This is a genomic window from Rubripirellula obstinata (assembly GCF_001642955.1).
Taxonomy (GTDB): Bacteria; Planctomycetota; Planctomycetia; order Pirellulales; family Pirellulaceae; genus Rubripirellula; species Rubripirellula obstinata.
Map to the genome: position 1 here is coordinate 1 of NZ_LWSK01000050.1, position 40921 is coordinate 40921.

Below are 40921 nucleotides of genomic sequence, written 5' to 3' on the forward strand. Positions count from 1 at the left end.
ATTGATTTGTTAAGCCGCGTGGGCATCGCCCCGCGAGTTTCGTTCCGCGAGTTTCGCCCCGCATGGACGCGCGGGGCGATGCCCACGCGGTTAAACAGTCCAGAAACCCTTCACGGCGTTGGGTACAACTCCTGATGGACTGAACCCTGGCGAGCCAAGCTACGAGAAAACCGGGAAGTTATTTCGGGACAGTTCCAAACAGCGGTTGATTCGATGATAGGTTGAGTTGGAACAGCGAGAGGTTGGTCAATGCTTTTTCGTTGACGATTCAGAAACAGCTTTAGAAGTGCCGCCGCTTTTGGCCTCGCGGCACACTTCCTTTAGCCAAATGGCCGCCGCCGAACCTTTACATCCACCGTTTACCAGGCCGTGAAGCACATCTTTGGAGAGCCCCTTGAGACGCTTCACCGAGTAACACATCGCTTTGTCTGATCCTGCAATATCGAAGTCTCTTTCAGACTTTGGCAGTTTGGCCACAGAGACCAGTATTTTGAAATCCTTGTCGTTCATGAAACAGCAGATAATCTAGGCGCGGATACGGTATGGTGAGGTTGGTAATGCTTTCCGAGAAGCGATCGGTGACAGGTTGCAAGCCTCGTCACAGACCACGCCGGCCGGGGGCGTTCAAGCTGCATTGCACGTGTGCGGATTCATAACCTGTCCAGAATTACTTTATGGGAAATCCTCCCTGCAGAGTGATTGATAAAAGCAATGGCCGTCATCGTAAAAAAGAATCGTATGTCTGTGTTTTGAACGCAAACAATGTGAAAGCTCACTGGAACGACTGACATTTAACTCAAACCTTGGAGCACAAAGTCATGGTCCGAAACCTCATTTCGCCGACCGTCTTGTTGTTGGCTGGCATTGCACTGACACTCTTGATCACGGATCGGATCCCGCCACCGGCCAACGCCATGACGGCTTACGGGACAGAGAAAAAATCGCTGGTAACCGTGCCGCTAGACTCAGGAATGGAGGCCGTTGTATCGCTGGATCACACCACCGGTGACATGACTGGTTATGTGCTTAACCGTCTCAACGGCCAATTTTTCATTCGCTACCGCCACAACGTGACATCCGAATTTCCGCAGCACGGTGGTGCCTATTTGATGGCGACAGGCATGGCTGATTTCCGCGGCTTCAAAAGCAACACTCGGGTTGCGACGGGAGTGATCTATGTGTCCGAAGAGAGTTCAGGCCGCGTGGTTGCCTACGCAATTCCTTGGAACATTCAGTTCGCCGCCAGTGGTGCCCCCAATCAAGACTTGAAGTTCATCACGCTTGATCAGGCCGTCACGCGGTTCACTCCGCTGCGTTAAGGAACTGTCCCGAAACAACTTCCCGGTCTTCCCGTAGCTGGACCCGCCCTGGGCGTTTCGCCCCGCGCGTTTCGTTCCGCGTGTTTCGTTCCGCGTGTTTCGTTCCGCGTGGACGCGCGGGGCGATGCCCACGCGGTTAAACGATTTAGAACGCCTTCACGGCGTTGGGGGAATTCTGAACCCTGGCGGGCCCAGCTACGAAAGCGATCTTGCATTGATAAAAACTATGCCGGATCAGGTTCGATTCGATTGTCTGGCTAGTTCGTTGGGGCATAGCATTGATTGTTCAGCCAATGGTCGCAAAACGGCCGCAAGCGGGAATTATTGGCGGATTTGATTCTGTTTCACCTATCTTTGAAAAGGACGAACTGATGCATTTGTCTACCTATTTTGGGAATTTGGAAGCCGCACCGTCACTAAAAAATGATGCCTCTGAAGCGATTTCGGCGGCGGTTGGGCACTTTCAGTCTCGGGTCAGAAAAGTCAATATTAGTGTAAGAGACGTCAACGGTCCCAAGGGCGGGGAAGACCTTTGCTGTCGGTGTGTGGTGCATTTGAAGCGAATGACTCCGATCGTGATTGAGGAAACCGGGGCAAACGTTCGCAGCCTCATCAACCGGGTTGCCGATCGCGTTTCTTACACCCTTAGTCAAAAAGTTGACCGAGTGAAACAGAGCAGTCGCTCGAAGAAGACACGAAAGCGATTTGCAGAGACAAGCTTGGTGACAAAGCTTAATTAAGCGAAGGATTATTTTATGACTGAAGAGCCCGCTGGTAGTGACGACAGAATGATCGGTGCAAACGAGCCTAAGTTTGTGGTTGGTATCGGTGCTTCAGCGGGCGGGCTCGAATCGCTTGAAAAGCTTTTTCGTAATCTCTCGCCCGACACCGGGATGGCTTTTGTCGTCTTGCAGCATCTGTCTCCCAATTTTAAGAGCATGATGTACGAGTTGCTGGGGCGCGACACCGCGATGACGATTCATCGCGCCGAAGATGGAATGCGTGTGCAGGCCAATTCGGTTTATTTGTTGCCGCCGAAAAAAGAGATGGTGATCCGAAATGGAGAACTAAGCGTTCAGGACAAAGCGCCTGGCAATGGGCTTGCACTGCCGATCGATCTTTTCTTTGAATCGCTGGCCTTGGATTGCGGTCCCCAGGCAATCGCCGTGGTTCTGTCTGGTAGTGGATCGGACGGTTCTCGTGGAATTGTTGAAATTGCCAAGCATGGTGGTTTCGTCATCAGCGAAAGTTTGGACACGGCCAAGTTTGATGGAATGCCTGCCAGCGCGACCGCGACAGGGGTGGTGGATGAAATTCTAAAACCGGAAGAAATCGGGGCACTGCTCGCTTTGATCGCATCGAAGCCAAATGTCACGCGAACCGCTCGTATCGCTGCGGTAAATCGCCGCGATGATCAACTGTTGGGGATGGAGGCAATCTATCAACAGTTTCGACGAGCCTATGAAATCGATTTTGGTGTCTACAAAGACACTACCGTTTTGCGGCGTGTCCACCGACGAATGGCGATGGCTGGTATTGAGAACGTCGATGACTACGCCGATCGACTCGCCGACGACAACGAAGAGCTTGAGGCACTTTACTGTGACCTGTTGATTGGCGTCACCCAATTTTTTCGTGATCCCGATACGTTTGACTATCTGGGGAACCACATTTTTCCGGATCTGATTCACAATTGTGACGCGAACCAACCGCTGCGAGTTTGGGTTGCCGGATGTGCGACCGGTGAAGAACCGTATTCGATTGCCATCGCTTTGCACGAAGCGTTTGAGCGTGCTGGCCAGATGCTGAATCTGAAAATGTTTGCCACCGACGTTCATCGATCATCGATCGAACATGCAGGTCGAGGTGTGTACGCTGGCGACGTGCTACAGGGAGTGGATGGTGAGCGGTTGGAAAAGTACTTCATTCGTCGGGATGATGGATTCCAGGTTTCACCTTCGATCCGAAAGTCAATTGTTTTCGCGCCCCACAATGTGCTCAGCGATGCGCCGTTTACGGACCTAGATTTGGTTTCGTGTCGGAACATGCTGATCTATTTTCAAGGCGTCGCGCAAAACCGATCGCTTTCGATGTTCCATTACGGGCTGCGAAAGGGTGGCATCTTATTGCTCGGTGGCAGTGAATCGCCAGGTGAGCTTGCAGGCGAATTTGACGTTGTTCAAGAACGATCGCGGATCTATCGAAAACGCCGCCAAGTTCGGCTGCCCAATGAGTTCCGATCGCCGCTGAAACGTCCGTCCAGCGCCGACTTGCATATTTCATCCGCCCGCAGTGCCAGATCGGTACAACAGAACAAAGCAATCGAACCGTCTCTCTATGATCAGTTGCTAAACAAGCTGATGCCGCCGAGCTTACTGATCGACGAGAATCGGAATTTGATTGAGAGTTTTGGCGGCGCTCAAAAGTTCCTACGATTTCCATCGCGACAACCTTCGCTCGACATTCTGGACCTTGTTGACAAAAGTCTTCGCACCACATTGTCGGGCGCGATCAGCCGAACGCTTAAAGACAACCAACCTGTGCGGTATTCCAACGTGATGCTGCGGGTTGACGAAGGAGAACAAGCCTACAACCTAACCGTAACGCCGATTCTTCACTCCTCGATTTCAGGGAAGCATCATGTCATTTCTTTTGAGGCTACTGCGGGGGCAGCAGCGGTTGTTTCTGAGGCAACCGTTGAATCGTATGATGGCGAACTCGATGCCTCACGCGATCACATTCGTCAACTCGAAGACGACTTGCGGTACTCGCGTGAGAACCTTCAAGCCACGATCGAGGAACTGGAAACGAGCAATGAGGAATTGCAGGCGACCAACGAAGAGCTAATTGCATCAAACGAGGAATTGCAAAGCACCAATGAAGAATTGCATAGCGTCAATGAAGAACTCTTCACGGTTAATTCTGAACACCAAAGCAAAATTACAGAATTGGCTGAGCTAAATGAGGACATGAATCACTTGTTGGAGAACACGGATGTCGCCACCGTGTTCTTGGACAAGGATCTGTGCGTGCGTCGATTTACTTCCAGAGTGAGTAATGTTTTCGATTTCGTCGATCATGACATTGGAAGATCTATTAAGAGTTTTTCGCCGCGATTCTCAGCCAGCGATCTTGTCGGGCAATTGACGACGGTGATTGAAACAGGTCAGGCATTCGAGTGTGAAACGTTCGCCGAAGACGGCACCTGTTACTTGATGCGAATTTTGCCGTATCGAATTGGTCGATCAGTCGAAGGCGTCGTCTTGATGTTGGTCAACATTTCGTCCATGGAAGTCCTGCGTGAACGTTTGCGTTGGATGTCGGCGATTGTGGAAACGAGCGACGATGCAATCATCGGCCAAGACCTGGACGGCATGGTGACCAGTTGGAACTCAGGTGCAGAGCGACTGTATGGCTATTCAGCCGAAGAGGTGATTAAAAAACATGTTTCGTTTTTGATTCCAAAAAAGCGGCAAACCGAGGTTACCGAGTATCTGGAAAAAATCGCAACCGGCCAACGTCTGCACACCCGCGACACAGTTCGCGTCCGCAAAGACGGAACCGAGATTCATGTCTCGATCACGGTTTCGCCTGTTTTCGACGGTAACGGAAAACTAATCGGTATTTCCAAAATCGCACGCGATGTTTCCGAGCGAATCAAGATGGAGTCCGAGATTCGCGACGAGATACGCAAACGCGAAGCCTTCCTAGCGACGCTCTCGCACGAATTGCGAAATCCGCTCGGTGCGGCACTTAGCGCCAGCCGTCTTATCCAAGACGGTCGATCAGATGAGGCGATGCGGATCAATGCGGCAGGGGTGATCGAGCGTCAGATCACGATGACGCGAAGCTTGCTTTCGGATCTGTTGGACATGTCTCGGATCACGCAGGGGAAAATCGAACTAGCCCAAGACATCATTGACCTCCGCAGCCTGGTTGATCTGATTCACGAAACAACACTCAGTGAAGCAGATGACCATCGGCAAAAAATCTCATGGGACCTTCCGGATTCTCCTGTCTACGTCCGAGGCGATGCCACGCGATTGGTTCAAGTCCAAGTCAATCTCATTCACAACGCGCTGAAGTACTCGCCAGAGGAATCGGCGGTCAACGTGGTGATCCGACAAGACGGCGATCAGGCAACCATATCGGTCACTGATTTTGGTGTTGGGATTGAATCACACGAACTCGAAAGCATTTTCGATGCTTTTGTTCAATTGGGCGACACGTTGGGGCGAAGTGAAGGTGGTTTGGGTGTCGGACTGACGCTCGTGCGTACGTTAGTGGAGGCCCATGGCGGAACGGTCAATGCCGAAAGCAAGGGACGTGGGCATGGCACAACCGTTAGCATCAATCTTCCCCTTGCATCGGAGCCTGAACAGGAATCTGGAATGATTTCCGATGCTAGTGAGTCAAGCAACGGCATGCCTCGAACCGTCGTCCTAATCGAAGATATCGACGACAGTCGCAAAATGTTGTCGTCGCTATTAAGCCTTGATGGCCACATCGTTCATGCATGTGAAGACGGTGAATCAGGAGCGGAAGCGATTCTGCAAAACTGTCCGGATTTAGCTTTGGTCGACATCGGTCTGCCCGGCATCGACGGGTATGAAGTCGCCCGACGAACCAGGGACCAGCCGCGCTGTCGCGACACCCACATCGTGGCTCTAACCGGGTTTGGCCAGTCACACGACGTCGAAAAAGCACTCGAAGCAGGCTTTGACGGTCACTTAGTCAAGCCAATTGATCCAGATGAATTAACCAAGTTGCTCTCGTCGTTGCCAGAGATGATTGATCGGAACTAGTCGTTGGTTAAGCGGACTTTGGCCAGTCGCCACACGATAGAGAACGTCCGGATTGGATGCGCGCAAGAACGCTAGGCAAATCAGCCAAAGGTGCAAGCCAGCTATTTGGCTGGAGCCCCAAAAAGTAGGCCGTAGCGAGCGGAGCGAGTTACGGCAGGGCTGCAAAATATGCCGTAACTCGCTCCACTCGTTACGGCCTACAACAACGTCTGCCGATTAGCGTGCCTGCGCCCCCGGCACTAGTAGTCCATGTCAGCTCAATCTTCGGTTAGGAGGTAGCGGAAGTCGCGTAGACTTTCGGCGTCCCCCTCGTAGCCGAAACTCTTGGCGAGTTCCGCTACCCGAAAATTGAGGTGACGCGGAATACTAGCCTTTCGATCCTTGGGAATTGGCGGAGCGTGTTCGGCTGCTTACAAGTCGCGCCGCAGATCACCGCTGAAACTCAGTTTCTGATTTGCAAGATAGTTCCGCCATTGCACTTCGTCATACCCGAAGTCGGCCTCGGGCACGGTCTTCTTTACCAACGACAGAACTGACGGGTTGTTTCTTTGTTGGCTGATCTTTGTCGGTTTACTACCGCTGCTCATTCCGCCCATGCCGCCGCCTGCGCCACCGAACGTCGCGTTCATGTTGCCCGACGGCGCGATTTCTCGCGTGTGCGTCGTGACCAACGAATTGATGTACTGCATCGCCAATTCGCGATCCGCGGGGAACGCCAACAAGGCTCGAGCGGCACGGTTGATCAGGTCATTGCTGCTTTTGCTGGACAACAGAGTTCGTTTGTAATTCGCGATCGCGGTCCCGGATCCGTATTGAAGCAATTGGTCCAGCGCCATGTCGCGAAGATCTGGATTAGGCTCATCGATCCCGGCCTTGACCAAAGCTCGCACCGACGCGTTCGTCTTGAATTTGCCAAGCAGGGTAATCCAAAGCCGCCGAAGTGCCGGCGGCTGTGTCTCGCTACCACGGCCTGCCAATGCGCTTGAATTTTCAAACTGCTGAGCGATGGCGATCGCCGCCAACGGATCATTGATCGATTTGAGTTCAGTGATCGCGTCGTCGTACCGGCGATTTTCAGGTCGATTGCCCTTCATCACAACCTTGACCAGCTTGGCAATTTCCCGAATCCAAAGCTTGGCTTCTTTCTCAGAGTCATCAACGCTTTCTTCCAGCGATGCGGCTTCGGGAATGACCCAGCGTCCGCCTTTAAAGATCATCCCTCGCGACCGCATCAAATCGGTTTTCAGAATCCACTTACCTTCGTCTTTGGTGTAACCAAGCGAAGCACGAGCCTCGGCATGGTTCGGGTTCAGTTCAACAGCACGTTGCATGTGAAATCGGGTGTAGTACTGGGACAAGCCAGGAACATTTCCGGCTGCCTTGCACCATCGCGCTAGTTGATAATGAGCATTGGCGTCATCGCCAACTTGTTTGGCCAGCGATTTGTACTTGGTCAGTTCCTGGGATTGGACAACGCGGCTAACTCGGCTGCCGGGAAATGCGACTTGGATGTCGTCGTCGATTCCCACGATGACTAATTCGCCCTTGCGAGCGACCTTGCCGGTTAGCTGCCCACTGCCGGTTAGCTCAACCGAATCAGCCATCACAGTCGCACACGCGAGAGACCCTGCAAGCAACGGCAGAAGCAAAATCTGATGGTGGAATCGAATCATGGCGTTACTCGGTGATGTTGTAAGAGTGCGTCACCAGTCTTTAGTAATTGTCCCGAAATAACTTCACGAGATTCGATTCCCCCCAAATCCCAACCCGAACGCATAAGCGAGGGATTGCCTGGGCTGATGAAAATGCGGTGGGTGATGTTTTTCGCGAACCAGTCGAACATTGCAAATTGCAAAATGAACATTGCAAATTGAAAATTCTTGGGAAGCGGTATTTGCTGGTCAATTTACATTTTTCAGTGTTCATTTTGCAATTTGCAATCAACACCGAGGCCGGTCAGCCACAAACCCCCAAAGTCGTCCAGTTTCCCTCCACGCAAACATTTTCGTCAGCCCAGAGATTGCCCCGTCAAACGAGATCCCTCGCTTACGCGTTCGGGTTGGGAAATCGGGAAGTTATTTCGGGACCTTTCCTTAGTGTACCTACTGCTAGAAAACCAAGCTTGACCAGTTTCAGCTCCAGATTCACTCATTATCCGACGCTTGGCGGACGATCTCTATACTTGACTATCTTGATCATGTTAATAGGATATCGAAAAGTCACGCGAATTCCAGTGTAAAGGAAGCCGTCAATGTCCGCCCGAGCCATTCAACCACGATCGCCTGGGGATTCCCCCAAGCTGCCTATCATGCCCGCCAACGAGCCGCTTCCGCTTCTGAAAATCGATGACGAGACTCCTCGCGGAGCCTTGGCAGCCGATCCTCCGCTGGTACCGACGGAAGATTTCCTGAAAGAATTGGAATCCGAAAGCCAAAAGCTTGAATCGTCTACTCCGCAGCAGATTCTTGAATACGCCGTCGAACGGTTCGCACCGAACTTTACGATGGCGACGGCGTTTGGTCCTGAGGGCATGACAATCATCCACATGCTTTCGACGATTGCCCCGGAAACACCGATCTTTAACCTCGATACGGGATATCAGTTCCAGGAAACCTTGGATCTGCGGGAAAGGGTCAAGGAAAAATACGGAATCGAAGTCGAATACAAGCTGCCCGACACCACGGTTGAACAATACGAAGCGATGCACGGCGGCCCGCTCTACAAGACCAACCCCAACCAATGCTGTTTTGATCGCAAGTTGCGAGTGCTGCACGAAGCCGCCAAGGGCAAGCACGCTTGGGCCAGCGCGATTCGCCGCGACCAGAGTCCCGACCGAGCGAAGGCACCGATCGTGGGTTGGGATCGAAAGTTTCAGTTGGTCAAAGTCAGTCCGCTGGCGAATTGGACGAAGAAAGAAGTCTGGTCGCTGATCAATGATGAAGACATTCCCTACAACCCGCTGCATGACCAGGGTTACAGCAGCGTCGGTTGCTTTCCATGCACACGCGCCGTCCAACCGGGCGAAGACGAGCGAGCCGGACGTTGGAGTGGTTTTCAGAAAACCGAGTGCGGATTGCACAGCCAGTAACGTTGCCCCATTGCCAAAGGAGAAGTGAATGACGATTTCAGCTCGCGTGCATTACGCTGCTTTGGCCATGGCCGAATTGGCAGCACGGCAAGACGACATTGCTCCCGTTTCGATTCGAGAGATTACGGATCGCCACGGTGTGCCGGGTCCGTTCTTGGTTCAGATTTTGCGAACCCTTCGCGCAGCAGGTCTGGTCGAATCAATTCGAGGCAGTCATGGCGGCTATCGATTGGCGGCCGACGCATCGACATTGACGCTGTTGGATATTGCCGAAGCGATGGGATGTCAGGAAAACGGTTGCCGCACCGAAGCGACACCGACCCCGGCGGATGAGATGTTGCAAGAAATTTGGCGAGAAGCCGCCGAAGCGTCACGCGATGTCCTGGCCAGCAAACGTCTGATCGACATGGTGGATCAAGTCAAGCATGGCGATTCGTCTATGTTTTACATTTGACGTTTTACATTTGTCGCTTGTCATGAAACGTAGCTGATCCCGCCAGGGTTCAGTTCGAGCCCGATCTAAGTTCGACTGAACCCTGGCGGGATCAGCTACGGAAAAGCTCACCTGACGGGTTAGCGATCAAGCAGCGGCAAGTCATCGGCGTTTCGTTGGGCAAGGCCTTCGTGAAAGTGCTTTCGACAAACGGCTTGGTAACGTTCATTGCCGCCAATTTGAACTTGATTACCATCACGAATCGCGTGACCGGTCGAATCGATTCGCATGTTCATCGTTGCTTTGCGACCGCAGTGACAAATCGTCTTGATTTCCACCAACGAATCCGCCAACGCAAGCAACGCCTCACTTCTGGGAAAAAGGTTCCCTTGAAAGTCCGTGCGGATCCCGTATGACAAAACTGGAGTGTTTAGCGTGTCGCAAACATCGCACAGTTGTCGAACTTGCAACCGCGTCAAAAACTGGGCTTCATCGACCAGCACGCAACTGAGTTGCTGATGGTCGTTGCTGTCCCTGACGATTGATAGCAGGTTGTCGGCGGTCGTAAAGGTTCTTGCCTCGGCTTCTAATCCAATTCTGGAAACAACTTTCCCGCCCGACCGCGTATCAATCTCCGGTGCAAGAACCAGAGTCCTCATGCCACGTTCGCGGTAGTTGTAGCTCGATTGCAGCAAGATCGTTGACTTGCCTGCATTCATCGCCGAATAATAGAAATAGAGTTTTGCCATCGAATGACTTACTTGTTTTCCAGGACAGCATTCAGAGCTTTGATCTGTTCAGCGGTAAGGTCGGCAATGCCTTTCTTGGCCAGACGCAACAATTCGGCTAACTGCGCATCATCAAACGTGGCTTCTTCGCCGGTTCCTTGGATCTCAACGAATCGTCCGCTGCCGGTCATGATCACATTCATGTCAACATCAGCAGCCGAGTCCAATTCGTAATCGAGGTCCAGCTTGCAGGTGTCGCCTAGCACACCCACGCTGATTGCTGCGACGGAATCTTTCAGCGGTCCATCACCGATTTTAGATCCAGGAACGGCTTGCTCTACCGCCAATGCCAGAGCAATGAATCCACCTGTGATCGACGCGGTGCGAGTTCCGCCATCGGCTTGCAAGACGTCGCAGTCAACCGTGATCATGTTCTCGCCAAGTGATTCTAAATCGACGACGCTTCGCAAGCTGCGACCAACCAATCGTTGGATCTCGGTGGTCCGACCATCCACTTTGCCGCCACGATCGCGACGTTTCCGCGGGCTCGTGCTGCCCGGCAACATGTTGTATTCCGCCGTGACCCAGCCTTTTCCCTTTCCAACCAACCAAGGCGGAACACTTGATTCCAGCGATGCGGTACACAGCACAATCGTGCGACCTGACTTGTACAGCACACTGGCCGGATTGAATTCCAGGTATCCGCACTCGATAGAAACGTCTCGGAGTTGATCGTCAGGTCGCATAAAGGTGTCGATTCAAATGGGAAAAACGGAAGACGAGAATTCACAGCTCACTACACACCGGGAATATTCTCTTCGATCCACTGCGGATTCAGCATCCACACAAGCAAACCCTTTTGTGCATGCATTCGGTTGCCTGCTTGGATGATGATGTCGCTTTGTTGGCTGTCGATAACTTCGTCAGTGATTTCTTCACCACGCACGGCGGGCAAGCAATGCAGCACGCGAGCGGTGGAGGGTGCGGCGGCCATTAAATCACCGTTGACTTGGTAATCGGCGAAAATCTTGCGACGTTCTGCCGCTTCGGCTTCTTGGCCCATGCTGGTCCAAACATCGGTATAGATCGCGTCAGCATCTTTGACGGCTGCTTTGACGTCGCGTACTTGCTCAATTGCTGCGCCGGGGTACGCGGTTTCAACTCGCTTCATCCAATCGACGTCCATTTCGTAACCATCGGGGCATGCCAGCGTGAAACGCATCGACAACATGGCGCAGATCAAGGCAAGCGAATGAGCGACGTTGTTTCCGTCGCCAACAAACACCAAGTGCTTTCCTTGGTAGCTTCCAAAGCTCTGTTGGATCGTCAACACATCGGCGAGTGCTTGGCAGGGATGGCAAAGGTCGGTCAAGCCATTGATGACCGGCATCGCATTGAAACTGGCGAGTTGTTCCACCGAAGCATGGGATTTCGCACGGCACACGACGGCGTCAACGAACTGACCAAGGACCTGAGTAAAATCGGACGGTGATTCGCGTTTTCCCCACCCAACGTCATCGCCAAGAAACAAACTGGACCCGCCTAATTGCGAAACACCACTTTGGAAACTGACTCGGGTGCGAAGGCTAGGTTTTTCAAACAGAAGAGCCAAGACCTTGCGTTGCAGCACGGGCGGACGGTCGCCTTTGGCTAAACCTTCTCGCAAGTGAATGCCGGTGCGCAAGATCGTTTCGAGTTGTGGCGGATCGACGTCAAAGAGGCTCAGCAGATGCTGCATGGGAACTGTCTTTCTAGGATCAGAGTTCAGTGAGTTGTTCGGTGAGTTGTTCAATGAGCTGTTTGGAAAGTAATTTCTAAACGTGGACTGCTGCAGTAAGCTTTTCGGTGGCCTCGAAGGTTTCCGCCAACCTGCGAGTCAATTCCGAAAAATCTTCTTTACTAACAGTAATTGGCAATGCCATTCGGACTGCCGTTTCGCCAGCTTCGACAAGATGCAGACCAAAGTGTGACGCATTCTTGACCAGCAGGTTCGATTCGATATCGGTTTCAATTCCAATCACGGTCCCCAATTGGGCAATGTCGCGAACGAAGTCGTAGCCCGCGATCGCTTCGGCGATATCTACTGCGAATTGGTGCGACGTTTCCGCAGCACTTGCGAAAAGATCTTGATGAATCATTTCGTCAATCGTCGCGGTAGCGACGGCAGTGGCGATCGGGTTGTCGTCACCTTGGTCAACCTGGATAGGCAACGAAGACAGCAGCAGTCCGCCGGGCATCCCCGCGAACAGTCCAGCCGAGACAATCGCCAAGTCGATTGCCACATCAGCGATTGAAGCAGATGCCAACATCGTTCCGCAGGATCCAAAGACGACTTCTGATTCATCAACGGCCAGCAGCAACCCATGCTGGTCGCAAAGCTCGCGAACGCCGATCAAAAACTCGGCGTCGATTGGCCTGGCACCCGCGTCCAATTGCAACGGCGAGATTAAGACGCATCCGGTTTGATCGTCAATGTTTGCTTTGATCGCATCCAGATCGCCGGGGCGAACGTGCGCGAATCCGGCCATCATGGGCCCGTAGTTTTCGCGAAGCGCTGGCAAACCGCTGGCGGTGCGACAAACGCCGGTGCGTCCATGATCGCTGCCCGAGATCGCAATGGTTCGGTAACGTTTTCCTTGGTCGCGAGTTCGGCTAAACGTGATCGCCGCTTCGATTGCTAGGTCGCGGTGAGCAAACGCGGTCGCCAAAGTCGGCGATGTGTCGCTGGATGAATCAGAAATTCGCTGAATCAATTCAGTGACCGATGTCGCGGTCGAGCTTTGATTTACCAGAGCGAGGTCGTCCACCGCTTGCATCGCTGATTCGATCAATTTCGATTCGCCGAACCCAAACACGCTGTATCGACCGGCCATTGCGTCAATCAAATCTCGGTTTGCATCGTCGCCGCGTGTGATCCCGGTGGGTGGACCAGAAAACGGCTTGGCGGTGGATGGTGGCAAGATAAAACCGGGCTCCGGCGCATCGGCTGGTTCTTCGGCAGACGATTCTTCGGCAACGGAGTGGTCTTCAAGTTCCAGCCCGTCATCGATTGATTCTTCGCCTGGTTCTTCGTCGTTCATTTCAAGCTTCGCAGAATGAGAGGGTCGGGCAGGATTGAAGCCAATGCTGCGGTTTGTTCAAAACGTTTCTAAAACGTAGCTGATCCCGCCAGGGTTCAGTCCGGGTTTGGTCCGGGTTCAGTCCGGGGGTTGGTTAGGCTCGACTGAACCCTGGCGGGATCAGCTACGGGTAGTTCGCGGGTAGTTCGTGGAAAGTTCGCGGGTAATCTTCGAGGTAGTTTTTAAACACTTTCCCTACGGATGAATTTCGGTACCAACGCCGCTGGTGGTGAAAATTTCTAGCAACAATGAGTGTCGGATCGAGCCGTCGATGATGTGTACTTTGCGTACGCCACGGCCCAGGGTTTCCAAACAGGCTTCGACCTTGGGGATCATTCCGCCTTCGATAATTCCTTCGTCAATCAAATGCCTTGCTTCTTCCGCGGAAAGCGAATCGATGATCGATTTGGAGTCATCCTTGTCGCGGCGAACTCCGTTGACGTCGGACAAGAACACTAGCTTTTCGGCACCCAATGATTGTGCGACCGCCATCGCGGCGGTGTCCGCGTTGACGTTGTAAAGTTGTCCGTCTTCGCCCTCGCACATCGACGGAATGATCGGCACTTGATCGGTATAATGCAGACCCTCGATCACGCTGCGATCGACTCGCGTGACGTGGCCGACGAAGCCGAGATCCTCGTCGGTTTCGGTTGGCAATTTCTCACCGAACAGCACATTTGTGGTGTGAGGCGATAAATTCATCGCGCGGCCGCCCAGCCGTTCCATTTCTTCGGTCAAAAACTCGTTCAGCTCACCCGCGAGCACTCGTTTGACGACTTCCAACGTCGCCGCATCGGTGACTCGGCGTCCACGAATAAACTTTGCTTCGACGCCTGTTTCAGCCAACGCGTTGGAAATCGCTTTCCCGCCGCCATGGACAATCACCGGTTTCATCCCGACTGATTCCATAAAGACGACATCCAGCAAGATGTGCATCAGGGCCATTTTGTCTTCCAGCAGGCTGCCGCCAAGCTTGATGACGGTGGTTTTGCCGCGGAAACGGCGAATCCAACCCATCGCCTCGATGAGCGTGTTGGCTTTGGCGATTGCTTCTTGCACGCTGAAATCTCGAGAGGAAGGAGTGAAAAGCTCGGCGAGTGCGCTGACCACGGTTTGCGCCTGACTTTCTGGGGGGTGTTTGAGATGGGAAAAACCGATCAATTTAGAGCGGCGGCAACAGAGGGTCAATTGTGAACAGGCCAAACAAAGGCCCTGTCCCCGAAACAATCTGTCCCCGAAACAATTGTCCCCGAAACAACTTCCTGATTTCCCAACCCGAACGCGTAAGCGATGGATAATGACTCACCAACCCAAACGCGTAAGCGAGGGATTACCGTTCGCCGCGGAAATCCCTCGCTTACGCGTTCGGGTTGGGATTTGGTGGAATCTGATCTCTGGGAGTTATTTCGGGACAATTCCTAACTCGATAATGGTGTAACAGTGACAGAACAAACTCTTGAAAAGACGCAGTTCAAATGGGCAATCGTCGGCGGTGGCCAGATGGCGCGAGCTCTGGTCGGTGGCATGATCAAAGCCGGCGTTGTCAGTGCATCGAACGTGATTTTGGTGGTTCCAAGCGAATCTACTCGCCGGTGGTGGGACGAGAATCAGCCGGGGGTCCAGCATGCAGACCTGGAAGAAGCTGTTCAGCAGGCCGATATCGTCATGCTGGCGGTCAAACCTTGGGTCATCCCAGTGGTCATGAACCAAGCAGGCCCGTTTTGGTCCGGCAAATTAGTCGTTTCCATCGCCGCTGGTGTCCCGCTGTCGAAACTCTGCGACCTAGCCGGGCACGGCCGAGTCGTGCGAGTGATGCCGAACACTCCCTGCTTGGTCGGCAGTGGGGCGTCTGCGTTTTGCGGTGGCGATGAAGCGACAGATGAAGACCGAACCTTGGTCGCCAGCGCGTTAGAGGCCGTTGGGATTGCCGCAGAGATTGATGAAGTGCAAATGGACGCCGTTACTGGGCTGAGTGGTTCTGGGCCAGCCTACATTTACATTCTGATCGAAGCGCTGGCCGATGGTGGCGTTGCCGCTGGGTTGCCACGAGACCTGGCGATGAAATTGGCGACTCAAACCGTGATCGGTGCGGGCGAAATGGTGCAAAAGTCGGGCATGCACCCCGGCCAATTGAAAGATGCCGTGGCCAGCCCCGGCGGAACCACGATTGCTGCATTGCAAACGCTGGAACAGAACGGCGTTCGAGCGGCAATGATCGCTGCCGTCAAAGCTTCCGCAGCCCGCAGTAAAGAACTGGCCTAATCGCGACTATTACCTAACGTTTACATGGCCGCTATTGGTCCGTGACAGAGCCAAAGTGCAGATTGGTAGACTCCGAGGGTTCATCTGGCATTGATCGCCAGCAACTTTAGCACCGGAAAGCTGAGGTTGACCTTATTAATCTGCGCAGGAACCTGCCGACATGTCATCTGTCATCGAACCTGAAAATAAGTCTTCAACGAATCACTCACTGCCCTCGGACGGACAGTCGATTGGTGATAAATCAAATCTGGCGTCCGCTGATTCTCATACCAAGGACGACTCGGACCTCGAAAATTCGCTACTTTCAGAGCATAAGTCCAACAACAAGAAATTCCCCAAGAGCGAAACCGCTTCTGATCGAGTTCGCTTTAACAACATCAGTTATTGGGCCGTCGGTTGGTTGACCTTGGCTCATGCGATTGTCCTGATCGGTGCTCCGATGACGTTCACCTGGACCGGCTTGGGCGTGATGGTGTTTCTGCACTGGATTACCGGAAGCCTGGGGATTTGCTTGGGTTACCACCGATTGCTGACCCACACCGGCATGAAAACGCACAAATGGGTTCGGTACGTTTTCGCAACGATTGGCACGATGGCTGGCGAAGGTTCACCTTTGGATTGGGTCGCCGATCACCGCAAACACCACGCATTGAGCGACCAAGACGGCGACCCGCACTCGCCACACGACGGCGGATTTTGGAGTCACGCGTTTTGGTTGGCTTTCCACACTCATAATGGCGACCGCCAAGGCTACCTGAAGCGTTGGGCACCGGATTTGTACAAAGACAAGTACATGCGAGCACTGGATTACCTGTTCTTGCCACTGCACATCCTTAGCGGATTCATCCTGTACGGCATTGGATACGCGATCGATGGCTCATACATGGGTTGGTCGTTGGTGATTTGGGGGATGTTCACACGCTTGGTTTTGGTTTTGCACGCGACTTGGATGGTCAACAGTGCCTCGCACATGTGGGGTTACCGCAATTACGAAACGACCGACGACAGCCGCAACAATTGGTTGGTCGCGATCGTTGCCTACGGCGAAGGCTGGCACAACAATCACCACGCGTATCCTCGCATGGCAAAGCACGGCCACCGCTGGTACGAATTCGATATCACCTGGCAAGCAGTCAGGTTGCTGCGTGCATGTGGGCTGGTTTGGGATGTGGTCGATTACCGCAACGCGGCTGAAAAGAAAGCAAAGAAAGCGTCTGCTTAGTTCAGCTTGAACTCACCGATTGAAACGCCAGCGAGCGAAGGAGCAATCCTTCGCTCGCTTTTTTTGGGTTTGATGGCGGAAGGGGTTTTGATTTTTCATCACGCACAAGTCAGCTTTCGGCTCCCAGCAAAACACGGTTTAACCGCGTTTAACCGCGTGGGCATCGCCCCGCGCGTCCATGCGGGGCGAAACGCGCGGGGCGATGCCCACGCGGTTAAACGATAGGTAAGAGTAGGCCGGAACAAGCTTAGCGCAGTTCCGGCAATCCAGCGTAGTACCATGCAATTGCCGGAACTGCGCTAAGCTTGTTCCGGCCTACATTGCTTTCGCCCCTGCCGGGGCTTCGGTTTTTGCTGCGTTTGATTCCGTGGGTCAAGACCCACGGCACCGTGCTGCCGCCCCATCCGGGGCTATAGTAAGTGCCATTGAGGCATCGTCCAACGCCGTGAAGGGTTTCTAAATTGTTTAACCGCGTGGGCATCGCCCCGCGCGTCCATGCGGGGCGAAACGCGCGGGGCGATGCCCATGCGGTTAAACAGTATTAGCAATACTCAACAGCGCCAGTCACTCCGGGACTTTCAAAACCCACCCTTTTAGAAAACTTCTTGGTGCATCGCTGTTGACACAGTCTCTTTGCAGTTACTACTGACAAGGCCAAGCAACATGATTTGTTGCTCATACCGGAATGAATCCGACTGTGTTTTGGCCTCGTCACGGATACGACGATCGGCTTGGTCGCTTGATTGATTCTTCAAGTAGTCTCACCGCGAAGAAGGAGTGTCGCGTTGAACCGTCACAACATCGCAAACACCGACATGCCCAAAACATCATTCGCTTGGGTGATGCCAATTGCCCTGGCCGCGTTCACCATGATGGTGACCACGAAGCCTGTGAAGGCACAGTTTGGCATGCCACCTACGCAGTCACCCGCAACGGTGCCAACGCCATCGGCCGCATCAACGAAATCTGCAGCATCAATGAAGTCTGCTGGGGAAAGAATCGGCTCAGTCCGGTCGGCAATCCAGCAGCGTGATTACGCGACGGCTGTCCAGGGGTATCGAGCCCTGACGCCGATGCTGGCTGGCAACCCTGCACTGGCTGCTGAGGCTGCTGAGCTTAAAACTCAATTGACCAACATCGGGTTCGATGCAGCTTTGCTGGATTTGCCGTTGAAGAGCTCAGCTCCTCAAGCGACACCGGCTTACGCATCGGCTAACCAAGGCTTGCAGCGGATGCCGTCGGTTGCCGGTGCAAAGCCAATGACGGATCCGGCCGCGGCGAAAGCCGAAGCGCTCCGCCAAATCGCGATCGGCCGTGCTGCACTGGACCGCGGTGACGTTCAAGCCGCACTCGGTGCCGCTGGGAAAGCCCAGTCGCTCGGAGTTCCCGAAAACGCATTCGCCGCTGGTGAACCACGCGTTTGGCAATTGGTGCTCGACGCCGAATCGGCTGCTCGCCGAAGCGGTATCGCGTTGGCTTCGGCAACTCAGAACGTCGCAAGCTCTGGCACGCCCAATTCTGGAATGCCCAATTCCGGCATGGTGGTACAAACCGCTGGCGGGCAAGCTCCTGCCGACGACGCTGCTGCCGTTGCACAGATGCTGTTCAACCAACCCGCTGCGAACACTCCATCGCCGATTCAGCAGGTTCAAAACACACAAGACGCTCCCAAGTCGAACTCCTACGCCTCGGAAGCCTATCAACTTGGACTTCAATCACTTAGCCAAGGCGATCGTTCGGAAGCCCGAAAGAAGTTCCTGGAAGCATGGCGGTACAAGTCTGACCTTTCGGTTGCCGAACAAAATCAATTGCAAGACAAGCTGACTTTGCTGCAACCAAAACGTTTGGTCCCATCGAAGGGCAAAGATGCCAGCGAGCTGACAGAAATTGACAAGGTACAGCTAGAGTCCGAAGCCAAGACTCGCCGTTTGTATCGCGAAGTCACTTCCGAGCTTGCCAACGCCGAACAAACCAAGAGCGACGCGCCATTGGATTCGCTCGACCAGCTTGAACGACTCCGCCGCCGTGTCGATGGTTCCGATGTGGACGACAAAGCCAAGCGGTCATTGATCGTGCTGGTGGATCGTGCTCTGAAAGAACAAAAGACCTACATCGATGCCAACCGAGCCAAAATCGACTTGGACATCATCAACGATTCGGTCAAGTCAGAAATGGCTCGCGAAGATGCTCGTGATCAAGCAATTGATCAAGAAGTTTCCACGCTGACCGACACGTTCAACAATCTGATTCGCGACCGCCGCTATGGCGAAGCCGAAGTGATTGCCAAGCAAGTCGGCGAGCTGCTGCCCGGTTCGACGATTGCCGCGCAAATGCACCATACCGCACGCATGAAAACGATGCTGTTGCGGAATCAAGACCTGAAGAACGCGAAGGAAGATGGGTTTCTAAACGAGATGCTGGCGATCGAAGAGTCGGCAATCATCACGAACCCGAACAACCCAATCTCGATGCCCGATAGCGAGACTTGGAAACAGCTATCGATTGATCGTCTGGGCAGAGCTGACAAAGATTCACGTCTCAGCGAAGCCGAGCAAGCGATCCGCCGCAAGCTATCCAACAAGGTGAACATCAAGTTCCGCAACCGTCCGCTCGGTGAAGTGCTAAACGATTTGTCAGCGATGTCGGGTGTCCCGATCGTCATTGACGAACGAGCCCTCAGCAGCGTTCGCGTGACCGCTGAATTGCCAGTGTCGCTTCAGTTGCAAGAACCGATCATGCTGCAAAGTGCATTGAATCTGATCTTGGAACAGAACGAATTGGCGCACATGATCCGAAACGATGTTTTGATGATCACGACGCGACAGGTCAAAGAGAGCAACACTTATGTTGAAACCTATCGGGTCACCGACTTGGTCACTCCGATCCCAAACTTTGTTAGCGGATACGAAGACGGATTGGCGGGAGCTTTGCGAGCTGCCTACCAAATGACTCAGCCTCAAGCTGACGTTCAGTTGGTGCCCGTTTCGATGTCCGATCTGGGCAACAACATGGCTTCAGCGATGACGCCGATGAGCGGTAGTCCTCAAAAGTACGGCGGAAACAATGTCTTGGGCCAATACCATTCGATGGGATCGCAAGGCGGTTTTGGTCCGGGCGGTTCGCCTGGTGCCGGTGCAGGCGGGGGCGGCAGCTTTGCCGACTTCCAATCGTTGATCGACCTGATTCAAACCACGGTGTCGCCTGACACTTGGGACGCGTTGGGTGGACCAAGCACCATGCGTGAATACCCACAAAACTTGTCATTGGTCATCAGCACGACCAGCGATGTTCACGATCAGATTTCTGACCTGCTTGAATCGCTTCGTCGATTGCAGAACCTGCAAATCACGATCGAAGTTCGCTTCATCACTTTGTCGGATTCATTCGCTGAACAGATCGGCGTTGATTTTGACTTCCAAGTGGATGACAACAATAAATCGTTCCCCGACGAAGACGGTGGCGGCAGCATCACGATTGGTGCGACCGCGGGTGGTACGCCCACCGCCGACTTGGACATTACCTTTGAAAACACCGCTTTCGATTTGGCTGCCCCGGCGTTCGGTGGTGCCAACCTTGGTTCAGCGGCAAACTTGGGCTTTTCAATCCTCAGCGATATCGAAGCTTTCTTCTTCATCCAGGCCATCCAAACGGACAACCGCACCAACGTGATGCAGGCTCCGAAGGTGACATTGTTTGACGGTCAGATTGCGACGATTAGTGACTTTTCGCAGCGACCTTTCGTGACCAGTATCACGCCGGTCGTCGGTGACTTTGCGGTTGCTCAACAACCGGTGATCGTGGTGCTCAATGAAGGGACTCAGTTAAACGTGCAAGGCATCGTCAGTGATGACAAACGTTTTGTTCGCTTGACACTGGTTCCGTTCTTTAGCCAGATCGGTGACGTCAACACCTTCACCTTCGAAGGCAGTCGGACGACACGTCGCAGTAGTCGTGACGAAGAAGACACCAACGGCGACGGAGTCGTCGACGAGAATGATGCCGCCGACAGTGAAGAAGAGGAAGACATCATCTCTGGTACGACCGTTCAGTTGCCCACCTTCGCCTTCACGACGGTTAGCACAACGGTCAGCGTTCCCGATGGTGGAACAATTCTGCTGGGTGGAATTAAGCGACTCGCCGAAAGTCGTGCTGAACGAGGCGTGCCTATGCTCAGCAAGATTCCATACCTAAGCCGACTCTTCAAAAACGTATCAGTGGGCCGTGACGCCCGAAGCCTGATGCTGATGGTGACTCCACGGATCATCATTCAAGAAGAAGAGGAATTGGCTCAAACTGGTTTCGATCCAACGCGACAATAGTCATCGCTTGAATTGAATTTGAAAGATAGAATGGCAATCGTAGCAATGCGATTGCCATTTTTTGTGCGCTGGCAGTGGCTGCAATCTGCACAGACAACGTAGGCCGGAACAAGCGAAGCGCAGTTCCGGCAATCCAACACCGATCCACACAATTGCCGGAACTTCGCTTCGCTTGTTCCGGCCTACGCTGCACAACAACGCAAACGAGCAAGGCAAACGAACCATGACCACTTCACCCGTCGCCTTGATCACTGGCGGAACACGCGGCATCGGGCTTGGCATCGCACGCTCGCTGGCAAACGAAGGTTACGACCTGGCGGTTTGCGGAGTGCGTGAGGCATCGGCGGTGACGGAGACTATCACCGAATTGCAATCGCTAACCGGTTCAGTTTTGTATTGCCAATGTGATGTCGGATCGACCGGCGCTCGCAAAGCGATGCTGGAATCGATCGACAAAGAATTTGGCAGGCTCAACTTGCTTGTCAACAACGCAGGCGTTGCGCCTCGCCAGCGTTTGGATATTCTTGATGCCACCGAAGAAGATTTTGATTGGGTGCTGAAAACCAATTTGCAGGGACCGTATTTCTTGACGCAAGCGGTTGCCAATTGGTTGATTGATCAGCAGAAACTGCAGCCCAAGTTTTCTGGTTCCATCATCAACGTTTCGTCAATCTCGGCGACGATGGCATCGGTGGGACGGGGCGAGTACTGCGTGTCCAAGGCCGGGGTCAGCATGGCGACCCAATTGTGGGCGGTCCGCTTGGCCGAGTTCGGTTTGCCGGTTTACGAAGTGCGACCAGGCATCACGGCTACCGACATGACATCGGGTGTGAAAGAAAAGTACGACAAGTTAATCGCCGAAGGCTTGGTGCCTCAAAAACGCTGGGGCACGCCCGAAGACACCGGGCGAGTCGTCGCATCACTTGCAAGAGGCGACATGGCCTATTCAACCGGCCAAGTCATCATGGTCGATGGCGGTCTGACGCTGCCGCGTTTGTAACGTGCGTAAAACCGTTTCACTTGGCACTTTTAGGAACGCCGCAACAATAACTGTCGTAGCGAAACTCGCCAAGAGTTTCGGCACATCGACAAACAATAACCGTCGTAGCGAAACTCGCCAAGAGTTTCGGCAACTCGACAAACAATAACCGTCGTAGCGAAACTCGCCAAGAGTTTCGGCAACTCGACAAACAATAACTGTCGTAGCGAAACTCGCCAAGAGTTTCGGCAACTCGACAAGCAATAACTGTCGTAGCGAAACTCGCCAAGAGTTTCGGCAACTCGACAAGCCGAAAGTCTTGGCGACTTTCGCTACGAATTGTCCCGCCAGCTATTGTTCCAACGGTTCTCAACTACTGACACTACGTCAGTGCTTCGTCTACAAACAATGGCACGAAACCAAACTTGTTGACGTCGAACAAGCCTTTGTCGCTTAGCTTCAACGATGGAATCACCAGCAGTGCCATGAACGATAAGGTCATGAACGGCGACCGCAAGTTGGTTCCGAGTTCTTTTGCTTGTTGATCAAGCTTGCTGTACGCGGCGGCAACGATTTCGCACGATTCGGTTGACATCAGCCCGGCAACGGGCAACGCCAGTACATCGGTGTGTCCCTTGCCGACGACCGACAAGCCGCCTTGGTTGGCAATCACAGCGTTGATTGCCGTGACTAATTCTGAATCGCTCGTTCCGACCGCGACGACATTGTGGGAATCATGGGCAACTGACGATGCGATTGCACCACTTTGAAGGCCGAAACCTTTGATAAACGCAACCGCCGGAGCTGCATTTTCGTAGCGATTGACGACAACAATCTTCAACAAGTCCTCCGCCACATTCGTAACCGCTAAGTCATTTTTAATACTGCAATCACATTGCAAACTGTTCGTCATTAACTGACCATCAATCGCTTCGATGACTCGCATCTTTGACGACAGTGCTTTGACTTGAAGCATTTCTTCGTCGATGGGGTCCGCAACAAATTGATTGATTGATTGCGGCTTCACTGCGTCGGTCATGCACCGTCCATCTTGGGCCACCAATTCGCCATCGATATAAGTTTTTGCAACATCAAATTTGACAAGATCATGCACGACGATGAAATCGGCGGGGTCACCGACTCGCAGCATGCCAACATCCAACCGGTAGTGCTTGATCGGATTGATGCAAGCGACTTGCAAAACATTCATCAGATCTCTGCCAGCAGCGATCGCACGAGCGGCGACTTGATTGATGTGCCCAAGCAAAAGTTCATCGGGATGCTTGTCATCGCTGCACAGCATGCACGAATCGGGATGCTGATCGATCAATTTTTGCAGCGCGTCGAAATTTCTAGCAGCGGACCCTTCGCGAATTGCAATTTTGCAACCCACGCGAATTTTATCGAGTGCTTCGTCGATGCAAACACATTCGTGGTCGGTGGTAATTCCCGCGGCAACGTAATTTGCCGCATCGTCACCACGCAGCCCTGGCGCGTGTCCATCGATCGGCTTGCCTCGCGCGATTGCGGCATTGATCTTTGCCATCACTTCCGGCGCTCGCTGCAGTACCCCAGGAAAATCCATCACTTCGCTCAGGTATCCAATTTGGTCATTGTCCAACAGTTCAGTGACGGCAGCGGCGTCAAGAATTGCGCCCGCGGTTTCAAACTGGGTGGCGGGAACGCAGGACGGTACACCGAAGGTAAATTTGAAATTCGTCTGCGCGGCATTTCGCATCATCAAATCAACGCCACTGATTCCGCAGACGTTGGCAATTTCGTGTGGATCTGAAACGGTTGCCACGGTGCCGTGGGTGACCGCGATACGAGCAAACTCGCTGGGCAATAACATCGAACTTTCGATGTGAATATGAGAATCAACGAACCCGGGCATCAAGAATGATTCGGCCGATTGGATGCGTTCGATGCGGCTGATGAAACCATCGACGACTGTCACTTCAGCGGGATAGATCGTTCGGTTGTGAAGATCGACCAAATTGCCGGTGACTGAAAATTCCATACTGAAAAACCATTCGTTGGATGAGATTGCATGCTCAAACGCATTTGCGTGGGCAATGCATTTGAGCCCAACAGATAGAGGATGCAAGATGCGAGAACAGCAATGGATTGCTTCGCAACAATCAGTGCCAGTCGGTAAACGATAAGGGAAAAGAAGTCCCCAGATCACGATGTGATGGTTTTTCGCTTGAAAGCGTTACCTTGGTTTCTAAATTGTTTAACCGCGTGGGCATCGCACGGCGCGTTTCGTTCCGCGCGACGCGCGGGGCGATGCCCGCGCGGTTAAACGATAGGGAAGAGTAGGCCGGAACAAGCTTGGCGCAGTTCCGGCAATCCAACGTAGTACCATGCAATTGCCGGAACTGCGCTAAGCTTGTTCCGGCCTACATTGCTATTTAATCGAGACGCAGAGGAGTGTTTGTTGCATTGTTTCCGGGGGCTTCGCACCCGGCACCGAGCTTCCGCACCTCTGGGACTAACAGAGCCTGGCCGTCGGCAACGTCAGGATCTCAGCTCGACGTCCATTATCGCGTGGCGGCTGACTGTGTAGGAAGTTGAAAGGATGCCTGGTGCTGTCTCCTCAAACACTGCTACTGCTGCCCAGTTCTCGAATCAATTCTTGGATCGGAATGACGGTGGACTGCAGTGCTTCGCCGATCGCGGTTTTTAGCGTGTCATCGACTTCGTGGGTCCATTCGTTCATGTAAAACTTTTTGACTTCGATGCCAATTGAAATCCCTGTGCCCGGAAAATTTTCATGAACCCATCGTGAAAAACGAGTCGCCCGAAATCGCACGTTTCTGCGCACATCAAGACGACCACCGGGGAAATCAAAACGCTGCATCGTTTCCTCGAAACAGCGGACGACTGGTTCGCAGCGATCCAAATCCATGCCGCCGGTGCAAATGTTGATTTGCGGGTTGCCAATGGCAGCCGCTGGTTCGGCCATCGGTCCGCCTCGGCGATGGTTGTAACAGTGCAAGTCATAAACAAAGAACCAACCGTATTTGCGTTGGATCTCGGAAAACAAATTGAACGTGCGATCATAAAACGCGTCGTACAAATCCAGCGAACGTTCGACCAAGGATTCGCTAGGTGGCTGTTTCCAAACGTCCAGCCCCCACGCGTCTGCCGGCGTTTGGTAGACCGCACGGTGCCTGCGACGATTAAGATCCACTTCAAACCGGCTTCGCAGCCAAACCACGCGAGTCGGCGCAATGGATGTCCAATCGCTCGTAAAAGCATCTTCTTCGCGTCGTCGATCTGAATCGCTAATCGCAAACAACTCAGCGACTTCTTGACGAACGGCATGACCGTCATGGACTGCAACGGCAACGATTGGGCCATCGCCAACATGAACGTCCATCACATCATCAAGCGGGTCGAACGACATCGGGCTTCCGGGGTTACGGGAGTGCAATAAATCACGAGCGTCAATTAGAATCCGGGCGATTGTTAATGAGAACCAACAGGCCACGAAAACCGGAAAGACCTAACGTGCATCCAGAACATGTTACCGACCTGATTCGACGTCGTCGTACGATCAAACCAAAGTGCTTTTCAGATCAATCGATCGACGACGCCATCGTGAATCAGATTCTTGAAAACGCGACCTGGGCCCCCACGCATGGGATGACGCAGCCCTGGCATTTTTCAGTGTTTGTCGGATCGGCGAGACAACGATTGGCTGATTTTTTGGCAGCGACGTACAAGCAAATCACGACTCCGGAAACGTTCAAGCCAAACAAGTATGAAGGCATGAGCCGCAATGCGATGTTGGCTCCCGTCGTGATTGTTGTTGGCATGAAACGACAAGTTAGCGAGAAAATCGCTGAGCTGGACGAATTGTTGGCGGTCGCTTGTGCAGTCCAGAACATGCACTTGACCGCGACGGCATTTGGGCTGGGCGGGTTTTGGTCGACCAACGTTGCGGCCACCAGTCCCGCGATGGCCAGTTTCGTCGGACTATCCGCCAAAGACCGAGCGTTGGGGTTGTTTTATCTTGGATACCCCGCAAGCGAGTGGCCCGCTGGTAATCGGGACGCGATGGACCAAAAAGTCCAGTGGTTTGACCAATAATCGCTGTAGGAAAGGCATCCGGGATCGTTTCCAGCTCATCACCGCAAAGATTCGTACCGATAATTGTGAAGAGGACTGAATCTGAAAGTCAGTGTGTTAAGGAGGTCATTTCCCGGTCTCGTGTGCATCACGTGCGATGTTAAAAACTCGCAGAGACGCGTAGGATTACCCTCGCAGTAGACCCAATCCTCCTAATCCACCACCTGAACCGACCACGTTTATGGCTACGCCCAACGACGATCAAAACGACGATCAAGATGCGTACTTTCGCCAGGAAGTCCTCTATAAAGTACTGACACGTCTGGGTTTTGCGTTCGGCATTTCGATCGAGCCTTCTGACATGCAGGCCGGTATCGACCCCGACGATTCAGGTACCTACGACCCGATGTCGCCCTTGGTCGCCAGTGCCAAGCATACGGGTTTCTATCTGCGTGAAACTGAGGTGGAATCGGCGGCCCAGGTCTTTGGTTTTGTTCGCGAAGGCTACCCGGTTGTCATCGCTTCGTCGGGCAACGAGTTTTTGGTTCTAGAAAAAGCGGCGGGTCGGCGTCTGGAAGGAAGCCTGATTCGTGATAGGACCGAAACGCTTTCGGTCACCAAGCGAATGATCAGAAGACGCTTGTCGGCGAGCCCACCGCCGCGCGTCTTTGTTGCCAAACGCGAACTATCGATGGCATCCATTTCTGCCAGCAACGATTATCAACCGGGCGATGATCGCAGTGGAGATCATCACGGCGACCACGGTCACGGTCACCACCATGACCACCCGTCGCCCGTCCGCCGCTTCATCGGCTTGCTGGCACTAGATCGACGTGACCTGGGAACGATTGTTCTGTTTGCCGCCGTCGCCGGTGTGCTTGGACTGGCCACACCGCTTGCGATTGAATCGCTGGTCAATGTGGTTAGTTGGGGAACGTACATCCAACCGCTGATCGTTCTAGGCTTGATGCTGCTAACCTGTTTGGGTTTGTCAGGCGTCTTGAAGGTCTTGCAAGCGGTGCTGGTGGAAATTATTCAGCGACGACAATTTGTACGAATTGTCAGCGACCTGGCTCATCGTTTTCCGCGAGCGAACCAGGCGTCTTTGATCGGCGAGTATCCGCGAGAACTAGCGAATCGCGTTTTCGATATTATGACCATCCAAAAAGCAACCGCGGTGTTGTTTGTCGATGGTGTTTCGATCGTGTTGACGACATTGATCGGCTTGATTCTGCTGGCGTTCTACCACCCGTTTTTGCTGGGTTTTGATATTGTCTTGGTCATCTTGATGATCTCGGTGACCTGGGTCTTGGGGCGAGGCGGGATTAGCACTGCGATCGACGAATCGATCACCAAGTATCGCGTCGCACATTGGTTGCAGGACGTGTTGTCCACGCCAGCGATTTTCAAAGCGAACGACGGTGAGGGCTTGGCAGTCCAGCGGGCAAACCAGTTAACGTCGGATTACATTTACGCCAGGCAGGATCAGTTTCGCGTCATCATTCGGCAAATCATTTTCGCCATTTCGTTGCAGGTGCTCGCATCGACGGCGCTGCTGGCACTCGGTGGATGGTTGGTGATCATCGGCGAACTGACACTCGGTCAATTGGTTGCCAGTGAATTGGTCGTCACCGTTGTCGTCGGGGCGTTCGCTAAGGCAGGAAAGTCGCTCGAAAAATTCTACGACTTGATGGCTGGCGTCGATAAAGTCGGTCACTTGATCGACATCGAAACTGATGACCGCTATGAACTGTTTTTGACGACGGCTGGTCCCGTGCAAGTCAGTTGGGGCGATTTGACATTCAAGGGTGCGACTTCTTCTTCGAAGATCCCCAGCGCCCAGATTGTTGCTGGCAGCCGGGCGGCTTTGGTCGGCGATGACGTCCACGGCCGATCAATGCTGACCCGCACCTTGGCTGGTTTGGTTAAGCCGAGTTCTGGGATCGCAAAGATCGACGAATTCGATTCGCTGCACGCTTCGTCCAACGGTCCCGAACGATTGATCGCCTATGCGGGTCGAGACAAAATGTTTCACGGAACGTTGCGTGACAATATAGACTTAGGCAGACCGGGCATTAGCCAAAACAAAGTTCGCGATGCACTGGGCCTGGTGGGGCTGACCGAGATGGTTGCCGCCTTGCCGGATGGACTCAACACGCAAATTCAAACCGGTGGCTATCCGCTGACACAACCTCAATGCCATCAGATTGCCATTGCCCGAGCGATCCTGCTGTCGCCGGGATTGTTGATTGTTGATGGCTTGTTGGATGAATTATCCAGCAGCGACCGTCAGACCGTTTGGCAGGCACTTTCGCATTCGAATGCTCCTTGGACGTTGTTGCTCAACACGAATCGCGACGACATCGCCGAACTTTGCGACATCCAAATCGCCGTACGTTAAACCTAATAAAAACATGATCACCAAACCTGCAACCATCGATGACTTTCCGACGATGCAACTTGTCCGAACGGTCAACATCGTTCGCTTTTGTGCAAAGCTGACATTCATCTTCTTGGTGTTCACAATCATCGCCATGTTCTTTGTTCCATGGCGACAAACGGCCCGGGGAATCGGAATTGTGGTTGCGATGGATCCGCAAGAACGACCGCAGGCGGTTTTGAGCCCATCCAAGGGCGTTGTTAGCTATGTGAAAGAAGACCTGCGAGAAGGAAGCTACGTCGAAAAAGGTGAACTGGTACTCAAACTGACGCCATTTGCGGCTGACGGGGTTTTGCAGATTGATACTCAAATCATTGCGATCGAGGCAAAAAAAACTTCTGCCAAGTCAAGCTTAGAAGTCGCCGAGCAGGCGGCTGTTCTTCAGGAAAGTAGTGGCCAAAACTTGGCTCAGTCGCTAAAGAATGATTACGAGGCTGCAAAACAAAAGTGGGAGCAATCGAGAAATGAAGTGACTTCGATTGAAGCAGAACTTTCAGACAAAAAGAACCAATTGAGAATTGCGGAAGAGCTTGCACCAAAAGGCCTTGTTTCAAAGGAAGAATTGTTCTCGAAAAGAAAAGCGGTTCAGTCACAAACCGCGAAGCTTCGTAAGGCGGAAAACGCCGTAAACGAACTCTTCGCAGCGTTACTTTCCAAGGAAGAAGAAATTGAATCAAAGCTGCAAGAAATCGATATTAAAAATCGAAGTGCCAACCAAAAAGTGTTGGAGTCGATGCAGAAGATCAACACGATTGACAAAGAGATCCTGGATCTACAGAACAAACGCGGCGAACTTGATCGACTGGAAGTGAGGGCCCCTCGCTCAGGCTACATCCAGGAATGGCTTGGCCTGGAAGGTAGCGGTACCGTCAAAGAAGGCGACCGACTGTTCATCATCGTTCCCGACGCTACCGAAATGTCGGTGGAGATGATGGTCAGCGGAAACGATATGCCGCTGCTTCACGAGGGCGATCGCGTTCGACTGCAATTCGAAGGGTGGCCCGCGGTCCAATTCGTAGGGTGGCCCTCCGTTGCGGTCGGTACTTTTGGCGGAAAAGTCAACCGAGTTTTCCCAACCGACGATGGCAAAGGAAATTTTCGCATTGTTGTTGTCCCGGATAATCATTTTGACCGGGAGGATGGGTGGCCGGATAACCGATACTTAAGGCAAGGTGTACGTGCCAACGGATGGGTACTGCTGAAACAAGTTCCGCTCGGTTATGAAATATGGCGTCAATTGAACGGATTCCCTCCAATGGTCTCGGAATCAGAACCCGGTGGTTCAAAGGACAAGGGAAGCAAAGTCAAACTTCCAAAGATGTAGTGACAAGATGGTGCATCCGACTCTGCCTGGTCGGTGTGCTGAACGTCGGTGTGCTGAACCTTGCGGCAATCTCCGTTACCAATGCACAGTCACCCGACGGCCCTGACTCCAAGACATTCGCACAGTTTCTAATGCTGATCGAAGATGACATCGATTCCAAGAAACTTGCTGACACGAAAGACAACCTATCCGATGCAAAAGCAAGCGTTGAAGATGCCAGCAGTAGTGATGAATCGAGCGGTGAAACTGACGATGAAACTGACGATGAAGCTGATGATGAAACTGACACCGATGAGATGCTTGATCAGGACGAAGATCTAGACGATGAAGCGGCTTCGATGGCGCGACTAACCGATCCACAAGCCCAACAGCCAACGATCCAAGCGCTCAGTCTTGCCGACGTTATCGCCAGCCTGTACCAAGCCTATCCAGAGATCATGCTGGCTCGGCAGGAAACGGCGATTGCTTCGGGACAAATGTTGTCCGCAATCGGTGCCTACGATACTAAATTCAAGGCTCATGCCATTGCCGAACCGACGGGCTTTTACCGAAGTTATCGTTCGGGGCTTGGTCTTGCTCGGCAAACATGGTGGGGTGGGCAAGCGACTGCCGGCTACCGCATCGGTCGAGGTTTGATCCAACCTTGGTATCAAGAACGCCAAACCAACGATGCGGGCGAGTTCAAGGTTGGTCTGATCCAACCATTGCTGCAGGGACGCGCGATCGATCCCCAAAGAGTCGAATTCTTCAAAGCACAACTCGCCCAACAAGCACCGGGGCCGATCATCCTGCAAACATTGCTGGAAGCCTCACTCGATGCTGCGAAACTGTACTGGGAATGGGTCGCTGCAGGCAACGTCTTGGAAGCACAGCGTCAACTCCTGAAGCTTTCAGAAGACCGCGGCGAACAGTTTGAAGCGGGCGTGAAAGCGGGCAAGTTTCCCGAGATCGATCTGATTGTGAACACGCAATTGATCGCCGAACGGCGAGCCCAAACGTTGGACGCCGAACAGAAATTCCAAGAAATTGCGTTCAAGCTGTCGCTCTACCTGCGAGATGAAAATGGTCAGCCGCTGCTTCCAATCGAACCATGGTTGCCCGAACGATTCCCCGAGATCGAAGATCGTCCAGAAAGTGATTTTCAAGACGACTTGATCTCAGCACTCGGTCGCCGCCCAGAATTGCAACTTCTGTATCTGCAACTACGTTCCTTGCAACTCGATCGCGAACTCGCGTGCAACGAGATGTTACCGGTGCTCGACTTGATTACCGAAATGTCGCAAGACATGGGGGAACCATCCTCGTCATCAGAGGACAAAGGAGAATTTGAGTTGGTGTTTGGAATCACCAGCGAAGTCCCGATCCAGCGACGAAAGGCGCGAGGAAAACTGCAATCGACCGTCGCAAAAATGGCCCAAACCAACCAAAAACTTCGTTTGGTTCGCGACAAAATTGGTGTAGAGATCCAGACGGCAACGAATCAAATCGACATGTCCGCGGAGGTTGTCAGGCAAACTGAAATAGCCCTGGTCGCGGCGCTGGAAACACTCGATCGCTACCGGTTTGCGTTTGAAAAGGGCAAGATCGATTTGATCTTTTTAAACCTGATTGAAACGAAAGCCAATGAAACGCAGATCAAATTGGTCAAGTCCCAACAAACCTGGTTCGCAGCCCTGGCAAACCTGCAAACAGCGTTCGGCTTAGACCCACTCGAACAAGCAATCACCGTTTCATCACTACCACCAAGCGACAACCCCGAACCCACCGTCGCCCCTGACGTCGATATCGATGATGAGGAAGAGGACGATATCGATATCGATGAAGAAGAAGCCAACGACGCCCCATAGAAACGGTTTGAAACGAAGCCAGGAAATAACCTGCGACTCATCTCGCCAAACCGGTGCCAAAAGCATTCCCGTCTCCTAAAACGAGACATCCGTTGGCTAAGCCACGCGGGCAACGCCTGGCCTGATGAAAATGTGTCGTTGTCAACTTGTCACGCCCCTTGAAAGTAGGCCGTAGCGAGCCATAGCGAGTTACGGCGTTGCGCAAATTGCCGTAACTCGCTATGGCTCGCTACGGCCTACATGCTAGCGATCAGAAAAATGTGCCGTTGCCACAATGCTTCACAGCGCTGCAGTTTGTGTTGTCTGCCATGGTGCAGCTTGCCCAATTTGCTGCGTTGCACTGATTTTCATCAGCCCAGGTAACGCCCAACGCCGCGAAGGGCGTCCAAATTGTTTAACCGCGTCGGGCATCGCCCCGCGCGTCTGGGCACCGTAATCCAACGCCAAGCCGCCCATCTAAGCAACAATCAGCGCACGAAAAAACCCAGCAAAAAGCCGGGTTCTGACGTTTCTTGCGGTCCAGCAAATCACCGACCAATGCCCCCGCTAGGGCTCGAACAATCGCCCGGTTCACATGAAAAGCGGGCCGCCGTCGGTTCCCTGGTGCGCACCCTGGTCCCACTGCCGTCGTCGATCACACCCGAAGCCGCCGCCGAACTGCTGGCGATGTTCGCCACGTTGTCACCGGCGGACCAAAACCGGGTGCGTGATTGGATGGCCGAACTGAACGCCCAGGGACGCGGGGCACGCCGTTGAATCTATCGCCCACGGTCGAGCGGGTCCTTCCGGGGTGGGTGCCTACCGGGGCTTTGCCCGGTCATCGGTCGGCATTTTGATGGGTGCCGGTTTTGTTTGTTCGGTAAGTAAGTATGTCGGTGGGCCGCGAAAGAAAGTGTGTCTTATCGGGGGCTAGTTCCCGTAGGGGCAGAGAATCGAAAACGCCGGGGAAGGACCCGCAAACGTGGCTCCCGTCATCGCGATCAATTTGCCACAATGGGCACGCCGGGTTGATCGCCCGGTATCGAACGGTTGCGGATTGATCCCCGCGACATTCAAAGGGCAGGCGGTTTGCTCCCGCCGATCGGTTCGTCCGGCTAGTCGTCTTTCCATACGGCACCGGATGCAACCGGCCCATCAGTTATGGAAAAACACTTGTGTCAGACGTCACCCTAAGAAAAGTTCCGTTGTTGATTGGCGGGCATAGCGTTCTTTTGCACCGTGATGATTACGGGCCGCCAAGCCGTCGAGAACGTTGGTGCTTACTTAAAGAAGCGTTGGCGATCGTCCGCGAATTGGTATGGCTCGTCGAAAACGTCAATCAACAGCCTACTAGCTTTGTCGAAAGAGCTGTTACCAAGCAGGCGGTGGAAAAGCTCTCTAGCGAGTTAGCCTGTTGGCTTGAGCAAGATTGCGTTTTTCAATCCAACTTTTTCTGGCATCTTGCCTTCCATAATTTGAACAAAGCAGCCAGGAAATCTCGCAACCCGATGCTCGTATTGCCAAGTGCTGAGGTGTCAATCACGAAGCTGTCGGATGATGTACGAGCCTTGATTGATAAATCTAATCGAGAGGTTGTTACGTACGCTGAGAACGGCACTGACGACACTTATGAACTTGAGTTCGATTCAGACTTCGTTGTTGAATCCCGAGTCAGCACGCTTCAGCAGGTCAACATTGTTAAATCCTTGACTTGCATGTTTGATTCGTCGCTTGAATTGCTTAGTGAAACCGACAAGCCTTTTAGAACTTGTTCTCAAATCAGAGACCGATTTGGCAAATCATTTGTGAACTACTTGTCTAAGCTCGAGCGAGAGTTGGGAATCAAATCAGCAAGCGAAGAAGGCTTGATAGCTCAGACCATCGACGACGATGAATCAAAGGTAATAGCGACCGAGGACAACTACAGAACGGTGCAATGGGGCAAGTACCGTTTCTGTGAGCAATTCACACCCCAAGGCGCGAAAGTCTTGGGAGTGATTGCAGAGTCAATGAATGGAGCTACGCGGAAAGAAATTAGGCGAGTCGAAAGCGATCTTCGTAGCGTTTCGCACGCCTTTCGCCGAGCGTCCGAAAAGCTACGAAGAGAAAGGCAGTACCACCATGCTTTTCACACAATGATCGTCTTTGTGGGTAAGCGGTGGCAAATTGCTGATCCAAAAAACTTCGACTTTTCTGAATGGTGTAGCACTGGTGTAGTTGAAGTGGTGTAGCTACACCGCGCTAAACTTCGCCCATCGTTGATTCAATCAATCACTTTGGGAGCACGAAAACGTGACGAAGTTTCTTTCTATTCGCGAGTTGTCGGAAGTTCTAGGACTTACCGAAGCGTGGATCCGCAAACACGCAAAGGCTGGCAAGCTGCCGTTTGTCCGTGACGCGAACCGAATGCGGTTTCCTGCCGATGAAGCGATTGCTGCAGCGCAGCTAATCGCAACCGGTGAACTTAATCGGCAAACCACGGAGGCGAGCCGTGGCTGATTTGCTTTTGCGAGATACCGACCGGGATGAACTGGTCCGCGACATCACCGCCGCCGTGTTTGCATCGGTGCGCGATGCGATGGCCGAATTGCATGAACCGCGTTTGGTTGATCTTTACCGCATGGCCGATCTTGCTGGGATTGCTCCGGCGACTTTGGAACGCCTGGTCCGATCGGGCGTGGTGCCCAGCGTGACCGTTGGCCGCCGCCGTTTGTTTCTGCCCGCCGACGTCATCGGCAAGCTAACCACCAATGAGAACACCCCGACGGATCGCTAGTCCGCCGGGGTGCTGTTTTGTACGGAGTCTCACGCCCACACAAAGGTACGCACATGTTACGCCCCAACAATCCCGAAGATCAACGCCGCCGCGATGCACTCCGCTACGCGATTTGCAAAGCGTGGCGCAAGCAAGGCCATCGAGTCTGGTCCGATGCCGACATTGAAGCCGCGATCGATGCCGCGATTGCCAAGCAAGACCAACGCAACGCCGCGAACAATCAAAGCAACGCGGTGCAAGCTGATTTGATCGACCACGGTTGCCATGCCGGTCGCACTCGAGCGGCTGCGGCATCGTCGGCCCGCCGTAGTCGTCACCGCCGCCGCGATGCAGTTGAATGCGCTGTCGCCGGTGCGGGCGCTCGTGGGATGACACGCCACGAAGCGGCCGACGCGGTGGGTTGTCCCGTTCACGCCGTCACCGCCGCCGTGCTGGAACTGTTGAAAGCCGGTCGGTTGATCGAAACGTCGCGCAAACGGGCAACCCCATCGGGCAAGCTGGCTGCGGTTCTGGTTTCGCCAATGGCGAAGGAGTCGCAGCGTGCCTAGACGCCCGTGGTTCCCGTTCAACCCGAGCGACTATTTGGCGGACACTCGCTTGCTGAGTCTCGAGGCGCACGGATTGTATTTTTTGTTGCTTCAACATCACTGGATGATGGAGCGGTTGCCGTCAGACTTGGACACTTTGGCGAAACTTACCGGACAAGATCGCCGGAAGTTCCGCAGAGTTTTCAAAGAAGTCTGCGAGTTCTTCGACGACGCAAACGGATACTTCGTTAACAAACGCATGGTCGCTGAGATTGCCAAGGCGAAGGAAAAGACCGCGAAAGCCAAGGATTCCGCCGCCGCCCGTTGGAAGCCGGACGATGCGAACGCAATGCGATCGCATGACCTCGACCGATGCGAACGCAATGCTAACCAGAACCAACAACCAGAATTAAATACCACGTACGTAAGGACGACGACGAATCTTAATTTTGATGAAGAGCAAGCGCGGTCGATCGCTCGCGAAGTTGCAGTGAAGTTGAAACCAAAGGAGGCAGACGCAAGGGGCCGCGAAGCGTGCTGGCGAGCCGGGTACGTCGTCGCTACCGGTAAAGTGCAAAGCGCGGCCGTTGACGGAGCACTTCGAGCCGTCGCAGAGGAGAAGCCGCGCAATAGGTTCACGTTCTTCTATGCCTGCTTGCGAGAGCGTGCCGACTTGGCCCCAGATGATTTTCGCCGCCTTTGGAATCTAGCACCCAAGGCCCCGCCGCCGATCACGCGACTACCCGAACACGATTAGCGTTTCCATGGAAACGCTGGACACCGACCACCCCAAGACATTACTCTCAATCTTGCCACGGCTAGGACTGTACATCCGAAAGCTGGTTTCCTATGACCGGCCCGCCGTGGCGTTTTATCACCATAGGGCAACCGATAGGAGTTGCACGCGATGGCGTCACTGCGAAAAGAAACCTACAAAACCGAAACCGCCGGAACGCAAACCGGATGGCGTTTCCGTTTCTACCAAAACCGTCGCCGCCGATCCCTTTGGCTTGGACCGCTCAACAAGCGAGCCGCCGAAACTGCCGCGCGGCACATCGATGAACTGGTCCGCGCAACCGCCGCGAACGTGGCACCGTCACCCGAGGCGACCAAGTGGGCCAATGGCATCGAATCCGATCGCATGTATCAAACGCTGGTCGGTTGGGGATTGGTCGATGCGCGAGTTGCGACGACAAGTGATTCGCGTTTGTGTGGCGTGTTCTTCGATGCGTGGATCGAAAGCCGAACTGACTTGGCAAAACAAACACGGACCAAGTACAAGCAAGCCGCCGGATGGTTCTATAAAAAGTTTGGACGGCAACGTCCCATGTCAACGATCACACCGGCGGACTTCGAAGCGTGGCATCGTTGGATGGTAGCCGAAGCGGGTTTGGCACAAGCAACCGCCAACAAACACGCAAAGCGATTGAGAACGCTTTTTAAGAACGCGATCAAAGCCCGATTGCTTCACGACAACCCAGGCACCGATACCCGAATCGGTGGCGAAGTGAACCGCGATCGAGATCACTTCATCGACCGAACCGCCGCCGCTGCCATTCTTACCCAGTGCGATACCGAGTGGGCTTTGATCTTTGGGCTATGTCGGTTTGCTGGTTTCCGTTGTCCAAGCGAAGTGACCGGTTTGAAGTGGTCGGACATCCAATGGGATGAAAGCCGGTTGAGAGTGGACTCGATCAAGACCGGGCTGCGATTCTGTCCGATCTTTCCTGAGTTGCGGCCGCTACTGGACGTGGCGTGGGACGCCGCACCCGAGGGTGCCGTCCACGTCGTTGGACGCAATCGAACCACCGAATCGAATCTTCGAACACACTTACAACGGATCGTCGAACGCGCCGGGCTGGTGATGTGGCCCAAGCCGTTTGTGAACTTGCGTGGATCGTGCCGAACAGATTTAGAAGAACGCTTCCCGAGCCACGTAGTCGATGCGTGGTTGGGCCATTCAACCAAGGTCGCACGCAAACACTATTTGCAAGTCACCGAAGCGCATTGGGGCAAAGCGATTTCCGAAACGGATCCGACGACACCATCGGTTGCCGATGACGTCCCTGGTCCCACCCCTGGTCCCATCGTCGTCAATCCCGAGCAAAACGCCCAACATCCCGAGCCATCCCAAGACGATGGAACCCAACAAAAACGGCGTAGTGCATCGTTAGGATGCACTACGCCAAGTCAAATAGTGCCCCCGCTAGGGCTCGAACCTAGGACCCACGGATTAAGAGTCCGTTGCTCTACCAACTGAGCTACAAGGGCGGCGTCGCTTGATGCGAAGGGCGAAGTTTACCATTTTTGTGAGGGCTGACAATGACCTTTTCAATCACCTTTTCCGGGCAATCCTTTGGACCCGTGATGCAGTCTTTCGAGAACATGTCGGTGGGCGGCTTACTCGGCTGATGAATCGCTCGGTAGCGTGAAGGTGTCGAAGCCCAGGTAGGCCGGAACAAGCTTGGCGCAGTTCCGGCAATTGCATGGTGCCGCTTTGGATTGCCGGAACTGCGCCGAAGCGGCTTGTTCCGGCCTACGTCTACGTCTACTCAGAGATCGTTCCGGGATTCTTGGCATGGTTTACTGTTTTTGATCAGCACGTAGCGTGAAGCTGCCGAAGTGCATTCCCGCGGGTTCGTCGTAGGCGAAGGTTCCGCTGGGGGCGAAGTACTTCTCGAACTTTTCAAATGGTGGCAGTTCGTTGCGGCTCAGCAAATCGATCGCTTTTTGTGCACCCTGATTCTTCTCGGCACGTTTCCTTAGGAACTTCCGGGTATCGTCTGATCGAGCTAATTCGTAGGCCTGTCGAAGGTAGTCCGCCCCTCGTAAAAACGAGATCATGAACGGGTCTTCGCCACCAAGCTTGCCGCCAAGCTCGCTTGCGACCAACTCAAATTCCAGATTGTTCAACAACCGAGGCTGTGATCCCGTTGAAGCCCGGATCGCCGATTCCAAGAACTTTCGGCTGTCAGAGAAAATCAGCCAGTCGTTCAAAATAATCATGCCCGGTTCAGGCGTCCGCAAACTGTCCGGCCGATTCCGCCGGCGTCTTGGTTCGATCACATAGAGCGTTTGACCGGCAACCGAATCTACCTTCATACGCTGGGGATACCTGCTGCGAATTTTGGACAGAATCTCCTGCGCCCGTTCTGGATCCTTTAGCGATAACGCGTGCATTTGCACGCCGCTGTTGATTTTAATCGGCGGTTCAACCCAGCGACACACAACGTATCGACCACCCAACGTATTCTTGATTTCGTCGGGAATCACAACATCGATCGCGCCGCGAACAGGGTCTTCGATCATGCTCTTCAGCGGCTGAGGTCCGCGGAATTTTGCGATGATCTTGTCGAGATTCGTGTAGGCCCGATCAAAATCCCAGTTCAACGACGTGTAGCTGGTCACGCTGTCGGGAACCCACGGCGGCGGCATCGTGTCACCGGTTTCTGGACGCAGCACACCAAAGAATCCGTCGCGTGGTGCATCAACAAGAACGTGAAAATGCGAGATCGCTTCAAATGTTTTACCGCCTTGAAAGGAGCTTCCACCGAATCCACGAATCTTGTTGAATCCTAGTTCTTCCACCAGCGGCCAAAAGAATGCCGCGCCCGCGTTGCGTTTGACGAAACGACCGATTAGCTGATAGGGATCGACGAAGAATGTCATCTGGGGGCGAGTCTCTTCCGCACCCAAACAACGTGACATGATCGCGGCAAAGTCGGCTCGATCGGCGAATGATTTTTCATCGCTGTCGTCATTCCAAAACTCCAATGACTTGGAAGCTGTCGCGTGGCCAATTCCTAGAACGATCGTTTTGTCTTTTTCAAAGAACTCGATTTCGGGTCGGCCTGGTCTGGGCGGCAACCATCGAATCAACCGGGTCTTATCAACCGTTGTCGTTCTCTGAACGTACCCGTCGCTTTGAAGTTTCTGTTCTAGCTTGGCGAGGAGTTCCCGCAGCTTGCCGACGTTATCGCCAGCGTCGATCATGAACCAGCCGCTGACTGAGTTTTGGTTTCGACGTTTTCTATCCAACCGAATCTCGATCGCCTCGCGAGACTCATCGTCCTTGTCTCCTTCGACTTGATCAATCTGTTCGACTTGATTGATCTGTTCGGGCGAGAGATTCCCTGGGACAGCCGCCGCCGCAATCTGCCCGCTGGGAATTGCCAGCAGCTCATCCAGCGTGATCCCAAGCTCGGATCCGAATTCCTCGAACAGTTGTGCCAGTGTTTGATAGGTGTCGCTGACCAGAGGGCGAAGTTCGGGATCACGGAGCATTTTGGCGACCGATGTTTCGGCAAAGTCCTGGCGAAGTTCGTCTGCGTTGTCAAACCTGATGTAAGCCAACGTGTCGATGGGCAGCAAATGAGGAGCCCCGGGGATCTGGACGGGCGGCTTTTGGGCGAGCGATTTGTTCGCTGAAGAAAACAGCAGGCATACTGCCACCAGCAGCATCGAGCAGCCGGAAAAGGCGGTGGGCGTTCGCATGGATGTCTCGAGGTTCAGGAAAGGTATTTCAGGATGGCGTGCAATCGAGGCTGCAAAAACGTGTGCATGAACCGTTGATTCGTTTTAATCGGCACAATCTTGGCTAACGAAATCCCGGCTGATTCAATCAACGTTAAAAATCATACTTCGCGATCGAATCGGCTGTTTACAATAGGTCTGCGGCTTTCGGCCGAACGCCCACTTCATTGCCTTGGATTCATTGTATGTGCTACCACTTGTCTTCGATACGAACGCTCATTGCGATCGCGACCTTTTGCGTCATCTGTCCCGGCTTGGCGTCGGCTCAGTTTGACGGTGGCAATTTGAATGGCGGCCAAATTGGCGGTGGCGACCTGGGGGGAAACACCGGCGGCGGGGACACCGGGGGCAACAATCAAGCAGGCGGCGGAGCGAACACCGGCGGGCTAAACGCCGACGATGCGTTCTCGGGAATCGAGCGTGGCAACACCGTCGGAGCGACGAACGAGACGGGTGCCGGATTTAGCGACGCAGGTGTTGGCGGCGGCGGAATCGGCGGCGGCCTGGGCGGACTTGGCGGTTTCGGTGGCGGCGGTTTTGGTGGTGGATTGGGCGGTCTCTTTGGCGGCCAAGGCTTTGGCGGCCAGTCGCAAAACTCACAGCCGGTCATCCGCACGCGGCTTCGATCCGCAATCGAAGGCTCTTATTCGGCTCAATCCACCGGACAAAATCTCAGCTACCGGCTCCAAACGGTTCCCCGCCGAGCTGGACTGACGGGTGTCAACGTCGCAGTCGATGGAACGACAGCGATCGTCACCGGAGTCGTTGCGACTGAAAAACAAAGACGAATGTCCGAACTGTTGATGCGGCTGGAACCAGGCGTACGCAACGTAGAAAATCGCGTGATCGTTTCGCCTTAGGACCGAGCGGGGAATAAGTGTCGCATTTCGCAGGGGACGTCGTATTAATTACTGCCGGATTGGTGTCGTCACTCATCTCGAGGGAAGTCGAACAAATCAATGCAAATTGTCGTTGATTGATCCGCGATCATAACGCTGGTGAATAGTCCCGGCGGGACGGAAGCTCTCTGCCTGGGATGTAAATCCCCGGATGGCAGCGTTATATCTCACCAATTCTCTGGCTCGGTTTCGCGGCGTAGCCGCGAAACCGACCCAGAGAATTGATGTGGGGCAGCCATCCGGGT

General features: G+C 53.6%; 30 protein-coding genes, 1 tRNA gene and 1 pseudogene. 21 read left to right on the forward strand and 11 right to left on the reverse strand.

The features are described 5' to 3' along the window. Positions 1–246 precede the first annotated feature (246 nt). Positions 247–510 (reverse strand): hypothetical protein, encoded by a 264-nt coding sequence (locus RC85_RS13590; protein ID WP_068263650.1) that lies wholly within the window; start codon positions 508–510, stop codon positions 247–249. Between the two features lie 308 nt (positions 511–818). Here RC85_RS13590 and RC85_RS13595 point away from each other — a divergent pair, with 308 nt between their 5' ends. Both RC85_RS13595 and RC85_RS13605 read left to right on the forward strand, forming a co-directional pair. After that, the gene (locus RC85_RS13595; RefSeq protein WP_068263652.1) at positions 819–1319 is read left to right on the forward strand and encodes a hypothetical protein; all 501 of its coding nucleotides are present in this window, start codon (positions 819–821) and stop codon (positions 1317–1319) included. 755 nt (positions 1320–2074) lie between these two features. Continuing rightward, complete coding sequence (locus RC85_RS13605) at positions 2075–6124, forward strand: chemotaxis protein CheB (RefSeq protein WP_068263656.1); 4050 nt, start codon at positions 2075–2077, stop codon at positions 6122–6124. 410 nt (positions 6125–6534) lie between these two features. Here the strand turns inward: RC85_RS13605 and RC85_RS13610 are convergent, their stop codons facing one another. Then, positions 6535–7797 (reverse strand): HEAT repeat domain-containing protein, encoded by a 1263-nt coding sequence (locus RC85_RS13610; protein ID WP_084422645.1) that lies wholly within the window; start codon positions 7795–7797, stop codon positions 6535–6537. A gap of 635 nt (positions 7798–8432) precedes the next feature. On the opposite strand from RC85_RS13610, the gene RC85_RS13620 reads away from it, so the two are divergent. Beyond that, entirely contained in the window at positions 8433–9212 is a 780-nt protein-coding gene (locus RC85_RS13620) for a phosphoadenylyl-sulfate reductase (RefSeq protein ID WP_235033496.1), read from the forward strand. Positions 9213–9240: 28 nt separating this feature from the next. Then, a complete protein-coding gene (locus RC85_RS13625; protein WP_068263659.1) occupies positions 9241–9666 on the forward strand; it encodes an Rrf2 family transcriptional regulator in 426 nt (141 codons plus the stop codon). A gap of 119 nt (positions 9667–9785) precedes the next feature. On the opposite strand, the gene RC85_RS13630 is transcribed toward RC85_RS13625, so the two are convergent. The 5 genes from RC85_RS13630 to argB form a co-directional block, all read right to left on the reverse strand. Then, complete coding sequence (locus RC85_RS13630; protein ID WP_068263660.1) at positions 9786–10394, reverse strand: thymidine kinase; 609 nt, start codon at positions 10392–10394, stop codon at positions 9786–9788. 8 nt (positions 10395–10402) lie between these two features. Further along, entirely contained in the window at positions 10403–11119 is a 717-nt protein-coding gene (gene rph, locus RC85_RS13635; RefSeq protein ID WP_068263662.1) for a ribonuclease PH, read from the reverse strand. A 50-nt stretch (positions 11120–11169) separates the two neighbouring features. Further along, positions 11170–12111, reverse strand: coding sequence for an ornithine carbamoyltransferase (argF, locus tag RC85_RS13640; RefSeq protein WP_068263665.1), 942 nt, complete (start codon positions 12109–12111; stop codon positions 11170–11172). Between the two features lie 76 nt (positions 12112–12187). Continuing rightward, a complete protein-coding gene (locus RC85_RS13645) occupies positions 12188–13453 on the reverse strand; it encodes an aminotransferase class III-fold pyridoxal phosphate-dependent enzyme (RefSeq protein WP_068263668.1) in 1266 nt (421 codons plus the stop codon). A 234-nt stretch (positions 13454–13687) separates the two neighbouring features. Further along, positions 13688–14551, reverse strand: a complete 864-nt coding sequence (gene argB / locus RC85_RS13650; RefSeq protein ID WP_068263727.1) for an acetylglutamate kinase — start codon at positions 14549–14551, stop codon at positions 13688–13690. A 381-nt stretch (positions 14552–14932) separates the two neighbouring features. Between argB and proC the strand changes: the two genes are divergently transcribed. The 5 genes from proC (at position 14933) to RC85_RS13680 (ending at position 22295) form a co-directional block, all read left to right on the forward strand. Then, positions 14933–15754, forward strand: coding sequence for a pyrroline-5-carboxylate reductase (gene proC / locus RC85_RS13655; protein WP_084422647.1), 822 nt, complete (start codon positions 14933–14935; stop codon positions 15752–15754). Between the two features lie 160 nt (positions 15755–15914). Then, positions 15915–16976: an acyl-CoA desaturase gene (locus RC85_RS13660; protein ID WP_068263671.1), complete on the forward strand. Its 1062-nt coding sequence runs from the start codon at positions 15915–15917 to the stop codon at positions 16974–16976. A gap of 685 nt (positions 16977–17661) precedes the next feature. Further along, complete coding sequence (locus tag RC85_RS27480) at positions 17662–18009, forward strand: hypothetical protein (RefSeq protein ID WP_162273210.1); 348 nt, start codon at positions 17662–17664, stop codon at positions 18007–18009. Next, entirely contained in the window at positions 17954–21295 is a 3342-nt protein-coding gene (locus tag RC85_RS13670; protein WP_235033257.1) for a general secretion pathway protein GspD, read from the forward strand. Before RC85_RS27480 ends, RC85_RS13670 begins: the two co-directional genes overlap by 56 nt. 223 nt (positions 21296–21518) lie before the next feature. Further along, a complete protein-coding gene (locus RC85_RS13680; RefSeq protein WP_068263684.1) occupies positions 21519–22295 on the forward strand; it encodes a 3-ketoacyl-ACP reductase in 777 nt (258 codons plus the stop codon). Between the two features lie 361 nt (positions 22296–22656). Here the strand turns inward: RC85_RS13680 and ade are convergent, their stop codons facing one another. Together ade and RC85_RS13690 are read right to left on the reverse strand one after the other, a co-directional pair. Next, on the reverse strand, positions 22657–24294 hold the full coding sequence (gene ade / locus RC85_RS13685) for an adenine deaminase (protein ID WP_068263687.1): 1638 nt from the start codon (positions 24292–24294) through the stop codon (positions 22657–22659). Between the two features lie 579 nt (positions 24295–24873). After that, complete coding sequence (locus RC85_RS13690) at positions 24874–25686, reverse strand: N-formylglutamate amidohydrolase (RefSeq protein WP_200836755.1); 813 nt, start codon at positions 25684–25686, stop codon at positions 24874–24876. 104 nt (positions 25687–25790) lie between these two features. On the opposite strand from RC85_RS13690, the gene RC85_RS13695 reads away from it, so the two are divergent. The 11 genes and pseudogenes from RC85_RS13695 to RC85_RS29035 form a co-directional block, all read left to right on the forward strand. Beyond that, positions 25791–26372, forward strand: a complete 582-nt coding sequence (locus RC85_RS13695) for a nitroreductase family protein (RefSeq protein ID WP_235033258.1) — start codon at positions 25791–25793, stop codon at positions 26370–26372. Between the two features lie 220 nt (positions 26373–26592). After that, entirely contained in the window at positions 26593–28752 is a 2160-nt protein-coding gene (locus RC85_RS13700; RefSeq protein ID WP_068263692.1) for an ATP-binding cassette domain-containing protein, read from the forward strand. A 13-nt stretch (positions 28753–28765) separates the two neighbouring features. Next, the gene (locus tag RC85_RS13705) at positions 28766–30115 is read left to right on the forward strand and encodes an HlyD family secretion protein (RefSeq protein WP_068263693.1); all 1350 of its coding nucleotides are present in this window, start codon (positions 28766–28768) and stop codon (positions 30113–30115) included. Beyond that, the gene (locus RC85_RS13710; protein WP_068263694.1) at positions 30115–31962 is read left to right on the forward strand and encodes a TolC family protein; all 1848 of its coding nucleotides are present in this window, start codon (positions 30115–30117) and stop codon (positions 31960–31962) included. The genes RC85_RS13705 and RC85_RS13710 overlap by 1 nt, the downstream gene beginning before the upstream one ends. Before the next feature lie 603 nt (positions 31963–32565). Further along, a complete protein-coding gene (locus RC85_RS13715) occupies positions 32566–32718 on the forward strand; it encodes a hypothetical protein (RefSeq protein ID WP_157593930.1) in 153 nt (50 codons plus the stop codon). 398 nt (positions 32719–33116) lie between these two features. Then, positions 33117–34172, forward strand: a complete 1056-nt coding sequence (locus RC85_RS13720; protein WP_068263700.1) for a hypothetical protein — start codon at positions 33117–33119, stop codon at positions 34170–34172. A 61-nt stretch (positions 34173–34233) separates the two neighbouring features. Next, positions 34234–34440 (forward strand): helix-turn-helix domain-containing protein, encoded by a 207-nt coding sequence (locus RC85_RS13725; protein WP_068263703.1) that lies wholly within the window; start codon positions 34234–34236, stop codon positions 34438–34440. Beyond that, entirely contained in the window at positions 34433–34717 is a 285-nt protein-coding gene (locus RC85_RS13730) for a MerR family transcriptional regulator (protein WP_235033259.1), read from the forward strand. Before RC85_RS13725 ends, RC85_RS13730 begins: the two co-directional genes overlap by 8 nt. Before the next feature lie 53 nt (positions 34718–34770). Further along, a complete protein-coding gene (locus tag RC85_RS13735) occupies positions 34771–35265 on the forward strand; it encodes a hypothetical protein (RefSeq protein WP_068263706.1) in 495 nt (164 codons plus the stop codon). Next, positions 35258–36001: a DUF1376 domain-containing protein gene (locus tag RC85_RS13740; protein ID WP_160148109.1), complete on the forward strand. Its 744-nt coding sequence runs from the start codon at positions 35258–35260 to the stop codon at positions 35999–36001. Before RC85_RS13735 ends, RC85_RS13740 begins: the two co-directional genes overlap by 8 nt. Positions 36002–36385: 384 nt before the next feature. Continuing rightward, positions 36386–37237, forward strand: a pseudogene (locus tag RC85_RS29035) (tyrosine-type recombinase/integrase); the annotation flags it as partial. A 205-nt stretch (positions 37238–37442) separates the two neighbouring features. Here the strand turns inward: RC85_RS29035 and RC85_RS13755 are convergent. Together RC85_RS13755 and RC85_RS13760 are read right to left on the reverse strand one after the other, a co-directional pair. Then, a tRNA-Lys gene (locus RC85_RS13755) sits at positions 37443–37515 on the reverse strand. A gap of 312 nt (positions 37516–37827) precedes the next feature. After that, the gene (locus RC85_RS13760) at positions 37828–39738 is read right to left on the reverse strand and encodes a hypothetical protein (protein WP_068263718.1); all 1911 of its coding nucleotides are present in this window, start codon (positions 39736–39738) and stop codon (positions 37828–37830) included. A 224-nt stretch (positions 39739–39962) separates the two neighbouring features. Here RC85_RS13760 and RC85_RS26830 point away from each other — a divergent pair, with 224 nt between their 5' ends. Next, a complete protein-coding gene (locus RC85_RS26830; RefSeq protein ID WP_157593931.1) occupies positions 39963–40637 on the forward strand; it encodes a BON domain-containing protein in 675 nt (224 codons plus the stop codon). The last annotated feature ends 284 nt before the right edge of the window (positions 40638–40921 follow it).

Excerpts from the sequence above, each read along its gene's own strand:
- RC85_RS13590 (WP_068263650.1), bottom strand. The coding sequence starts at position 510 with ATGAACGACAAGGATTTCAAAATACTGGTCTCTGTGGCCAAACTGCCA.
- RC85_RS13595 (WP_068263652.1), top strand. The coding sequence starts at position 819 with ATGGTCCGAAACCTCATTTCGCCGACCGTCTTGTTGTTGGCTGGCATT.
- RC85_RS13605 (WP_068263656.1), top strand. The coding sequence starts at position 2,075 with ATGACTGAAGAGCCCGCTGGTAGTGACGACAGAATGATCGGTGCAAAC.
- RC85_RS13610 (WP_084422645.1), bottom strand. The coding sequence starts at position 7,797 with ATGATTCGATTCCACCATCAGATTTTGCTTCTGCCGTTGCTTGCAGGG.
- RC85_RS13620 (WP_235033496.1), top strand. The coding sequence starts at position 8,433 with ATGCCCGCCAACGAGCCGCTTCCGCTTCTGAAAATCGATGACGAGACT.
- RC85_RS13625 (WP_068263659.1), top strand. The coding sequence starts at position 9,241 with ATGACGATTTCAGCTCGCGTGCATTACGCTGCTTTGGCCATGGCCGAA.
- RC85_RS13630 (WP_068263660.1), bottom strand. The coding sequence starts at position 10,394 with ATGGCAAAACTCTATTTCTATTATTCGGCGATGAATGCAGGCAAGTCA.
- rph (WP_068263662.1), bottom strand. The coding sequence starts at position 11,119 with ATGCGACCTGACGATCAACTCCGAGACGTTTCTATCGAGTGCGGATAC.
- argF (WP_068263665.1), bottom strand. The coding sequence starts at position 12,111 with ATGCAGCATCTGCTGAGCCTCTTTGACGTCGATCCGCCACAACTCGAA.
- RC85_RS13645 (WP_068263668.1), bottom strand. The coding sequence starts at position 13,453 with ATGAACGACGAAGAACCAGGCGAAGAATCAATCGATGACGGGCTGGAA.
- RC85_RS13660 (WP_068263671.1), top strand. The coding sequence starts at position 15,915 with ATGTCATCTGTCATCGAACCTGAAAATAAGTCTTCAACGAATCACTCA.
- RC85_RS27480 (WP_162273210.1), top strand. The coding sequence starts at position 17,662 with ATGAATCCGACTGTGTTTTGGCCTCGTCACGGATACGACGATCGGCTT.
- RC85_RS13670 (WP_235033257.1), top strand. The coding sequence starts at position 17,954 with ATGAAGTCTGCTGGGGAAAGAATCGGCTCAGTCCGGTCGGCAATCCAG.
- RC85_RS13680 (WP_068263684.1), top strand. The coding sequence starts at position 21,519 with ATGACCACTTCACCCGTCGCCTTGATCACTGGCGGAACACGCGGCATC.
- ade (WP_068263687.1), bottom strand. The coding sequence starts at position 24,294 with ATGGAATTTTCAGTCACCGGCAATTTGGTCGATCTTCACAACCGAACG.
- RC85_RS13690 (WP_200836755.1), bottom strand. The coding sequence starts at position 25,686 with ATGTCGTTCGACCCGCTTGATGATGTGATGGACGTTCATGTTGGCGAT.
- RC85_RS13700 (WP_068263692.1), top strand. The coding sequence starts at position 26,593 with ATGGCTACGCCCAACGACGATCAAAACGACGATCAAGATGCGTACTTT.
- RC85_RS13705 (WP_068263693.1), top strand. The coding sequence starts at position 28,766 with ATGATCACCAAACCTGCAACCATCGATGACTTTCCGACGATGCAACTT.
- RC85_RS13735 (WP_068263706.1), top strand. The coding sequence starts at position 34,771 with ATGTTACGCCCCAACAATCCCGAAGATCAACGCCGCCGCGATGCACTC.
- RC85_RS13760 (WP_068263718.1), bottom strand. The coding sequence starts at position 39,738 with ATGCGAACGCCCACCGCCTTTTCCGGCTGCTCGATGCTGCTGGTGGCA.
- RC85_RS26830 (WP_157593931.1), top strand. The coding sequence starts at position 39,963 with ATGTGCTACCACTTGTCTTCGATACGAACGCTCATTGCGATCGCGACC.